This is a genomic window from Achromobacter sp. ACRQX (assembly GCF_022346505.1).
Classification (GTDB): domain Bacteria; phylum Pseudomonadota; class Gammaproteobacteria; order Burkholderiales; family Burkholderiaceae_B; genus Achromobacter; species Achromobacter animicus.
Genome location: NZ_JAKRML010000006.1, coordinates 57,672 through 115,342, shown reverse-complemented (window position 1 = coordinate 115,342; position 57,671 = coordinate 57,672). Strand labels below are relative to the sequence as shown.

At 66.4% G+C, this 57,671-nt stretch carries 48 protein-coding genes (2 of these 48 cut by a window edge); 15 read left to right on the top strand and 33 right to left on the bottom strand.

Translation table 11 applies throughout. From position 1 onward, the window contains the following. A protein-coding gene (locus MHZ91_RS08100; RefSeq protein WP_239213207.1) for a LysR substrate-binding domain-containing protein crosses the window boundary here: on the top strand, positions 1-93 show its 3' portion. The gene continues 816 nt to the left of window position 1, outside the view; the window shows 93 of its 909 coding nt (coding positions 817-909); its start codon lies off the left edge, out of view; its stop codon occupies positions 91-93. Between the two features lie 249 nt (positions 94-342). Beyond that, positions 343-3,048, top strand: a complete 2,706-nt coding sequence (acnA, locus tag MHZ91_RS08095) for an aconitate hydratase AcnA (RefSeq protein WP_239213206.1) — start codon at positions 343-345, stop codon at positions 3,046-3,048. A 153-nt stretch (positions 3,049-3,201) separates the two neighbouring features. Here acnA and MHZ91_RS08090 read toward each other — a convergent pair whose 3' ends face one another. Further along, on the bottom strand, positions 3,202-3,975 hold the full coding sequence (locus MHZ91_RS08090; protein ID WP_239213205.1) for a class III extradiol ring-cleavage dioxygenase: 774 nt from the start codon (positions 3,973-3,975) through the stop codon (positions 3,202-3,204). Positions 3,976-4,232: 257 nt separating this feature from the next. Here MHZ91_RS08090 and MHZ91_RS08085 point away from each other — a divergent pair, with 257 nt between their 5' ends. The 3 genes from MHZ91_RS08085 to efp all read left to right on the top strand — a co-directional run bounded on the left by MHZ91_RS08085 (position 4,233) and on the right by efp (position 7,244). After that, complete coding sequence (locus tag MHZ91_RS08085) at positions 4,233-5,435, top strand: DUF2863 family protein (protein WP_175183974.1); 1,203 nt, start codon at positions 4,233-4,235, stop codon at positions 5,433-5,435. A gap of 7 nt (positions 5,436-5,442) precedes the next feature. Next, positions 5,443-6,555 carry an elongation factor P maturation arginine rhamnosyltransferase EarP gene (earP, locus tag MHZ91_RS08080; RefSeq protein ID WP_239213204.1) on the top strand — a complete coding sequence of 371 codons (1,113 nt, stop codon included), beginning with the start codon at positions 5,443-5,445 and terminating at the stop codon, positions 6,553-6,555. Between the two features lie 128 nt (positions 6,556-6,683). Beyond that, entirely contained in the window at positions 6,684-7,244 is a 561-nt protein-coding gene (gene efp, locus MHZ91_RS08075; RefSeq protein WP_006225610.1) for an elongation factor P, read from the top strand. Between the two features lie 102 nt (positions 7,245-7,346). On the opposite strand, the gene MHZ91_RS08070 is transcribed toward efp, so the two are convergent. The 17 genes from MHZ91_RS08070 to MHZ91_RS07990 form a co-directional block, all read right to left on the bottom strand. Continuing rightward, complete coding sequence (locus tag MHZ91_RS08070) at positions 7,347-7,805, bottom strand: DUF1178 family protein (RefSeq protein ID WP_175123669.1); 459 nt, start codon at positions 7,803-7,805, stop codon at positions 7,347-7,349. Between the two features lie 43 nt (positions 7,806-7,848). Beyond that, positions 7,849-8,553 (bottom strand): DUF2968 domain-containing protein, encoded by a 705-nt coding sequence (locus tag MHZ91_RS08065; RefSeq protein WP_175123670.1) that lies wholly within the window; start codon positions 8,551-8,553, stop codon positions 7,849-7,851. Between the two features lie 117 nt (positions 8,554-8,670). Beyond that, positions 8,671-10,062, bottom strand: a complete 1,392-nt coding sequence (locus MHZ91_RS08060; RefSeq protein ID WP_175123671.1) for a sigma 54-interacting transcriptional regulator — start codon at positions 10,060-10,062, stop codon at positions 8,671-8,673. Between the two features lie 49 nt (positions 10,063-10,111). Beyond that, on the bottom strand, positions 10,112-12,154 hold the full coding sequence (locus tag MHZ91_RS08055; RefSeq protein WP_239213203.1) for a TadG family pilus assembly protein: 2,043 nt from the start codon (positions 12,152-12,154) through the stop codon (positions 10,112-10,114). A gap of 102 nt (positions 12,155-12,256) precedes the next feature. Next, positions 12,257-12,685 (bottom strand): DUF3613 domain-containing protein, encoded by a 429-nt coding sequence (locus tag MHZ91_RS08050; protein WP_239213202.1) that lies wholly within the window; start codon positions 12,683-12,685, stop codon positions 12,257-12,259. Positions 12,686-12,707: 22 nt separating this feature from the next. Further along, a complete protein-coding gene (locus tag MHZ91_RS08045; protein WP_370647794.1) occupies positions 12,708-13,556 on the bottom strand; it encodes a tetratricopeptide repeat protein in 849 nt (282 codons plus the stop codon). A gap of 11 nt (positions 13,557-13,567) precedes the next feature. After that, positions 13,568-14,560, bottom strand: a complete 993-nt coding sequence (locus MHZ91_RS08040) for a type II secretion system F family protein (protein ID WP_239213200.1) — start codon at positions 14,558-14,560, stop codon at positions 13,568-13,570. Between the two features lie 13 nt (positions 14,561-14,573). Continuing rightward, the gene (locus MHZ91_RS08035) at positions 14,574-15,497 is read right to left on the bottom strand and encodes a type II secretion system F family protein (protein WP_239213199.1); all 924 of its coding nucleotides are present in this window, start codon (positions 15,495-15,497) and stop codon (positions 14,574-14,576) included. Beyond that, entirely contained in the window at positions 15,497-16,855 is a 1,359-nt protein-coding gene (locus MHZ91_RS08030) for a CpaF family protein (protein ID WP_175123676.1), read from the bottom strand. Before MHZ91_RS08030 ends, MHZ91_RS08035 begins: the two co-directional genes overlap by 1 nt. Positions 16,856-16,905: 50 nt before the next feature. Beyond that, positions 16,906-18,222, bottom strand: coding sequence for a pilus assembly protein CpaE (locus MHZ91_RS08025; protein ID WP_175123677.1), 1,317 nt, complete (start codon positions 18,220-18,222; stop codon positions 16,906-16,908). Beyond that, entirely contained in the window at positions 18,219-19,580 is a 1,362-nt protein-coding gene (locus MHZ91_RS08020; RefSeq protein WP_175138059.1) for a pilus assembly protein N-terminal domain-containing protein, read from the bottom strand. Before MHZ91_RS08020 ends, MHZ91_RS08025 begins: the two co-directional genes overlap by 4 nt. Positions 19,581-19,644: 64 nt before the next feature. Next, entirely contained in the window at positions 19,645-20,619 is a 975-nt protein-coding gene (gene cpaB, locus MHZ91_RS08015) for a Flp pilus assembly protein CpaB (protein WP_239213197.1), read from the bottom strand. Beyond that, positions 20,616-21,107 carry a TadE family protein gene (locus MHZ91_RS08010; RefSeq protein ID WP_239213195.1) on the bottom strand — a complete coding sequence of 164 codons (492 nt, stop codon included), beginning with the start codon at positions 21,105-21,107 and terminating at the stop codon, positions 20,616-20,618. Before MHZ91_RS08010 ends, cpaB begins: the two co-directional genes overlap by 4 nt. A 1-nt stretch (position 21,108) precedes the next feature. Then, a complete protein-coding gene (locus MHZ91_RS08005; protein ID WP_175123681.1) occupies positions 21,109-21,570 on the bottom strand; it encodes a TadE/TadG family type IV pilus assembly protein in 462 nt (153 codons plus the stop codon). Continuing rightward, positions 21,516-22,037 carry a prepilin peptidase gene (locus MHZ91_RS08000; protein ID WP_239213193.1) on the bottom strand — a complete coding sequence of 174 codons (522 nt, stop codon included), beginning with the start codon at positions 22,035-22,037 and terminating at the stop codon, positions 21,516-21,518. The genes MHZ91_RS08005 and MHZ91_RS08000 overlap by 55 nt, the downstream gene beginning before the upstream one ends. A gap of 133 nt (positions 22,038-22,170) precedes the next feature. Continuing rightward, positions 22,171-22,383, bottom strand: coding sequence for a Flp family type IVb pilin (locus MHZ91_RS07995; RefSeq protein ID WP_056563247.1), 213 nt, complete (start codon positions 22,381-22,383; stop codon positions 22,171-22,173). Positions 22,384-22,504: 121 nt separating this feature from the next. After that, positions 22,505-23,335 carry an MHYT domain-containing protein gene (locus tag MHZ91_RS07990; protein ID WP_239213191.1) on the bottom strand — a complete coding sequence of 277 codons (831 nt, stop codon included), beginning with the start codon at positions 23,333-23,335 and terminating at the stop codon, positions 22,505-22,507. A 547-nt stretch (positions 23,336-23,882) separates the two neighbouring features. On the opposite strand from MHZ91_RS07990, the gene MHZ91_RS07985 reads away from it, so the two are divergent. From MHZ91_RS07985 to MHZ91_RS07975, 3 genes are all read left to right on the top strand, one after another. Further along, positions 23,883-25,544 (top strand): ShlB/FhaC/HecB family hemolysin secretion/activation protein, encoded by a 1,662-nt coding sequence (locus MHZ91_RS07985; protein ID WP_239213296.1) that lies wholly within the window; start codon positions 23,883-23,885, stop codon positions 25,542-25,544. A 369-nt stretch (positions 25,545-25,913) separates the two neighbouring features. Beyond that, positions 25,914-27,608 carry a collagen-like triple helix repeat-containing protein gene (locus MHZ91_RS07980; RefSeq protein WP_239213189.1) on the top strand — a complete coding sequence of 565 codons (1,695 nt, stop codon included), beginning with the start codon at positions 25,914-25,916 and terminating at the stop codon, positions 27,606-27,608. Between the two features lie 27 nt (positions 27,609-27,635). Then, on the top strand, positions 27,636-28,181 hold the full coding sequence (locus MHZ91_RS07975) for a MarR family winged helix-turn-helix transcriptional regulator (protein WP_175126142.1): 546 nt from the start codon (positions 27,636-27,638) through the stop codon (positions 28,179-28,181). A gap of 94 nt (positions 28,182-28,275) precedes the next feature. Here MHZ91_RS07975 and MHZ91_RS07970 read toward each other — a convergent pair whose 3' ends face one another. From MHZ91_RS07970 to MHZ91_RS07940, 7 genes are all read right to left on the bottom strand, one after another. Further along, positions 28,276-29,967 carry an ABC transporter ATP-binding protein gene (locus MHZ91_RS07970; RefSeq protein WP_175126143.1) on the bottom strand — a complete coding sequence of 564 codons (1,692 nt, stop codon included), beginning with the start codon at positions 29,965-29,967 and terminating at the stop codon, positions 28,276-28,278. Beyond that, positions 29,964-31,475 carry an ABC transporter permease gene (locus MHZ91_RS07965; RefSeq protein ID WP_175126144.1) on the bottom strand — a complete coding sequence of 504 codons (1,512 nt, stop codon included), beginning with the start codon at positions 31,473-31,475 and terminating at the stop codon, positions 29,964-29,966. The genes MHZ91_RS07970 and MHZ91_RS07965 overlap by 4 nt, the downstream gene beginning before the upstream one ends. Before the next feature lie 5 nt (positions 31,476-31,480). Further along, on the bottom strand, positions 31,481-32,458 hold the full coding sequence (locus MHZ91_RS07960; RefSeq protein ID WP_056563262.1) for an ABC transporter permease: 978 nt from the start codon (positions 32,456-32,458) through the stop codon (positions 31,481-31,483). Then, entirely contained in the window at positions 32,455-34,692 is a 2,238-nt protein-coding gene (locus tag MHZ91_RS07955) for an ABC transporter substrate-binding protein (RefSeq protein ID WP_239213187.1), read from the bottom strand. The genes MHZ91_RS07960 and MHZ91_RS07955 overlap by 4 nt, the downstream gene beginning before the upstream one ends. A 179-nt stretch (positions 34,693-34,871) precedes the next feature. Further along, positions 34,872-35,552: a thermonuclease family protein gene (locus tag MHZ91_RS07950; protein WP_239213185.1), complete on the bottom strand. Its 681-nt coding sequence runs from the start codon at positions 35,550-35,552 to the stop codon at positions 34,872-34,874. An 89-nt stretch (positions 35,553-35,641) separates the two neighbouring features. Continuing rightward, on the bottom strand, positions 35,642-36,652 hold the full coding sequence (locus MHZ91_RS07945) for a magnesium and cobalt transport protein CorA (RefSeq protein WP_239213183.1): 1,011 nt from the start codon (positions 36,650-36,652) through the stop codon (positions 35,642-35,644). A gap of 84 nt (positions 36,653-36,736) precedes the next feature. Further along, entirely contained in the window at positions 36,737-38,866 is a 2,130-nt protein-coding gene (locus MHZ91_RS07940) for an ATP-dependent helicase (protein WP_218344599.1), read from the bottom strand. A 114-nt stretch (positions 38,867-38,980) separates the two neighbouring features. Between MHZ91_RS07940 and MHZ91_RS07935 the strand changes: the two genes are divergently transcribed. After that, a complete protein-coding gene (locus MHZ91_RS07935; protein ID WP_239213181.1) occupies positions 38,981-39,895 on the top strand; it encodes a DUF72 domain-containing protein in 915 nt (304 codons plus the stop codon). Positions 39,896-39,901: 6 nt separating this feature from the next. Here the strand turns inward: MHZ91_RS07935 and MHZ91_RS07930 are convergent, their stop codons facing one another. Beyond that, positions 39,902-41,413 (bottom strand): PLP-dependent aminotransferase family protein, encoded by a 1,512-nt coding sequence (locus MHZ91_RS07930; RefSeq protein WP_370647792.1) that lies wholly within the window; start codon positions 41,411-41,413, stop codon positions 39,902-39,904. A gap of 96 nt (positions 41,414-41,509) precedes the next feature. On the opposite strand from MHZ91_RS07930, the gene MHZ91_RS07925 reads away from it, so the two are divergent. The 3 genes from MHZ91_RS07925 (at position 41,510) to MHZ91_RS07915 (ending at position 45,360) form a co-directional block, all read left to right on the top strand. Continuing rightward, entirely contained in the window at positions 41,510-42,772 is a 1,263-nt protein-coding gene (locus tag MHZ91_RS07925; protein ID WP_056563276.1) for a 4-aminobutyrate--2-oxoglutarate transaminase, read from the top strand. 142 nt (positions 42,773-42,914) lie between these two features. Beyond that, positions 42,915-44,384, top strand: coding sequence for an NAD-dependent succinate-semialdehyde dehydrogenase (locus MHZ91_RS07920; RefSeq protein ID WP_056566761.1), 1,470 nt, complete (start codon positions 42,915-42,917; stop codon positions 44,382-44,384). A 121-nt stretch (positions 44,385-44,505) separates the two neighbouring features. Continuing rightward, a complete protein-coding gene (locus MHZ91_RS07915; RefSeq protein ID WP_175126152.1) occupies positions 44,506-45,360 on the top strand; it encodes an inositol monophosphatase family protein in 855 nt (284 codons plus the stop codon). Between the two features lie 161 nt (positions 45,361-45,521). Here MHZ91_RS07915 and MHZ91_RS07910 read toward each other — a convergent pair whose 3' ends face one another. The 7 genes from MHZ91_RS07910 to MHZ91_RS07880 form a co-directional block, all read right to left on the bottom strand. Continuing rightward, the gene (locus MHZ91_RS07910) at positions 45,522-46,340 is read right to left on the bottom strand and encodes an NAD-dependent protein deacetylase (protein ID WP_239213179.1); all 819 of its coding nucleotides are present in this window, start codon (positions 46,338-46,340) and stop codon (positions 45,522-45,524) included. Positions 46,341-46,425: 85 nt separating this feature from the next. Continuing rightward, complete coding sequence (gene epsC / locus MHZ91_RS07905) at positions 46,426-47,373, bottom strand: serine O-acetyltransferase EpsC (RefSeq protein WP_239213178.1); 948 nt, start codon at positions 47,371-47,373, stop codon at positions 46,426-46,428. 182 nt (positions 47,374-47,555) lie between these two features. After that, positions 47,556-48,620, bottom strand: coding sequence for a UDP-glucose 4-epimerase GalE (gene galE, locus MHZ91_RS07900; RefSeq protein WP_175126155.1), 1,065 nt, complete (start codon positions 48,618-48,620; stop codon positions 47,556-47,558). 12 nt (positions 48,621-48,632) lie between these two features. Continuing rightward, a complete protein-coding gene (gene pgi, locus MHZ91_RS07895) occupies positions 48,633-50,300 on the bottom strand; it encodes a glucose-6-phosphate isomerase (RefSeq protein WP_218344597.1) in 1,668 nt (555 codons plus the stop codon). A gap of 13 nt (positions 50,301-50,313) precedes the next feature. After that, complete coding sequence (locus tag MHZ91_RS07890; protein WP_175126157.1) at positions 50,314-51,711, bottom strand: phosphomannomutase/phosphoglucomutase; 1,398 nt, start codon at positions 51,709-51,711, stop codon at positions 50,314-50,316. Positions 51,712-51,732: 21 nt separating this feature from the next. Then, positions 51,733-53,994 (bottom strand): GNVR domain-containing protein, encoded by a 2,262-nt coding sequence (locus tag MHZ91_RS07885; protein ID WP_239213177.1) that lies wholly within the window; start codon positions 53,992-53,994, stop codon positions 51,733-51,735. Positions 53,995-54,059: 65 nt separating this feature from the next. Continuing rightward, positions 54,060-55,196: a polysaccharide biosynthesis/export family protein gene (locus MHZ91_RS07880; RefSeq protein WP_175126159.1), complete on the bottom strand. Its 1,137-nt coding sequence runs from the start codon at positions 55,194-55,196 to the stop codon at positions 54,060-54,062. Positions 55,197-55,436: 240 nt separating this feature from the next. Between MHZ91_RS07880 and MHZ91_RS07875 the strand changes: the two genes are divergently transcribed. The 3 genes in view from MHZ91_RS07875 to MHZ91_RS07865 are tightly spaced (at most 46 nt apart) and all read left to right on the top strand, a layout consistent with a single transcriptional unit that may run on beyond the window. After that, the gene (locus MHZ91_RS07875; protein ID WP_175126160.1) at positions 55,437-56,846 is read left to right on the top strand and encodes an undecaprenyl-phosphate glucose phosphotransferase; all 1,410 of its coding nucleotides are present in this window, start codon (positions 55,437-55,439) and stop codon (positions 56,844-56,846) included. Between the two features lie 46 nt (positions 56,847-56,892). Next, positions 56,893-57,345 (top strand): GDP-mannose mannosyl hydrolase, encoded by a 453-nt coding sequence (locus tag MHZ91_RS07870; protein WP_175126173.1) that lies wholly within the window; start codon positions 56,893-56,895, stop codon positions 57,343-57,345. Between the two features lie 5 nt (positions 57,346-57,350). After that, positions 57,351-57,671 carry the 5' end (the start) of a mannose-1-phosphate guanylyltransferase/mannose-6-phosphate isomerase gene (locus MHZ91_RS07865; protein WP_239213176.1) on the top strand. It continues 1,110 nt past the right edge of the window, so the window shows 321 of its 1,431 coding nt (coding positions 1-321); the start codon lies at positions 57,351-57,353; the stop codon falls past the right edge of the window.

Here is a 57,671-nt window from a genome sequence, read left to right as displayed (position 1 = left end):
TACGCCGTCATGCCCGCGCGCTGCGGTGAGCCGCTGGCGTTGAAACGATTTCTTGAATACGTGGCGGCGGAGCTGCCGGCGCGCCTGATCTAAGGGCCATTCTTGCGCGCGCAGGGTCTTGCAGGCTTGGCGCGCGTCCGCCAAAGTAAGGGTTTCGCCGAATCCGGACCGGTCTGGGTCGATAAAGGGCCGGAACTTTGACGCGTCGCCCAAGTCTTATATAAGATATAAGACATAAACCAAGATATAGACCCTCGGCAAACTTGTCCAAGAGACAATGACAAACCTGCCGAAACGCCTGAAAATGCCGCCTTCAGCCTGGGCAAAACCACGGAGTCCATCATGCCGCACAACACCCTAGACACACTCAAGAATTTCAAGATCGGCAACAAGTCCTGTCAGTTCTACTCGCTGCCGGCGCTGGGCAAATCGCTCGGCATCGACGTGCAGCGGCTGCCGGTCTCCATCCGCATCGTGCTGGAATCCGTGCTGCGCAACTGCGATGGCAAGAAAGTCACCGAAGAACACGTGCGGCAGCTCGCCAACTGGCAGGCCAACGCCAAGCGCGAAGATGAAATTCCCTTTGTGGTCGCCCGGGTCGTGCTGCAGGACTTCACCGGGGTGCCGCTCTTGGCCGACATCGCGGCCATGCGCTCGGTTGCCGACAAGATGGGCAAGAGCCCCAAGAGCATCGAACCCCTGGTGCCCGTGGACCTGGTGGTGGACCACTCGGTCATGATCGATTACTTCGGCACCAAGAACGCGCTGGACCTGAACATGAAGCTGGAGTTCAAGCGCAACCAGGAGCGCTACCAGTTCATGAAGTGGGGCATGCAGGCGTTCGACACCTTCGGCGTCGTGCCGCCGGGCTTCGGCATCGTCCACCAGGTCAACCTGGAATACCTGGCGCGCGGTGTGCACCAGGACAAGAAGAACAGCGTCTTCTACCCCGATTCGCTGGTGGGCACCGACAGCCACACCACCATGATCAACGGCATCGGCGTGGTCGGCTGGGGCGTGGGCGGCATCGAAGCGGAAGCCGGCATGCTGGGCCAGCCCGTGTACTTCCTGACGCCCGACGTCGTGGGCGTCGAGCTCAAGGGCCAGTTGCGCGGCGGCGTCACCGCCACCGACCTGGTGCTGACCATCACCGAAATGCTGCGCCGTGAAAAGGTGGTGGGCAAGTTCGTCGAATTCTGCGGCGAAGGCACCGCCAGCCTGACCGTGGCCGAACGCGCCACCATCGGCAACATGGCGCCCGAGTACGGCGCCACCATGGGCTTCTTCCCGGTCGACGAACGCACCATCGACTACTTCCGCGGCACCGGCCGCACCGAAGAGGAAATCGCTGCCTTCGAGGCCTATTTCAAGGCGCAGAAGATGTTCGGCGTTCCCGCGGCCCAGGACATCAACTTCACCAAGCTGCTGACGCTGGACCTGTCCACCGTCGCCCCGTCGCTGGCTGGCCCGAAGCGTCCGCAGGACCGCATCGAGATCGGCAACGTCAAGAACACGTTCATCGACCTGTTCTCCAAGCCGGTCGCCGAAAACGGCTTCAACCAGCCCGCCGAAAAGCTGGATCAAACCTTCACCACCAGCACCGGCACCAAGGTCAAGAACGGCGACATCCTGATCGCCGCCATCACGTCCTGCACCAACACGTCCAACCCCAGCGTGCTGCTGGCGGCGGGCCTGTTGGCCAAGAAGGCCGTGGAAGCCGGCCTGACGGTGCCCAAGCACATCAAGACCTCGCTGGCCCCCGGATCGCGCGTGGTCACCGAATACCTGACCAAGACGGGCCTCTTGCCCTACCTGGAAAAGCTGGGCTTCGACGTGGCGGCCTACGGCTGCACGACCTGCATCGGCAACGCCGGCGACCTGACGGCTGACTTGAACGAAGCCATCACCAGCAACGACCTCGTTTGCTCGGCAGTGCTCTCGGGCAACCGCAACTTCGAGGCGCGCATCCACCCGAACATCAAGGCCAACTTCCTGGCTTCGCCGCCGCTGGTCGTGGCCTACGCCCTGGCCGGCACCGTCACGCGCGACCTGATGACCGAGCCCGTGGGCCGCGGCAAGAACGGCGACGTGTGGCTGGGCAACATCTGGCCGACCACCGAGGAAATCGACGCGCTGCTGAAGTACGCGCTGGACCCCGAGGCCTTCGAGGCGAACTACGGCCAGGTCAAGAGCAACCCCGGCAAGCTGTGGGAAAACATCAAGGGCGTCACGGGTGATACCTACAACTGGCCCGACTCCACGTACATCGCCGAACCGCCCTTCTTCGAAGGTTTCGGCATGACGCCGGGCGCGATGCCCACGGTCAAGGGCGCGCGCGCGCTGGGCGTCTTCGGCGACTCGGTCACCACCGACCACATCTCGCCCGCCGGCTCCATCAAGGAAAGCTCGCCCGCCGGCAAGTGGCTGAAGGAAAACGGCGTCATGAAGGCCGACTTCAACAGCTACGGTTCGCGCCGCGGCAACCATGAAATCATGATGCGCGGCACCTTCGCCAACGTGCGCATCAAGAACCTCATGATTCCCGCGCTGCCGGACGGCAGCCGCTTCGAAGGCGGCGAAACCCTGTTCCAGCCCACCGGCGAACAGATGTCGATCTACGACGCCGCCATGAAGTACGTCGCGGCCGGCACGCCCACCGTGGTGTTCGGCGGCGAAGAATACGGCACCGGCTCGTCGCGCGACTGGGCCGCCAAGGGCACCCAGCTGCTCGGCGTCAAGGCGGTCATCACGCGCAGCTTCGAGCGCATCCACCGCAGCAACCTGGTGGGCATGGGCGTGCTGCCCCTGCAGTTCAAGGGCAACGACAGCGTGCAGTCGCTGGGAATCACCGGCGAAGAAACGTACGACATCTCGGGCCTGGAAAACGGCATCAAGCCGATGCAGGACGTGACGTTGACGATCACGCGCAAGGACGGTTCGAAGCAGGACGTGACCGTGCTGCTGCGTATCGACACCCCGATCGAGGTCGATTATTACCAGCACGGCGGGATCCTGCCGTTCGTGCTGCGCCAACTGCTTGCTGCCTGATCGTCAACGGTCGCAGCTCAGTAAGAACGCCCCGGGACCTTGCGGTTCCGGGGCGTTTTTCATGGGCAGCAGAGGTGTCTGACACCCTCCAGAGATATCTTCGGCTTGCCGCCGTTTCTCAACGGGTGTCAGACACCAGGTAATGGCGCGGGCTTAATCAAACTGATAGGCGTCCATCGCCAACGCCGCGTACGACACTTCGTCATTCAGCCGCCGCGCCTTCGTGCCGCCCGCGCCCAATGCCACATACAGCGGCATCAGATGATCGTCATGCGGATGCGCCTGCATGGCGCCGGGCGCCTGCGCCTGCCAATCCAGCAGCGCAGGCACGTCGTGATGCGCCAGCTTGTCCGCGTACCACGCCTGAAAGCCCGGCACGTAGCCGGCCGCCGGCGCGTTCTGTGGCATGCGGACGTGGCGCAGGTTGTGCGTCAGCGACCCCGAGCCGATGATCAGGATGTCTTCGTCGCGCAGGCGCGCCAGCGCGCGGCCCAGTTCCATCTGTCCCGCCGCGTCGCGCCCCATGTCCAGTGACAGTTGCACAACCGGCACGTCCACATCCGGGTACAGATAGCGCAGCGGCACCCAGGCCCCGTGGTCCAACGGGCGCCGGGGATCACGATCGGCGGCGATGCCCGATTCGGCCAGCAGCGCCTGCACGCGCGCGGCCAGTTCGGGCGACCCGGGCGCGGCGTACTGCAGCGCGTAAAGCTCCTGCGGGAAGCCGCCGAAGTCGTGCCAGGCGACCTGCTGATCGCGGGTCGAGAGCGCCAGCCCCTCGCCCATCCAGTGCGGCGAAACGACCAGGATGCCGCGCGGCTTGCGGCCCTGCGCGGCGCTCCAGTCCGCTAGTGCGGGGCCGGTGCGGCCGGGCTCGACGGCGAGCATGGGAGAACCGTGGGATACGAAAAGCGTAGGCCAACGCATGGCTGTGCCTCCAGAAACAATAACGATGCCGTCATTGTCGGCCGATTCAAACGAGCAATAAACCCCCGGTCTCGGGATAATCTGTTGCCCGATAAGCATCAATGAAGACCGCGCGCGCTTGAGAATTCCGCCGTAGTCACGCCCCTACCGAACGGCGGCGGGGTCAGTCAGGCCGGCGCGCAATGGGCCGTCACCCCGCCGAGGGTGCCGGGCGTTAAACTACGTCGTTACACACTGAATGGACGTTCCCCGAAGTTATGGCCCGATCCCGCAGCCAATCCGCTCCCCGCATGACCCGTGACGCTACCCGGCTGGTCGCGCTTGCCCAGGCGCTGAACCGCTCGGGCAGCCGCGTCGAAGACGTCTTCTGGGAGACCCAGCTTGGCGAAGCGATCCCGAAGCTGCTCAAGGCTGGCCAGGACGCCCCGCTCGAAGCGGCGCTGGACCACCTTGCCCAAAGCGACGTGGGCGCCTACGAGGTTCTGATCGAACAGGCCGAAACCCTGTCCGAATCGATGAAGATCGAGAAAAACGGCGTTCGCTACGACATCCTGCTGATCGTCGCGCCCATCGTCGCCTGGACCCGGTACGCCATTCCCACCGGCCCCATTTCGGCCAGCGCGCAGCAAGCCCTGCTGGCCCAGCTTCACGGGCATGTCCTGTCGAGCAATGCGCGCACCACGTTGATGCCGCTGCTGGTCAGCGTGGACCAGATGCCGCGCACGTTCTCCGAGACCTGGCAATGGCTGCAACGCCTGGGCTCGCAGGCGCTGGGCGCCGAGACCACCAAGCCGGCGCTGAACACCGACACCGAAACCGCGAACATGCTGGCCGACACGCGCTACATCGTCGGCACGGTCGCCGTGCCCGAAGGCGAGCCGATCTTCCGTTGGCAGGAAAAGCTGGGCGATGCCGACGCCAGCCGTGATGCCTGCCTGGCGCAGTGGGCCGCGCAAGCGCAGCCCACGCTGGCCGCGCTGCTGCCGGGGTGCGGTTTCGAGGCCCTGCTGCCCGACGCCTACTACGTCAGCAACCGCGAAGCCGACCGTCAGGTGCGCCCGCTGTCGCTGCGCGCGGCGGTCAGCTGGCTGGAAGGCGCCGTCAACCTTGAAGCCTCGCAGCTCCGGGCCGTGGTGGCCGGCTGCGGCGAAGGCCGCATCGACGAATACCGCATCGGCTTTACCGCGCGCAGCAGCAACGACGTGTATTACGGCTGCGTGTGGCCGCTGTACGGCCGCGAGGAAGACCTGGTCATGGACGAAGGCCAGCCCGACGTGGTCGACGAGATCGCGGCACTGCTGAAGGAATACGGGGTCACGGACGTTCGCCGCATCCCCGGCGTGCTGCCGCCCGAGTACTGCGAGGACTGCGGCGCGCCCTACTTCCCGAATCCCCTGGGCGAACTGGTGCATGCCGAACTGCCCGAGGACGCCGAGGCCGCCCCCGCCCAGTTCCACTAGGCCAGCCATGCAAGCGGACATTTTCTGCCGGGTCGTCGACAACTACGGCGATATCGGCGTCTGCTGGCGTCTTGCGCGCCAGCTCGCGCGCGATTTCCGCTGGGATGTCCGCCTGTGGGTCGACGACTTGGCCAGCTTCTCGCACATCCAGCCCGGCATCTTGGCCGACGCCGCTCACCAGCAGTTGTCGGGCGTCGACGTCGTGCATTGGTCCGATGCACCCGACGCCACGCTGCAGGCGCGCGACGTCGTGATCGAGGCGTTCGCGTGCGATCCGCCCGAGACCTTCGTCGCGTCCATGCGCCGCAGCCACCCCGTCTGGATCAACCTGGAATATCTGAGCGCCGAAGCGTGGGTCGAAAGCTGCCACGGGCTGCCGTCGCAGCGGCCGGACGGCCTGGTGAAGCACTTCTTTTTCCCGGGCTTTACGCCGGCCACGGGCGGCCTGCTGCGCGAACCGGCCCTGGCCGTGGAGCGCGAAGCGCTGCAGGGCTCGGCGGACATGCAGGACGCCTTCCTGCGCTCGGCCGGCGTGCCAGACGATGCGCTGGCGCTGCGGCGCAGTGGCGCGCGCACCGTGTCCCTGTTTTGCTATCCGTCGGCGCCGGTGGCCGAACTGGCCCAGGCCCTGGCGGCCGACACGCGCCCTACCCTGCTGCTGGTGCCGCAGGGCGTCGCGCCCGCGCTGGAAGCGGCCTGCCAGTCGGCTGGCGCGCCGCGCGTCGTCCGGTTGCCCTTTCTGACTCAGCCCGATTACGACCGCCTGCTGTGGTGCGCGGACCTCAATTTCGTGCGTGGCGAAGATTCCTTCGTGCGGGCCGCCTGGGCCGCCCGGCCGCTGGTCTGGCAGATCTATCCCCAGGACGAAAACGTCCATCTTGAAAAGCTGGAAGCCTGGCTGGCGCGCTATCCGGCCCCCGAAACGGCGCATGCGCTGATCCGCGCCTGGAACGAGTCCGAACCCGGCCGGACGGCCCCGGCCGTCACCGCCGCGCTGGCGCCCGACGCCTGGCGCGCGTGGTCCGACGCAGCCCGCGACTGGAACGCCAGCCAGTCGGCCCTGCCCGGCCTGGCCGAAAATCTGGCCACGTTTTGCGCAGAGTTGGCCAAGAAACGTTAGAATAGAGAGTTTTCTGAGTTGCCCTGAATCTGTCGGGCCTCAACTATGACGCCTCCCGGGGTGTGCAAAGCCTCACGCGGCTTATGCAAGCGACGGCGAGTGCACCCATCACCCCCGGAGTTTTATCGATGAAAACCGCTCAGGAATTGCGAGTCGGAAACGTGGTCATGGTCGGCAAGGATCCCCTCGTGGTCCAGAAGGCCGAATACAACAAGTCTGGCCGTAACGCCGCCGTGGTCAAGCTGAAGTTCAAGAACCTCTTGACCGCCTCGGCCAGCGAATCGGTTTACAAGGCCGACGAAAAGTTCGAAGTCGTTCAACTGGATCGCAAGGAATGCACGTATTCCTACTTCGGCGACCCGATGTACGTCTTCATGGACGAAGAGTACAACCAGTACGAAATCGAAGCCGAAAGCATGGGCGACGCGCTCAACTACCTGGAAGAAGCGATGCCCGTGGAAGTGGTCTTCTACGACGGCCGCGCCATCTCGGTTGAACTGCCCACCACGCTCGTGCGCGAAATCACCTACACCGAACCCGCCGTCCGTGGCGATACCTCGGGCAAGGTGACCAAGCCGGCCAAGATCAACACCGGCTACGAACTGAACGTGCCGCTGTTCTGCGCCATTGGCGACAAGATCGAAATCGACACCCGCACCAACGAATACCGCAGCCGCGTCAACAACTGATCCGGCCCAGCGCAAAAAAGCCACACCATTTTCGGTCTGGCTTTTTTTTCGGCGGAGGGTACTTTGGCAGGGTGTGGCAAGGGGTCAAGACACCCCAACGCCCTATTGCAGCCGTTCGTCGTCCAGAAAATCCGGGACCGCCATGACTTCGATGCCGTCCTCGGCCAGGGCTTCGCGTTCTTCCACCGTGGCGGTGCCGCGGATGGGGCGGTCGTCGGCGTCGCCTTCGTGGATGCGGCGCGCTTCTTCGGCGAAGCGGGGGCCGACGTTTTCGGTGCTGCGCACCAGCGCGCGAACCTGGCGCATGACGGCGGCCTGCAGGGCCGCCATCTTTTCCGCGTCGGACGCGCCGGCCGGCACGAGCGGCTGGGCCGCGGGCGCGTGCAGGTGGGCGACATTCAAACGGGGAGCGGACAGGCGCTTGGTGATGGTGGCCGACCCGCAGACGGGGCACGTGACAAGGCCGCGCGCTTGCTGCGCGTCGTAGTCTTCGTGCGACCCGAACCACCCTTCAAAGATGTGGTCGTGGTCGCACTGGAGGTCAAAAACTTTCAGAGCCATGGCGTCTATATGGGGTGCAACTCCCAGAGTACAAGAAGGCGTGCTACTTGGCCCGGGTTTGCGCTGCCGGATTGCCGACCTGTGCCTGTTGCGCCTGCAAGGCGTCGATCTGACGCTGCAGGTCGCGCAGTTGCTGGCGCACGTCCTTCTGCTGGCCGGCCAGCGCCGTGGCTTCTTCGCGCGATTGCTGCTGACGCGCCGCGACCTGCTCTTCCTGCTGCAGCCGCACGGTGCGGTCAGCTTGCAGCGCGCTCAGTTCGGCGCTGCGGCTGGCCAGCAGTTTTTCGGCATGCGCGTTTTCGGCCTGCATCTTGATGCGCTTGATGTCCACTTCGGCGAGCTCGGCGGACTGCGCGACGAACGCGCGATACGTGGCTTCGGCCTGCTTGTCGGACTTGGTCTTGATCACGCGCCAGAAGTCCTTCTGCTGGAACAACGCGACGTAATACGTCAGGTCGTCGGGCTTGAACAACAGGCTGGCGCCGTAGGTGCCGTTGTAGGCCGTGCGCAGCTCCGACACCTGGCGGTTCTGGATCAGGCTTTGCAGCTCCGACACCGTGGAGGCCGGACGCGCAGCCGGCGGCGGCGCGGGCGGTGTCACGGGCGTGGAGGCGGCCTGCGTGTCCTCGACCTGTTTAACCGTGGGCCGGGGCGGTTCCGGCTGCGCGCTGGCGCAAGCGGCCAGACTTGTCAGGACCGAGCCCAACAACGCCACGCGGGTGGCGCCACGGATAAATTGGACGTTCATATTCACCCCAAAAAAACGGTTGCGGAACTATATCAATTTATTTCTGCCGACAGAGCAATGCTCGTCTGATTCGGCTTCGAAACTGTGGCCCCGTACGGGCCATTCCCTATTGCGGGTTCAAGTCGTCTCGGCAAGGCCGTCGGCCGATTCGTTCTGCGCGGCGCCCAAGTGCAGCTTGCGCATCTTTTCCCATAGCACCTTGCGGCTGATGCCGAGCGTGTGCGCGGTGTCCTGACGGCGCCAGCCATTGGCTTCCAGCGCCGCGAGCACGCGTTCGCGTTCGGCGCGTTCGGCATCGGTGAAGCTGGCGGGATCGAATCGCACAGCCGCCGTGCCGGCCAGCCGAAGCGGTTCGGCCAATTGATCGAAGATGCGCTCGATGCGCGGCTGGTCCCAGGCCTGGAACTGCCGCCGCACGATGGCCACGCGCTCGGCCACGTTGGACAGTTCGCGCACGTTGCCCTCGTAACGCGTGCGCGCCACGCGGTCCAGCAGCCAGGGCGGGGGCTCGTCCTGCACGCCCTGGCTCAGCAGCAAGGCGCGAAAGATCGCCGCCTTCTCGTGCGGACCGCGCTGCTCCAGATTGGGAATGCGCAGCTCGATGACCGCCAGCCGGTAATACAGATCCGCGCGGAATTCGCCCTGCCCCACCAGCATCCGAAGATCCTTGTTGGTGGCGGCAACCAGACGAAAGTCCACCGGCACCTCCGCCGTTGAACCCAGCCGCGTCACCGTGTTCTGTTCCAGCACCCGCAACAGCTTGACCTGCTGGTACAGCGGCAGATCGCCGATCTCGTCCAGGAACAGCGTGCCGCCGTGCGCCTGCTCGAAATACCCTTTGTGCGCACCGATTGCACCCGTGAACGCGCCCTTCGCGTGGCCAAAGAAATGCGCTTCGAAGAGGCCTTCGGGGATGGCGCCGCAATTGACCGCCACGAACGGCCCCGCGCGCCATGCGGCCTCGTCATGCAGCAGGCGCGCGATACGCTCCTTGCCCACGCCGGTTTCGCCGTGGATCAGCACATTGCTGCGGCAGTCCGCGTAGACCCCGGCTTCGGCCAGCAGGTCCTGCATGGCCGCGGATACGGCGATCAGCGGCTGCTCGCGCCGGGGCGCCGCGCGGTCCAGCTGGTTCAGCGTGCCCAGCAATTCCGTCAGCAACTTGCGCAGGTCCGCGCTGGTAAAGGACAGCGGCAGCGTATACGAGTATTCCGGCGGGTAGAAGCGCGGATCGCGCCCTCGCGCCTCCGCCGCCACCCAGATGACCGGCATGCCTTGCGCCGCCAGCCAGTCGTAGCCGCCGAAGCGCTTGTCGCCCATCACGGACACGGACACCAGCGCCACCGCGCGCCGCGACACGTCGCGTGGCGGCGGGAACGCCGTGCCGGCGTCGGCCCGGATCAGCGACACGTCCATGCCGGCCAGACAGCGTTCGGCGCGGCTGGCGATGTCGGAGGCGCCTTCCCAGACGTACACGTCAAAATCTTCGCGCGCGAAATTCTCGCTCATCGCTTGGCCCATGCGGGAGGGAAGGAAATGGAATTCAGGAGCGTTGTCATCAGTACACCAGGCGGGGTTTGCCGCAATCCACGGATATCAGGGCGACGTCGGTCTGGCCCACGCTCAGGCCCAGCACATCGAGCAATTGCTGCAGCGCCACGGACAGCGAGCTGAGCAAGGGGTCCAGCAGCACCATGACGACCGACAGCACGCCGCCGACCTGGCCGCTGCCGTTCAGGGCCAGCGTGCCGACCGCGTTGACCCGGCACTGCCGGATCGCATCCGGCGTCAGCGCCAGCGCGCACGTCACATCGCTGATGGGCGCCAGCAGCAGCGAGTTCAGAATGCCGCCCACCAGTTGCAGCGTGCCGCCCAGCACCCCGGTCAGGCCGCCGGTAGTCAAGCGCGCGCTCAACTGGTCCATCGCGGTCTTGGACCACTGCATGTCGTTGACCACCTTGGAGATCGTCTTGCCCGCGTTGTTCTTGTCGCCGCCCACCAACTGGGTCGCCAGGTCCTTGCGCTGCGCTTCGGTCAATGGCGTGCCGGTGTTGAAAAGGTCGCCCAGGATGCCGCCGATCAGCGCGTCCGTGAGGTTGGCGGCCAGCTTGGACAGGTTTACGTTCGTGGCGTTGACGGTGGCCGTGGCGTTGGGCGATGGCGGCTCGGTCAGCGTGACCGAAACGGGCGCCGTCGAACTGAACACCGGCAGCGTTACCCGCGCCGTGAGCGGCAGGATGCCCAGCACGTTCAGGACCTGATGGCGGCCGATTGCGGTGAACGCGCTCGGTTCGCAGCGATTGGTAAGCGACTGGAAGTTTGCGGCGCTGCTGTCCGTGGCCGACGTCATGCCGGGAAAGCGCCCCAGGCAGACGCTTGCTGCGGCCGACGTCACGTCGATCACCGCCTGGTTTTCCTGCAGCGGCGCCTCGCACAGCTTGCGCAGCGTGCCCGTCGATTGCGCCACGTCGATGATGATGGGCAGGTCCACCTTGGTGTTCAGGGTGTTGGCCAGCAAGGGGCCGACCAGCGGAATGTTGGTGGTGTTGACGCGCAGATAGACGCGAATCCCGGCGCTGATCGCCTGCGTGCCCACGCCGCCCACGCCCACGGACGGCGGCTCGACGATGCGAACACGTGCGTCCAGGCCAAGCAAGGGCACGCTCAGCCCCAAATTGATCAGGTTGCTGCCGTTGGCGATGACCAAGGCGGTTTCCAGGACGTTGAGCGCGTTGACCTCGGCCTGCAACGCGGCGCTGGCGTCGCCGCCCGCGACGTGCAGATCCAGCACACCGCCGTCGCCCAGCAGTTTCACCGGCAGATTCAGCGGCATCACGGCCAGGACGGTGTTGATGGCGTTGCGCAGCAGCGCCACGTCGGCGGTGGCCGTTGCCTGTTTGTCGATGACGCTGAGCGTCGCGTTCAGCAACTGGCCCAGCGTCAGGGTGTTGAGCGCGGCCAATTGTTCGGGCGTGCCCACGCCGGCCACGGCCGACAGCGGCAGGCCCAGCGCTTCCAGCAGACCGGCCGGCGTGATGTTGACGTTGGCCAGCCCCGCGGCATCCAGCACGTCCAGTTGCGACGGCGAAGCACCCGCCGTCGCCAACAGCTGCGACAGCAACCCGCCGCGCTCCAGCCGCAGGAGGCGCGATCCCACCGTGAAGGCGGCCACCGGCGGCGTGCGGGTCGCCACCGCCGCGGCCGACGCCGTGACGCCGTCCACGCCGGGGACCAGATTGGCCAGCTGCTTGCGCATCGCCACCCGCACCGCGTTGTAGGCCTGCCCGCCCGCCGCGTCGAACACGTGCACGCCGCTGGCGTCGGACCGCACCGGATCCCACACCTTGCACTCCACCGTCAGGTCGGCGGCCGTGAACGTGTCAAGAATGTCCGGCAGATTGGCCAGGGCGGATGCGCGGCCTGCGGCGGCGGCGCGCGTGCAGTCCGCGCTGGCGCCCAGATTCAGGACCTGCACCGCCGACAACGCGGCCAGATCCGCCGCCTTCTGCATCTCGCGCTTCATGTAGGCCCCGTAGCCCAACTGCAGCACGCCCAGCAACACCACCGCCACCAGCACCGCGAACACGGCGGCGACGGTCATGCTGCCGCGTTGCCGCGGCGGCGGAGGGAAACGTTGATGGCCGGCTGACATGCGCTTGCGACTCCGTCTGGGCATGCGGCGGGAGCGCCCCGCCGAGGGGAGCTATTGGACGTTGGGGATTTCCACGTTCCGGTCGAACCACACGGGAATGGGCTGCTTGAAGCTTTCCACGTAGCGGTTCCACGCGGCCGTGGAGACCGGCCCCAGCACGGGCAACGCATTGCCGGCCCGCCGTCCGTCAGCCTGCGCGGCAAGCAGCCCGCGCGTCACGTCGCCGAAGGCCTCCGGCGCGGCGGGGGCCGAAGAGGCGGCCGATGCCGTCGTCGCCGTTGCTGCAGTCGGCGCCGCCGGCATCGGCGTCTGCACCTGCTGCACCACCGGCCTGTCCGGCATGGCGGTCGGGGACGCCGCGGCGTCCGTCACGGCGGACATGCCGCCCGTCAACGGCGCATTCGTCTGCGCGTGTACCGCAGAAGGCGCCATCGCGGCGCAGGCCAGCATCAAAAGCGCGTGCGGAAGGGAACGGATCATGGCGGATTTCCTGAACATTGGGTTAACGCACGATAGGACCATTGCCCAGCCCTTCCATCAGCGGGCTCATCCTGGGCAGCACAACCTGCTCGCCGCTGGACACCCGGGTGGCCGACGCGGAAGACGCGCTTGGCGCCGGCGCCAACTGGCCACGAATCTCGGTGGCCATGCGCAGCACCTGTCCACGCGCCTCCTCGCCCAGTTGCGCGCGCGCCATCACCTGCTGCGCGCGCAGCGAATCGCCCTCGACCAGCAGCAGCACCGCCAGATTCGCCAGCACCTTGCCGCTATCGGGCGTCAACTCGGCCGCCTGCCCCAGCGGCACGCGCGCGCCCGCCGGATCGCCCGCGCGCAGCCGCGCATAGCCCAGGTCGCCGAGGATCCGCGCGTCCATGGGCGACTGCCGGGCCGCCCGCCCCAGGTAGTCCGCCGCCTGGTCGAACTGCCCGCGCCCGCCGGCGATGAGGCCCAGGCCATGCCAGCCCTCGGCCGCCTGATCGGTGGTGGTCAGCGCGCGGTAGGCCGCTTCGCTTAACGCGGTCTGGCCGGTCTGGCGCAGCGCCTCGGCGCGCAGGACGGCCACGCGCGGATCATTGCCGAACTTCTGCTGAAAGCCATCGATATACGCCAGCGACGCGAAGTAGCGGTCCTGCCGCTGCGCCTCGACGATCAGGGACAGCATCAGCTCCGGCTCCTTGGGCCGCCGCTTGCTTTCGGCCTCGTCCTCCTGCTGCCGCATCAGCGCCTGCTCCTGCTGCTGTTGCTGGATCAGTTGCCAGGCGGATTCCGCCTTGTTGGTCTGGCATCCGGCAAGACCCGCGCCAATGACCAGCACCGTAACCACAAGCCCCCAGCGCGACCGGTTTTCCATTCTGCCGTCCATCACATCCCTCCCATGCGCGACAAGCCGCGCAACACCGCGATAAACCCCGCGCCGCCCGTCACGATCAACAGGGCGGGCAGCAGCGTCACGATCATGACGCCGGTCATCTTGACCGTGGTCTTGCCCACCTTCTCCTTCAGCTCCAGGCGCCGCTTGTCCCGCAGGCGCTCGCCGAAGCGGTTCAGCGGCTCCTGCACGGCGCCCCCATGCTGATCCACCTGCGCGATCAGGCGGCAGATGGCGGACAGGTCGTCGTTGTCAAAACCCGTGGCCATGCGGGCCAGCGATTGTTCGCGCGTGCGCCCGCGCACATACAGTTCCGAGGCCAGCCGCAATTCCGAAGCCAGCACCGGCAGCACCTGGCCGAACTCCTTGACCAGCACCTGCAGGCTCTGGTCGATCGACAAGCCGACGCCCTGCAATAGACGCAACAGGTCGATCAGCAAAGGCAGCTCGTCGGCGGCCTGACGGCGGCGGCGCGCCAGGCGGCGCTGCACGATCCACTTGGGCAGCATGTAGCCGATGGCAAACGCCACGAATCCCGCGACAAACGCGCGCAACGGCATCTGCGGCACCTGCTTGTGCCAGTCCAGCAGAATCACAGCCACCGGCAAGAGCAGCGCCAGGCCAAACCTGACCAGCACGAAGCGCGAACGCGCGGTGCCGGGCTGGGAGTAGCCAGCCATGTCGACCAGCTTGCGGTCTTCGGCGGCCAGCAGCGCGTCGGCGAGCCGGCCTTCGCTCAGGCGCTTGCCGAACGTATCGGCCACACGCGCCGCCGCGGCCAGCCTGCCGCGTCTTTCTTCTCTGGGCGCCGCGGATGCCGCTGCGCCTCCCCGCGCCGCCAGCGCCTGATCCACCACCTGGCGGCTGCGGTCCTGGCTGCGCAGGCGCCGCGCCATGCCCAGCCCCAGCACCACCAGACCCGCCGCCACCAGCATCAGCGCCATCGCCAGCACGGTGTTCGCGTTCAAGGATTGGAGGGTGTCCATGCGCCGCCTCCCCTCAGATGGCCTTGGCCATGCGATACAGCCAATAGCAGCCGCCGATCTGCAGGCAGACCGCGGTCAGCAGCATCTTGAAGCCCTGCGGGTCTTCCCACAGGCCCATGAACAGGTTGTTGTTGGCGACGATGATGAAGCCGGCCACGCCTACGGGCAGCAGCGCCAGGATCCAGGCGGACAGCCGGACCTCTGCCGAGCTTGCCGTCAGCTCATTGCGTGCCTGGGCGACATCGCGCATAAAGGCCGCCATGCGCTCCAGCACCTGATCGCTGCGCCCGCCAAAGCGCATCGCCAGCGACACCACGGCCGCCACCATGTACAGCTCCTTCAGCCCGTACATGCGGGACACGTGCGCCAGCGCCGCGTCCAGTTCTTTCGAGCTGCTCAGGCTGGCGGCCGTCTCCACCACTTCTCGCAGCGGCTCATCGGTGGCGGCCGCCGCCGTGCGGAATGCCGCGGCGATGCTGTTGCCGATGGTCAAGAGGCGCACGATGTTGTCCAGGAACGCGGGCAACTGTGAAATCATCCGGCGCTGACGCTTGTCGGCCCTCAGCCATAGCAAGAAGTACGCAAACACGGCCAGCAGCAGGAACGTCACAGCGCCCGACAGCGGTCCCAGAAAGGCCCACGCCAGCGCCCCGCCCGCGACGACAGGCAGCGCGATGCGCAGGTAAAGGCCGACGCTTTGCCGCAGGCCGGCCAGCCGCAGCAAACGGTCCCAGCCGGCGTGGCCGCTGCGGAACTCGCGCGCGTTCTCGGCAAAGGGCGAGTCTCCCGCCGTCTCTTCGCGGCCGCGCGCCAACTGGCTGTCCAGGAACGCGGAACTGGCGGCCCGGCGCGCGCTGCGGTCGGCGTGGCGCCACAGCAGCACCGCGCCCACGGCCAGCACCGCCGCCAGACTCAACAGCGCCATCACGTCCTGCATCAGCGCCTCCGGCTCCAGAAGCCACCCCCGCCATCGCGGTCGTCCGGCGCGTTGTCGTTGGCGCGCGCCTCGTTGCGCAGCTTGGCCAGCTTGGGCGTGTGGGGATGGATGCCCAGCCAGTTCCACCGATCCCGCTCCTCGCCATCCGGCGTCGCAAACGGGTCGTGGCGGTATAGCTCCTGCGTGGAGATGACGTTGTCGCCCATGCCGGTGATCTCGGTAACCGACAGCACGCGGCGTTTGCCGTTGGACAGGCGGCCGATCTGCACAATGAAATCCAGCGCGCTGGCAATCTGGCGCCGCAGGCTGTCTTCGCTGCCCTGGAATCCGGCAAAGCCGGCCAGCATCTCGATCCGGTACAGGCATTCGCGCGGCGAGTTCGCGTGAATGGTCGCCATCGACCCTTCGTGGCCGGTGTTCATGGCCTGCAGCATGTCCATGACCTCGGCGCCGCGCACTTCGCCCACCACCACACGGTCCGGCCGCATCCGCAGGCTGTTGCGGATGAGTTCGCGGATGGTCACCGCGCCGCTGCCGTCAAAGCCGCCCTGGCGCGATTCCAGCCGCACCACGTGCGGATGGTTGAGCGACAGTTCCGCGGTGTCCTCCACCGTCACCACGCGCTCGTTCTCAGGAATGAAGAACGCCAGCGCGTTCAGCAGCGACGTCTTGCCCGAGCTGGTGCCGCCGGACACCAGGATGTTGCAGCGGTTCTTCACGGCCTCGTTCAGCAGGCGGTAGATCGCTTCGTCGAAGGTGCCCAGCGTCAGCAAGTCCGCCGGTTTGAGCGGGTCCTGCCGGAACTTGCGGATCGACACCATGGGACCGTCCACCGCCAGCGGCTCGATCACCACGTTCAGCCGGCCGCCGTCGGGCAGGCGCGCATCCACCATCGGGCTGGACTCGTCCAGCCGGCGGCCGATGGGCGCCAGGATTCGGCGCACGATGCGCAGCACATGCTGGTTGTCGGTAAAGCGCAGCGACTCGCGGGCCAGCACGCCGCGGCGCGAGACAAAGACGTTGTCGTAGCCGTTGATCAGGATGTCTTCGACGGCCGGATCCGCGAGCAGGTCTTCCAGCGGCCCCAGGCCCGCCAGCTCCTTGGTCAGCGCCTCCGCAATGGCGCGCATTTCACTTTCGTTGATCGCGACCCGGCGCATCCGCACGAAGCTCGCGACCTCGATGTCCACGAATTCCTGAATGGCCGATCGCGCCCACCGGCCAAATTCCGCACCCAGTTCCTCGATGCGGGACAGCAGATGCTCGTAGGCCGCCGTCTTCACTTCCTGGTAGCGGTCCGACGCCGAGAAGCCTTTGTCGCCGTCGCCGCCGAACTCTATCGTCGCTGTCATGATCATGTCGGATTCCGTAACCGTCCGTCTGTTTCGCCGTCAGGCGCTGTTGGCCTTCAGCCGATCACCATGCGGCGATGCACGCCGGGCAGCCAGGTCGCCAGCCAGCTTGCGTGCCCGCCGGGCGAGGTTTCCTCGGCGCACAGGCGTTCGGCCAGCGTCTGCACCGCGCGCACGTAGACGTCGCGCTCGGCCTCTTCGTGCAGCAGATGGCCGCGGTTGGTGCACACCATCAGCGGCAGCGTGCGGTCCGGCAGCGTGCCCACGAGTTCCAGGTTGAAGCGCTCAGAAATCTGCTTGGCCGTCATGCCGTAGCGCTCGTCATAGCGGTTGACGATGAGGCCAAGGGTGGAGCGGTCCACGTGTAGTTGCTCCAGTTCCTGCAACAGCCCGGCCAGCGACACCAGCGCGCCCACGCTCTGGTCGGTCACGATCCAGTTCAGCTGCGAGTTGCGCGCCAGGCCCGACACGAACTCGGCATTGGTGAAGCCGCCCGCGTCGGCCACGACCACCGAGAAATGCTGACGCATGCGTTCAAACACCAGCAGCGAATCCGACTGCGACACTTCGCGCATCTGTCCCAGATCGCGCGGCAGCGACAGCACGCTCAGGCCATTGGCCGTGTGCGCCATCGCCGATCCGAGCAGCGTGGAATCGAGGCGGCGCAGATTGCGCGCCGCCTCGGCAAAATCGAAGTCGCCGCCGATGTTCAGGTACAGCTGGCAATCGCCCACGGGCCAGCCCAGGTCCATCAGCGCCACGCGGCTGGACAACGGCAGCGGCTCGCCCGGCGGTTGGGAAGCCTTGGCGGCGCGCTGGTTGTGCGCCAGCTTCAGGCGGTCCTGCACCATGCCTGCCAGATGGACGGACAAGGTGCTGGTGCCCACGCCGGGACGCGCGCCCATCAGCACGACGCTGCGGCGCGTGCCGTCCGTGCGCCCGCCCGACGGCCGGTCGAGCACGCGCAGCACCACTTCCCGAACTTCCTGCGGCGCCACGGACGGATCGACGAAATCAACCGCGCCCGCACGCAGCGCGGCGATCGCGCCCTCCGGCTGGCTGACGTAGCCGACCGCCACGCGCGGCAGCGTTGGCGCGATGCGCGCCAGAAGGCGCGCCAGTTCGGCGGACTTGAACAGCTTGCCGGGTTCGTCGTCGCTCAGTGAGAAATCCAGGAACACCACCTGCGGCGCCAGCTCGGTCAGGCGCCGCGCCAGTTCCTCGATGCGCGGCGACTCCTGGGTCAGCACGCCCAGGTCACCCAACGCCATTCCCAATTGCGCGGCGATCGCACTGCCCTGAGAACAAAACAGGAACCGCGTGCCGTTCTGCAGGCCCACTCCTTCGCTGGCATGTGTCTTCATATTGGTCACCGTGAGAATCCCGGCATCTGTTGGCCGCTTGCCGGGCCGGTCAGGTAATAACCCCAGGCATTGAACGCCGTGTCGGTCTGCTCCTGCCGCGCGCCCGGCAGCGGCAGGGCCACGCCGCGCGCGATCGGGCGCACCAGGCGCGGCGTCACGACGATGACCAGTTCGGTGTCTTCCTGGGAATAATCGACGCTGCGAAAGAACGCGCCGATGATGGGCAGGTCGCCCAGCATGGGCACCTTGTTGACCATCGCTTTCGTCTGGCGCGACACCAGGCCGCTGATCACGAAGCTTTCGCCATCGCCCAGTTCGACCATCGTGTCGGCGCGCCGTGTGCGCAGCGCCGGAATGATGGTGCTGGTGTCTTCGCTGGTGTTGATGGCGATGCCGTTGGTGTAGTCGAGCTCGCTGGCCTCGGGCGCCACCTTCAGCGCGATGCGGTCGCGCGACAGCACGGTGGGCGTGACGGTCAGGCCGATGCCGAAGGGCTTGAAGGTCACGTTGACCGTTCCCAGCCCGCCGGCCTGCGGAATCGGCAGCTCGCCGCCCGCCAGGAAGCTGGCGCTCTGGCCTGTCAGCGCGACAAGCGTCGGTTCGGCCAATACGCGCGCCATGCCGTTGGTCTGCAAGAGGCGCAGGCGCGCCGCAAAGTTGTTGGAGTCATAGAACAGCGAGAACCCGGACGCCAGCGCGCCGCCCAGGCTGGCGGGCATGGTGGAGCTGCCGCCGCTCCAGGGGCCGTTGCTGGCCGTGAAGCTGATGCCGGCCGCCTTCATCACCGAACGCGACACCTCCACGACCTTCACTTCCACCTGCACGACGCCGCCCGTGCCGGCGGTGGACAGGTCCACCACATTCTTGTCGCCGCCCACAGCGGCGGCCGCCATGGTGGCCGAGGCGATCTGCCCGAGCGGCGATTCGGCGTGGCCTGACACGACCGCGTGGCCGTCCGCAATGTCCACGTTGGCACCGCCGCCCAAACCACGGCTGGCCAGTGCGCCCTGCACGCCGCTGCCGACGCGCACGGTCCATACCTGCGGCGCGGCGTTGCCGCCCGTCCAGACCTGTAGCCGCGTGGTGCCGGGCTTCTTGCCGTACAGCAGCACGGCGCCCGCGCGGTTGCCGGTAGCCGGCAGCACCTTCACATCCGCCACGTCCGGATCGCCGATGGCGATGCGCGACGGCGCGCCGTGGTCGAGCATGACGGTCTGCTGCTCTCTGACCGCCATTGAAATATCGCGGGCCGGCGCGTTTGCGCCGGTCGCTGGGGCCGCGGTTTGTGCCAGGCTGATTCCCTCGTGCGTCATCGCCGCGGCGGCCGACAGAAGGCAGATCATGGTAGTGCGCTGAAGTTTCTTCATAGTGCCGGATCTGATGATGGGATTCTTCGGCTGCGGGCCGCGCCTGGTGCGCCCGCCGCCCCGTTCAGTAGCGCACGTGCTCGGATTTGTCTCCTCGAATGATTTCCACCGTCCGGCCGCCGCCGGTCCCTTGGGGCCGGACTGCCGGCCGGGCTGCGGAACCACGCGCGGCGGGCGCCAGAGCGGCGGCCGTGCTGCCATCGAGCTGTACCAAACTTTCGCCCGCGAAGGCGCGGTTCGGGCCCGTCAGCAGCGACTCGCGCTGCGCGGGCGTCAGATCCGCCCGCACCGGCAACACCGTGCCGCGCGGGGCGAACAGGGCCACATCCGGCATGCTGTCGTCGCCCACCGGCCGCAGGGCCAGCTGCAGACGGCCCGCGCGGCTGGCCAGCATCAATTCGTTCACGCGATCCACCGGCACCGCCAGCACCGCGGTGCGCGCCGGCTGGCCAGGACCGCCTTGCTGCAAGGCAGGCTTCTCGTCCGGTCCTTCCACCGTGGCCTGGCCATAGGCCAGCACGCGCACCTGCGACTGCAACAGGCGCGCCTGGCCCGAGGCGACTTCGGGGCTTTTCTCGATCATGAAGAACACGTCCACCATGTCGCCCGGGACAATGCGGTTGCCCCCGCCGACAACCTCGTCCACCGCGATGGCGACGGCGCGCTCGCCCGCCTTGAGCTGGCGCGCCAGCCCCTGCGTCAGCAGGCTGGGCACGATCGGATCGCCCACGGCAATGTCCGCCCTTGTCACCGCGCCATCCAGCGGCGCGACGTCGGCAAAGCCGCCGGACAACGCAGCCTGCCACTGCACCACCGTCAGCATGCGTGCGCTGTCGATGCGTGAACCGGCCGGGATCGCCTCGCGCGCCACAACCACCGGATACAGCTTGACCGGCTCTGCCGGCGCAACAGCCACCGGCGCCGGCGCCACGGTGGCTGCCGGGCGCGGCGGCGCCGACGCCAGACGCCAGGCCACGAACGCAAGCGCGACGCCCGCCACCAGCAACAATCCCGCGACGATCTTGCTCAGACTGCTCATGGCGTCCCCTGCGATATCTGCACGACAGCCTGCGAATGCAGCCTGCTTGGAATCCAGTTGCGGTTTGCGCCCGGCAAGGCGGTGACCAGGCCACGCACGGTCTCCAGCAGCGGCCAGGTCTGCGTGTTGTAGGTCATGGCGACGGTGGCGCAGTCGGCCTGCGCCCCGCCTGCGCCGCTCCACGCGCACGGCGCGCGCGTAGCACTGCACAGCACCGCCGATCCGGCGGAAAACGTTCGCATTGCCGCCACGCAGGCGATGGCCGGCACGTCGGACTGGCCGCTAAACCGCGCATGGACGGCGGCGCGCGCGCCGTCTGCGGCGGCGGCGGCCAATTGCTGCTGCATCCAGAACAGCGCACCGAATCCGACCACGCCGCAGATGAAGAGCAGCAGCACCGTGAGCGTCAGCGAAAACTCCAGCGCCGCGATGCCGCGCTGGCGCGCGCGTGTCTTGATGCCGTTGAGGGTTCTCGGCGTCGCGCGCATGTCAGCTACCCCCGCCCAGGGCGTCGCCCAGATGCACCGTGGCACGGGCGCTCAGCACGCTAGAAGCCGGCATCAGCGCCGTGTTCAAAAATGGCACGGCCGGCAGGAGCGGATGGGCGCCGTACGCGTACGACACGTTGACTTCGACCTGATCCTGCGCCAGCGGCAAGCCGCTGCACGCGCCGCCGGCCGCGCTGGTCAGGGCGCCCGCACTGCCGCAGACCGCAACCTGCACGGGTCCGGCGGACATGGCGCTGATCCACGCCGCCTGCGACAGCGCCGATTCTCGTCCCGCTTCCGCCCGCGCCGAGAGCGACGCGGTGCCCGGCTGCCACTGCAGGATCTTGCGCGCGCCGTCCTGCGCGGCGAGCGTCACGGAATGCTGCGCGGCGACCACCAGGGAATACGTCAGGATCCCGTAGAACACCAGGAAGAACACCACGAATACCAGGGCGAATTCCACGGAATAAGCGCCGCGCTGAAGGCGGCCAGGCCCAGATATGCGGCATAGGGAATCTGGCGCGCGCGGTTGCTCAGTGCCCAGACGCCCGACACGGCCAGATACAGCAAGCTGTGCAGACCGGCCAGCACGCTGGCCAGCACCAGAGTGACCATCAGCGGCGCAAAGCCCAGCAGCAATCCGAGCACGGCGATGGCCTTGATATCGCCGGCCCCCATCAGACGCCAGCGCCACAGCGGCAGGAAAAGCGCCGCCGCCAGAAATCCGGCCAGCGTCGGCAGCCATCCGCTCCATCGCGGCGGATAGGCCCAGCCGGGCGCCAGCAAGGCCGCCAGCAGCCAAAGCAATTGGGCCGCGAATCCCACGACGATCAGCCGGTTGGGGACGCGGCGATGACGCAGATCGCCATGGATCAGCGCCAGAATCCAGCATGTGAACAACAGCCACCACAGCAGCACCCCTGGATACAAGGCTAGACCTTCCAAAAATCCGGTAACACGACAGGCGCGCCATGGCGGACGCAGCCCCCATCAACCAAACGAGGCCGGGTTGCGGCGTCGCGCTGCGGTGGCCCGACCACCGCAGCGCGATTCCGCTTGCGCCTCAGCCGGCGCCGCCAGCCGGCGGCGTGGTGCCGGTACCTGCCTTGGCGTTGTCCAGCTTGGTGCCAAGGTCCTCGAACATGCCTTTCAAGGAACCGGTAAAGGCGCCCACCGCCACAATGAGGGCCACCGCCACCATGCCTGCGATCAGCCCGTACTCCAGGGCGGTGATGCCGTCTTCGTCATTCCAGAACTGCGCAAGTGTTGCTTTCATAACAAGCTCCATGAGCATCGATTGACGACCGAGGCCGTTGTTGCGTGAACAGAACCAGCCCCTTCAAATCCTGAACCGCCCGCACGCCACTGCACTGCCGCGACGGGGACCCAGGGACCTGCTAACCCGGCCCAGGTGAGGCGCCGGGAGATCTGTGCGGCGCCTCAGCAGGCGCCGATTCAATGATCGAGTCGATACGCTGCGCCATGCGCGCGCGAAAGCGTTGGGAAGCCCGCTGCAAATGCCAGCGCATGAGCAGCAAGGTAATGATGGACAAGGCGAATGCGATATACGGCAGCATGGCGCCCCCGATATACCCGCCGGCGGCGTCATTGGCGGCGGTGCAGATAACCGCGCCGGCGGCCGCGCCCGTGTAATGCATGCCGCATACCGCGACGGCCATCAATATGGCGGCGCCGATACGCTGGCGTTCATTCTGCGTATTGAATGCAAGCCAGAGTGCGGCGGTGGCCGCAATGACGGCAATCAGCACCGACAAGACCACCAGGGGAAGATTCCAGAGCAGAACCGCCGGCATGCGCGCGGCACTCATACCGACATAATGCATGGACGCGACGCCGAAGCCTGCGGCGCACCCGCCGATCAGGCACCGGATAAAAGTGAATCGCTCGCGTCCGACATACCAGAAGGCCCAACCGGAAAACCCGGCGGCCACCAGAAAGCTGAGTAGGGTCAGCCCCATCTGATAACCGACTTCAAACGGCAGGTTCTGCGCCAGCATGCCGATGAAATGCATGCTCCAGATGCCCACGCCGCCCATCGCCACCGCGCCGATGACCACATAGCCGAGGCGGATCTCGCCGTCCTGCGTTTCGGCGCGGATGCCCGCCGCCGCCAGCAGGGCGACGTACGAGCCCAGGGCCGCGATCAGGAACGACAGCGCCACCAGGCCGCTATCGAAGGAGAGCGGGACGATGTCGCCCGGGCTCATGAAAGCTCCTTGTGTGGTGACCGGCAGCGGTTATGTGCGGCCGGCAGGTAATTGCAGTGCATCTCGCAGTAATTCCCAGCCATATGAATCTCCGGGAGGGTCCACACATTTTGCGTATTTTTGATACGTGACCTCAGTTTATATATTGCCAAATCATACGCATCAGGGTTTTCACTGAATTTCGCAATGTTGCGACACGCCAGTTGTAACGGATACTCCCAACTTCGAGGGAATCGTATAAAAAACACCCCAATCTCGCCTATCTTTCAACCAACGAATTAATGGGGACATCGGGACAATTGAGCGCGGAAGGCATATTGCACGTCGTACAACCGCAGTTTGAAATCCATTGTCATTGTTCAGACAATACTGGCACCATATAAACGGCCTTAATCGAAACTTTCCATTACTGGTGACGCAACCCCCTATTCCACTCGACACGCGATCTTTGTCGGCTCGGCCTTCACATGAGCAAGCAGAAATGAAAGATAAAAAAGGCATACGAGTGAACATTCAGGGCGGCCCGTTGGCCCTGGCCCTGTTTTGCATGATGGCAACGGCCTCGCCCGCCCGCGCGGAGGGACCGTTACGGGGCAATCCGGTGGACGCCCTGCCAAGGCTGGAACGTCCGCCCTCGGCAAGGCAGCCGCCGCCGGTGGTCCAGACCGCCACCCCGGAGCAACTGGCCTTGCAGGCCCGGCTGGCGCAACGGATCGTGCCGCGTAACTTCGACGTCACCGGGGTGCGCGCCATTCCGTTCGAGGAAGTGTCCGCAATACTCGCCCCGCTGGCGGGCAAGGAAATCAGCCTGGGTGAGCTGGTCGCTCAGGTGGACAAGATCACGCAGCTGTACCGCGACAAGGGCTATCCCCTGTCATTTGCGCTGGTGCAGAACCAGACGTTCGCAAACGGCCTGGTCGTCGTGACGGTGGTCGAAGGCTATATCGCCAATGTTCGGATCGACGGCGACATCGGCAATGCGCAGGACCGCCTTGAAACACTGGCCGCGCCGATGCTCGCGGAACGGCCGCTCAGCCAGGTCACGCTAGAGCGCCAGCTGAACCTCATGCGTACCGTGCCAGGCGTCAGGTTCACGCCCAGCCTGGATCTGCCCCGCCGCGCAGACGGCGCCACCGAATTGTCGCTGACGGCCAGCCGCCAGCCCGTCAACCTGAGCGGCGACATTGCGGACCTGGGCACCGGCATGCAACCCGTAGTGAATGTCACGACCAATAGCCTGACGCCATTGGGCGAGCAAGTGAAGCTCACTGCGGCAGTGCCGTTCAATACCGATGACGTCAAATACGTGTCCGGCGAAATCCGGGTGCCGATCGGCGCAGATGGCCTGTCGGTCAAGGTTGACGGTTATTACTATGATGCGCGCCCGCAGGACGACGCGATCGAGCTGCTGGGTTTTGATCGGCGAGTCAAAAACGATCGTATCGGCGTCGGCGTCAGTTATCCGTTCCTGTTGAACAACCGGCGTTCGCTGACCGGGACATTGGGGGTATATGCCGCCAATTCCAAAGACCGTTACGAAGCCCGCGAATCCGACCGGTGGCTGCAGCAAGACGCGCAGGTGCGCGCCGCGACAGCCGAGATGCGTTATATCCAGGTTTCAGAAACCAAAGCGACGGACGTCACGTTGACGGCCGCCAAGGGGTTTGACGCCGCAGGCGCAAAAAAGGATATCTCGACCAACTACGGTTATTCCGCGACGCCACGGCTGGACCTGGACTTCACGCGCTACAACCTGAACGCCCGGCAGACATTCGCGCTGCCCCACCAGTTCGGACTTGTGTTCTCCGGCGCGGGGCAGTATTCCAGCAATATCCTGCCCTCTTCCGAGCAGATCTCCTTTGGCAGCTGGCGGTTTGCCATGGGTTATCCGCAGGGTGAGCAAAGCGGGGACAAAGGCGTCGGCGTGTCGGCCGAAATCAATCGCCGCTTCGGCGTGGGCTGGACATACCTTTCCAGCGTACAGCCCTACGCCTTGGTCGACTACGCGCGCACCTGGTACAACAACAAGGACCTGCAGACGCTGAACAACCGGCACCTGTCATCCGTAGCGCTGGGCGTGCGGATCACCGACGACAAGCATTATCTATTTGACTTCAACGTGGCCAAGCCAGTGGGGTCGGCCACTGTCAATAACGACCGTGACGTGCGTTTCAACGCCAATTATTCGCTCTTCTGGGACGCGCTATAACTGCCGAACCCTGCCCTGCGCGGTTGTGCCAATGGTTTAAAGACGCCCGTTTCGACGGGCGTTTTTAATGCGGGAAAGGCGCCGATGTTACGTAACGCCCGACGTAACGTCGGCCGTAACGTTACGGCCGATGACCGGCTTTCCGTAACAATCGCAGGGTCGCCGACATCCCAAAACAGCGATTATCAGGAACCAGGGAAAAACCCTTAAAGCCCTGGGTATGGGCCTGATAACAAAGGGAATTTTCAGGTACAGCATTATCGAAACTGGTGTTTTGCGTCGGTTCTGAAAAATCTTGGCATGGTTTGTGCATCTGGAAGCGTACCGGGTTGTATCAACACCCGAATCTTCCAGCCAAAGGAGTTCGTCATGCAGATCCATTCCGAAAAGCGCCGCCTCCATCGCGTCCTCTCCGCCACCGTCCTGGCCACCGCGCTTGTAGGCGCACTGAGCGCCTGCGGAGGAAACGGCGGCAGCGGGAAGAAAACCGCAGGTCTCCCAGGAACCGATATCCCGACCAACCCCGGCGGAGGCGGCCTGGATCCCGGCTTGAACCCCGGCGGGGGCACGAACCCCGGGGGAGGCACCAACCCGGGCGGCGGTACGAACCCCGGCGGGGGCTCCAACCCGGGTGGTGGCACTAATCCGGGAGGCGGCACCAATCCCGGCGGTGGCGGCACCGATCCCGGCACCAACCCGCCCCGCGTCATCGGCGTGCTTGAAACGACGCTGGGCAACACCGGCGGCGCAGTCGACAACGCCCTGCCTCTGAACCTGGACTCGACCCTTGGCGGCGTGGGCAAGGCGCTGGACCCCACCATCAAGCCGGTCGCGGACACCGTGGTCGGGCTGACGCAGCAGGTGGGCGCCACGACCGGCCTGGGCCAGCCCCTTGACGGCATCGTCAGGCAGGTGGGAGGCGCGGTCAGCGACCTGGGCACGGACGTCAAGGGCGCGGGCCTGCCCGGCGGCTTGTCGGTTGGCGTGGGCGGGCTGGTGGATGGTCTGGGCAAGACGGTGGCCAGCACGGGCGGCCTGCTGCATGCGGACGCGAACAATCCCAATCCCCTGACGACGGTGCTGGGCAATGCCACCGGCGCGGTGGGCGCGCTGACCGGCCCGCTGGCTGGCCAGGGCGGTCTGCTGCAACCGATTACGCAGGTCGTGGCTGGCGTGACGGGCGGAGTGCTCAACGGCCCGACCACGCCGCTGCTCGAGCCCGCGCTGGGCAATGTCGGCAAGACCGTCGACAACGTGCTGCCGCTGGGCCTGCAGACGACACTGGCAGGCGTGGGCGGCGCGCTCGACCCCACCGCCAGCCCGTTGGCCGCCAACGTCGTGGGCCTGACTCAGCAAGTGGGCGACACGACGAAGCTGGGCGCACCGGTCGCCAACCTGTTGACCAGCCTGGGCGGCACGGTCACGAATCTGGGCGGCTCGTTGCCAGGTGCTGCACCCGGCTTGAACGGCGTGCTGCAAGGACTGGGCGGGGCCGTCGCCAGTGCAGGCGGATTGGTCCATGCCACGCCGGGCAACGCGAATCCGCTGGGCTCGACGCTGGCCAACGCCACGGGCGCGGTTGCGTCGCTGACGGGAGGCCTGGGCGGCGTGACCGGCGACGCCAATGGCGCGGGTGGCTTGCTGGCGCCCGTGACGGGACTGCTGGGCGGTGTGACGGGCGCCCTGAATGGCGCGGCGGGCGGCGGGCTGCTGGGTGGGGTGACCGGCGGACTGACCGGTGGCGCCGGCGCCACCGCCGGTGCGGGCGCCTCGGCTGGTGCAGGCGCCTCGGCCGGCACGAACGGCGGCGGCCTGCTGGGCGGGCTGCTGGGTGGCGTGAACGTCGCGGCGGGTGCGGGCGCTGGCGCGGGCGCAGGTGTCACCACCGGCGCGCCGGCCAGCTCGGGAGGATCGGGCGGAACGACGGGTGGCGCAGCCAACGGCGGCCTGCTCGGCGGTCTGCTGGTGGGGGTGACGGGCGCCACGACAGGTGGCACGACGGGCGGTGCGCCCAACGGCGGCTTGCTCGGCGGGTTGCTCGGCGGCTTGGCCGGCAAGAAGTAATCCCCCTAATCGCCAGGAAACCATATCATGCTGCAACAACAGACCTACCATCACCACGAGCCCATGACCGGCATGGTCGAGCCATCAAAGAGCAGCCGGCGGTCCGGGATGCTGGACGAGATCGGCCTGCTGCTCGGCCGGCAGTTTGCCGCCTACAACACCGCCTGCCAATCGGCCTTGGCCGAGAAGCTGGGCACGACGGTGGCGGACCTGAAGGCCCTGGAGCTGGTCATGGCGTTCGATGCCCTGCCCACGGGGCATCTGGCGCGGTTGATGGGCATCAGTTCGGGTGGCGCCACCGCGCTCATCAACCGGCTGGAAGCGGCCGGCTATGTGGAACGCGGCCGCCACCCGCTTGACCGCCGGATCATCGTGATCCGGCCGGTCGAGGCGCAGTGCCGGGTGCTCGCGCAGGAGCGGCAGTGGATCGCCGAAACCATCGCGATGACGTCCTGCAACTACGACACCGCGGACCTGGAGGCCGTGCACGGGTTCCTGACGCGTTGCGGCCGCGGCGTGAAGCGAGACACGCTGGACTGGCTGGAGGCGGGCAGCGCGCATCAGCCTGGGTAGGCGGCGGCAGGGCCTAAACCCTGCTGCCGCTTCAACCGGATCCGGCCACATCGGCCGGATCCGGCTTCAACCCATTCACGCGGCATTAGACGGATCAATCCGCGTCAGGCGGCCCGAAATGCAGACGCGGCACCGCGGCCAGCAGCCGGCGCGTGACCTCCTGGCGCGGCGCCAGCAACACCGATTCCGCCTGACCCAGCTCGACGATGCGGCCCTTGTCCATGACCGCGATGCGGTCCGCCAGATACTCGACCACGCCGAAGTTGTGGGTGATGAAGAGATACGCGATGCCCAGATCGGCCTGCAATTCGCGCAGCAGATCCAGAATCTGCGCCTGCACCGATACATCCAGCGCCGACGTGGGCTCGTCGCAGATCAGCACCTTGGGTTCGACCGCCAGTGCGCGCGCAATGGCGATGCGCTGGCGCTGTCCGCCCGAGAATTCATGCGGATAGCGCGTCAGCGTGTTGGCGGGCAACCCGACGCGCTCGATGAGCTGCGCGGCGTGCTTTTCGCGGTCCTGCCGGCTCATGCCGCGCTTGAGCGACGCCAGCCCCTCGTCCAGGATCTCGCCGATACGCATGCGCGGATCCAGCGATGCATACGGGTCCTGAAACACGATCTGAATGTCCTGCCGCAGCCGCTGCAACTGGCGGCGGTCGGCGGTCAGCAGGTCCTGGCCTTGCAGCATCGCGCGGCCCGAGATGCGCGCGCCGTCGATCAGCCGCAGCAAGGCCTTGCCGGTGGTGGTCTTGCCGCAGCCGGATTCGCCCAGCAGCGCCAGCGTTTCCCCCGCGCGCAGCGTGAAGGTCACGCCGTCCACGGCCTTGACCCACGACACGATGCGGCGCAGCGGCCCCTTGCGTACCGGGTAATGGACTTTCAGATCCTGCACATCCAGCACCACGCCTGCCGTGCGATCCGGCCCGGCCTGCTGGCGCTGCTGCGCGGCCACGGCGCGGCCCTGTTCGGTCAGCGGCACGCCACGCTTATCGAAGGTGGGGATGGCTTCGAAGAGCTGCTTGGCATACGGATGGCGCGGCGCGCGGAAGAATTCCTCGGCGCTGGCGCTTTCGACGATCTCGCCGCTGCGCATCAACGCGACGTGATGCGCCACGTTCTTGACCACGGCCAGGTCGTGCGTGATCAGCAGGACGGCCATGCCCATTTCCTGCTGGATGCTGGCCAAAAGGTCCAGCACCTGCGCCTGCACCGTCACGTCCAGCGCGGTGGTCGGCTCGTCGGCGATCAGCAGCACGGGCTCGGCCGCCAGCGCGATGGCGATCATGACGCGCTGCTTCTGGCCACCGGAAAACTGGAACGGATAGTCGTCGATGCGGCGGTCGGGATCGGGAATGCCGACCCGGCGCAGCCAGTCGATGGCCCGCGCGCGCGCTGCGGCTCCGCGCAGCGGCGTGTGCGCGGTCAGCGTCTCGATGATCTGGTCGCCCACCCGCATGACCGGGTTCAGGCTGGTGGACGGTTCCTGGAAGATGATGCCGATGCGTCCGCCGCGCACGCCGCGCATGGCGCTTTCCGGCAGGCGGTTCAGGTCTTCGCCGTCCAGGTCGATCTGCCCGCCCACGATGCGTCCGGCGTCCGGCAGCAACCGCAGCAGCGCAAGCGCCGTCATGCTCTTGCCGCAGCCCGATTCGCCCACCAGCGCGAAGGTCTCGCGCTGGGAGATGGCCAGCTGCAGGCGCTTGACCGCATGCGTCATGCCGCTTTCGCCCGCGACGTCGACGTCCAGGCCGTTTACGGTCAGCAAGGGAGTGTCGTAGCTCATGGCGCCTCTCCGGTCTTGGAGGCGCGGCCGTCTGCGGCCAGCATGGCTTCCGGACGGCGGCCAAGAAAGCCCAGGCGCGCCAGGCGGCTGGGCTTGTAGCGCCGCGTGCGCGGATCGAAGGCGTCGCGCACCGCGTCCGCGAACAGATTGGCGGCCAGCACCAGCGCCAGCATGAAGAGGAAAGCGGTCATGAGGTTCCACCAGATCATGGGATCGCGCGACATTTCCAGCCGCGCGCCGTCGATCATCGAGCCGAACGAATTCATGCTGGGATCCACGCCGATGCCCAGGTAGGACAGCACGGCCTCGTAAAGCACCAGACCCGAGAATTCCAGCACCACGGTGATCAGCACCAGGTGCGCCACGTTGGGCAGCAGGTGGCGCGTCATGATGCGCCAGTGCGAGACGCCAAAGGCGCGCGCGGCCTGCACGTATTCCAGTTCGCGCAGCTTGAGCGTTTCGGCGCGCAGCAAGCGGCACAGCCCCGCCCAGCCGGTCAGCCCCAGGATCATGCACAACAGGAACAGCCGCAGGTCGGCGCGTGCCGCCGAGGTGTCGAACAGGTCGGAATGGTTGTCGATGTACACCTGCATCATCAGCGCGCACGCGGCCACCAGCAGCACGCCGGGAATCGAGGTGATGGTGGTGTACAGGTACTGGATGGCGTCGTCGACCTTGCCCTTGAAGTACCCGGCCGCGATCCCAAAAATGATCGCCGGCGGCAGCATCGCCAGCGTGGTGAGGCTGCCGATGACGAGCGCGGTGCGGATGCTTTTCAGCGCCTGCCACAGCACGTCGTTGCCGATGCGGTCGGTGCCCAGCGCGTGATAGCCGGTAGACAGCCCCGCCAGCGCCCCCACCGTCAGGCACAACAGGGCGAAGGTGATCGTCATGGCGCGCCAGGGAATGTCGGCGCGGCCGGCCAGCAATTCCTCGGCGGCATGGGACGCCGATCCGGTGGCGCGCGTCAGGCAGGCAAACAGCAGGACCGCGCCGGCCAACGCAACGGCCAGCCCCGCGGCCAGTCCCCACCCCAGCCGCATCGCGATATCGCCGCCGCGCTCTTTCTCGGGATCGGTCAGGTGCAGCGCCGCCCCGCGCAGCCGCGGAAAATCGCGCACCGGCTTATCGTCGACCAGCATGGTCTCTTTGGTGAACTGATGCGCGGCCAGCGGCTCGGAATAGGTTTTTTCGGGGCGCGTGAGCACGGTGCCGGCCAACAGGCCGTCCAGCGCGGACCGCACCGCGGGCGCATAGACCGGCGGGGCGTCGGCGGCGGCGCCCGGTGCGGGCGGCAGCAGCGGACGGTAGTGGACGGAATCCAGCAGGCCGACCACCGAAAAGGCAACCAGGATGACGGCCGAACACATGGCGGGCGTATCGCGCGCGACACGCGCCCAGGTGGCGCGCAGGTTGGGACTGCGGCGCACGTGCCAGACGTAGGCCAGCGCGCCTGCCACCATCAGCCACAGCGCGATATCGGTCCAGAGAAAGACGAACTTGGGCATGGCGGCTACTCGAAACGCACGCGGGGATCGGCCAGCGTGTAGGAAATGTCGGCCAGGATCAGCCCCACGATGTAAAGCGCGGCGCCCAGGAACACCATCGCGCGCACGATGGAGAAGTCCTGGGCATTGATGGCGTCGATGGTGTAGCTGCCCAGCCCCGGAATGCCGAAGAACGATTCGGCGATCAGGCTGCCCATGAAGAGCAGCGGCAGCGCGGCGACCGTGCTGGTCAGGATGGGCAGCATGGCGTTGCGCAGCACGTGGCGGAACAGCACGACGCGTTCGGCCAGGCCCTTTGAGCGCGCGGTACGCACGTAATCCTTGCCGATCTCTTCAAGAAACAGGGTGCGGTAGAAGCGCGCTTCGGGCCCCAGCCGCGACACGATCGCCACCAGCACCGGCAGCGCCAGGAACTTGATCACATCCAGTCCGCCCGAATAGCCCGAGAACGGCACCAGCCGCAGCAGCTTCGCGAACAGCCACTGCCCCGCGATGATGTAGAACAGGCTTGATATCGACAGCAGCATCACGCACAGCACGACGCCCCAGAAGTCCAGCCGCGTGGCCCGGAAATACACCAGCGTCAACGAGAACACGATGCTGGCGAACAACCCCAGAAAGAACGTGGGCACCGCCAGCGCCAGGCTGGGCCCCATGCGCGTCTTGATCTCGCGGCCGATGTCGCGGCCGCCATCCGACGCGCCAAAATCCATCACCAGCAGCGGCACCGAACGCCGGTAGAACACCGTGTCCGTGAGTTGCGCCGTGCCCTGGGCCTCGGCATTGAAAAACAGCGGCTTGTCGTAGCCGCGTTCGGCCTTCCATTTCTCGACCGCGTCCTGGCTGACGCGCTGGCCGCCGATGGCCAGCCGCGCCATGTCGTCGGGCGTGTTCACCGCGAAGAACAGGATGAAGGTAAAGAGATTGACGCCGATCAGAATCAGCACGCCGTACAACAGCCGGCGGATGACATAGCCGATCATGATTGATGCTCCTTGCGTTCGGGCGGCACAAACGCCGTCTGGCGTTCACGCCGCTTGAGCGCCACATACGAAGGCCAGATCGCCAGCGCCAGCAGCAGGATGAAGACGCCGACGGGCCACCAGATGGGCGAATTCCATTCGTCGATCTTCTGCTGCCGCAGTGCCGGGTCGATCTTCATGTACTGCAGCGTGTTGCGCACCATTTGCGTGGGCTTGGCGTTGCCGACCCACTGCTGATAGGCCCCGCCCGACATCGGGAAGTAGCCGAACATCCATGGCGCATCGCGCTGGACGACGGCGATCATCTCGGCGATCAGCGCGGCCTTCTCAGGGCCGTCATCCAGGAATTTCATCTGCTCGAACAGCTTGTCGAACTCGGGGCTGGCATAGTTGGCCGCGTTTTCACCGCCGCCCTTGGCCTTGGCATTGGGGCCATACAGCAGGAAGAGGAAGTTCTCGGCGTCGGGGTAATCGGCATTCCAGCCCCACAGGAAGATCTGCGCGGCGCCTCGCAGCATCTTGTCCTGGAAGCGGTTGTAGTCGGTGGCGCGCACGTCGAGCTGCACGCCGATCTTGGCCAGCTGGCGCCGCATCCAGTCGGACTGCGGGTTGGAGCCGCCGCCGGACATGGAATCGAAGTACAGCACCAGCGGCGCGCCCGTCTGCGCGTTGCGGCCGTCCGGGTAGCCGGCCTCGGCCAGCAGCCGCTTGGCCACATCGATGGATTTGCGCACGGGCTTGCCGTCCACCAGGTCATACACGACGGGATTGATGCCTTCGGGCGGATCGCGGTAGCCCAGCACGCCAGGCGGCACCGGGCCATAGGCCACCGACGCCTGGCTGTTCTCGAACACCGCCACGTACTCTTCCCAGTCGAAGGCGATACTGATGGCCTGGCGCAGCTTGCGGTTGCGTTCCTGCTGCTCGGGCGTGTCGCCCTTGCCCACCACCGGATCCAGCCAGTTGAAACCCATGTACCAGTTGGCGGTCTCGACCGTGGTCGGCAGCTTGATGCCGTGTTCCTGATACTTGCGCGCCTTGTCCTGGCTGTCGCCGGCCGCCACCAGCATGGCCACGCCGTATTCGCCGCGCTCGATCTGCGGCACGTCGTAATAGCCCTGCATGAACTTGCCGGTCAGAGGAATGGCTTCCTTTTCGACGCTGAACTCGGCGCGGTCGATGAAGGGCGTAGGCTTGCCGCAGTCGGCCAGAAGACCCGCGGCCTTGTCGCCGGGTTCGCCTTCGCAGGGATAGGGTTCGCCGTGGTAATTGGGATTGCGGCCCAGCACGTGGCGGCGGTTCTGCAGCGATTCGACCAGCATGTACGGGCCGGTGCCCACCGGCCAGGTGTTCAGCGACAGGTCGTGGGCGGCCATGCCGGGCTGGTTGTAGAACCGGTCCGCTTCCCAGGGGATGGGCGCGGTGAAGGTCATGGCCAGCCAATACTTGAACTGCGGATACTTGCCGTCGACGCGGATCCGCAGCGTGTGGGCATCCAGCGCCTCGACGCCTTTGAAGCCGTCGTCCTCGCGCAGGTCCAGCCAGGGCGACGCGCCCGCGCCGCCGGGCACGTCGCGCCGCAGGTCCTGGTCGCGCTTGCGCAACCGGTCGCCGTAGTCTTTGAGGCCCTGCACGTGTTCGGCCATCAGCGAATAGATGGGCGACACCACGCGCGGACTGGCCAGGCGCCGGAACGCATAGACATAGTCGTCGGCGGTGAGCTCGCGGGTGCCGGTCAGCGGGAAGTCGGGAATGTAGAACTTGTCGTCGAGTTCGCCGGGCGCCAGCGGAAAGTAGGCGTAGCTGCCGTCCGGCTTGCGGGCGAAGGCCGGATGCGGCGCGAAGCGGATGCCCGGCCGGATCTTGATGTCGTAGATGCTTTGCGCGATCTGGTCGCCCGGCGCGTCCGCGGGCAGCGTGTTGCCGTCCTTGTCCAGGTACACCGGCGGATCGATCGACGCGGCCGCGCGCGGGATCAGCTCGTAGGGCCGCTTCAGGTAGTGATACCCGTAGAGCGGCTCATAGATGTTGTAGGTATACGGCGTTTCGTCGCCGGAATAGGAGCTGGCCGGGTCCAGGTACTTCGGAGAGCGTTTGACGAACGCGGAATACAGCGTGTTCTGGCTTTCGGCGCCGGATGGATAGGGGCTGTTGATGGGGCTTTCTTGCGAGCAGCCCGCCAACGCCAGCGACAGCAGCATGGCCGACGCCCAGAGCCGCTTCAGTACACCCATGGAAACCTTCCCTTCGTTTCGTAGCGACAGAGGATAGCAAAAGGGGGGCCGGGGAAATACCCCGGCATGCCCTTAGAGGCGCTACGGGCGGATCGGGCCGGCGCGCGTTGGGGTGCCGGCTGGGCGGCTGGATGAAGGTGAGAAGCCCGGATGACGGCGAAGCACCCCGATGGCGGCGCTCAGCCGCACTGGCGCTGGCGCCAGCAGTCATAGCGCCATTTCCAGGGCTGCATGGCGTCCGGCCTCGCCCACAGCCCGCGCCCCGCCGCCTTGGCCTGGCGCTGAAGATCCGGCATGGCCTTGTCGCGCAGGTAATCGCCCTTGCGGGCCGTGTAGGCCCAGGCGTAGCCAGCCTCGACCTGCACGCGGTTGGCAGAGCGCCCGTCGTCCAATATCAGCGCGCAGACATCGCGGCCATATTGATCCTGCTCGTAGCACTGCGCGGTGAGCATCTTGCCGGCCACCAGTCCAGCCAGATGCTTGCGCGCCGCCTCGGCGTCAGGCTGGCCGGGCTGATCCGTGCCATGGCCCTCTTCCGGCGCGTCGATGCTGTCCATCCGGATGCGCCGCTGCCCGTCGGGCGCCCGTAGCGTCACGGTATCGCCGTCCGCCACATTCACGATCGTGCCCGTCAACGTGTAGGTTCCTTGCGGCACACCGCCCGCAGGCGCCGTGGCCGACGGTTTACCGCCCGCCGGCGCTGTCCCCGTGGGCTTGCCGGTTGCCGTCGGCCCCGGGCGCTGCGGCGCGGAGTCCTGCGGGGAAAGCCAGTTCACGATGGCGCCCGCCGCCGCCAGAACCAGGGCGACGACAAGGGCGGTCAGCTTGCTGCCGCCGCGAAAGGGGGATTTGCCACGCACCGGCGGAACTCCAGAGGGAAAACGACAGCGAGTTTGCCACAAGGGAGCTCGCTGCAGACGCCTGATCGATGTCGTCTGACACCCCGGGATTACAACCAGCCCGACTTCCGGAACCGCCAATACAGCACGGAACACACGGACGCGATGACGCCCAGCGTGACCGGATAGCCCCATGGGGATTTCAGTTCCGGCATGAACTCGAAGTTCATGCCATAAATGCCGGCGATCGCGGTGGGCACGGCCAGGATGGCGGCCCAGGACGCAAGTTTGCGGGTGGTGTCGTTCTGCGCCGCCTGCCCGATCATCAGGCTGGCTTCAAAGGCGAACGCCAGCGATTCGCGCAGCGAATTGAAAAGCTCATCCACGCGCAGCACGCGATCCGCCACTTCGCCGAAGTAAGGCCGCGCATGCTCGTCCACGGCGGACATTTCGACGCGCGCCAGCCGGCGGCAGATCTCGGCCAGCGGCGACACCACGGTATGGATGCGCAAGAGATCCCGCCGCTGCCGGTACAGCCTGCGGATGTCCGAGTCCTTTGCGCCTCGGATCAGCAGCTTCTGTTCGGCGCCTTCGACGACGCTTTCGATCTTGACGGCCGCCGCCACGTAGCGATCCACCAGCCAGTCCAGCAGCTCGGACGCCACGTAGTCGCTGCCGCGCTTGAGCAGGTCGGGCGAGGCTTCCAGGCGCTCGCGCAGCGGGCTGTGCCCGGCGGTGGCGCCGCGCCGCACGGTGACCAGGAAGCCGTCGCCGATGAGGAACTGCGTCTCGCCGAAGATGGGCCGCTCGGCTTCGACTTCGACCGTCACGGCGACGATGAGAATCATGTTGCCGTAGTCGATGATCTTGGGACGCCGGTGGGCTTCCAGCATCTCTTCCTGGTTCTTGTCGCACGCGCCAAGCTCGCGCGACACCTTGGCAAGCGTCTCCGGACTGGGGTTGCGCAACCCGATCCACAGCATGCTCTGGCCCTGACGCTGGGCAACGTACTGGCCGGCCTCTTCGATGGGGACCTCACGGTCCCGCCGTCCGTTCACGTAGGCGATCGATGCCACGACTTCGCCCTTGGGCGCGTCGACGGCTTGCTCTTCAGTAGACATAGACATCCTCGGACAAATCGATCCCTGCGGTGCAGCGTGTGATTATCGGCCGATGATAGCCCAGCCTCCGGGCGGGCCGCCGTCTCAGAACAGGTTGCGCACCCGCTTGGCCACGTCGATGCGCGGCGCCTGCGGCTCGCGCGGCTCGGCCCGTCCGGGCGGCAGATCGGGCAGCTTGGGCAGGTGATCGAAGAGCGGCAGCATGGCGTTGGTGATGAACCGCGTGCGCGAGCCGTACACGTGGCGATCGCCCATCCCCGTTTGCTGATGCACGTAGAAGCGCTGCGGCACGACAAGCTGCAGCCGTTCCTTGGCCCGCGTCATGGCCACATACAGCAGCCGGCGCTCTTCCTCGATCTCTTCGGCCGTGCCCGTGCTCATGTCGGACGGGATGCAGCCGTCCACCACGTTCAGCACGTAGACCGCCTTCCACTCCTGGCCTTTCGCGGAATGGATCGTGGACAGGATCATGTAATCCTCGTCGCGCAGTGGCGCGCCGGATTCGTCGCTGGTGGCGTCGGGCGGATCCAGCGTCAGTTCTGTCAGGAAGCGCTCGCGTGTCGGATAGCCCGACGCAATGCGCACAAGCTGGTCGAGATCTGTCTTGCGCACGCGCGCATCGTCGTACAGGCGCTCGAGCTGGCCGCTATACCAGCGCAGCGCCAGGTCCACGTCGGCCGGCCACTTCAGCGTGGGGTCGCACAGCGCGGCGTACGTGTCGGCGAAGGCGCCCCACTCTTCCTGCGCCGCCGCGCCCGGCTTGAACTCGCGCAGCGTGCGCAGCGGCTCGGTGGACGCGGACATCGCATCCATCAGCTTGCCCGCCGTGGCGGGGCCGATGCCCGGCATCAGCTGCGCGACGCGGAAACCCGCCATGCGGCCGCGCGGGTTCTCGGCCCAGCGCAGGATCGACAGCAGGTCCTTGACGTGCGCCGCTTCCAGAAAGCGCAACCCGCCGAACTTGACGAAGGGGATGTTGCGGCGAGTCAGCTCCAGTTCCAGCGCGGCGCTGTGGCTGGCGGTGCGAAACAGCGCCGCCTGCGACTTGAGCGTCGCGCCGCCCTCGCGCTGCGCCAGCACCTGGTCGGCCACCCAACGCGCCTGCCCGGCTTCGTCGCTGACCGTGACCAGTTCCGGCAATTGCGACGACTTGCGGTCGGTCCACAGGTCCTTGGCATAGCGTTCGGTCGCCTGCGCGATCACGGCGTTGGAGGCGGTCAGGATGGGTTGCGACGACCGGTAGTTGCGGTCCAGTGTGATGACGCGCGCGGGCGCGGGAAACAGGTTGGGAAAATCCAGGATGTTGCGGACCGTGGCCGCGCGGAACGAATAGATGGACTGCGCGTCGTCGCCCACCACCGTAAGGCCGCGGCCGTCTGGTTTCATGGCCAGCAGGATGGCCGACTGCAGCCGGTTGGTGTCCTGGTATTCATCCACCAGCACATGATCGAAGCGCGCGCCCACATCCGCTGCGATCTCCGCGTCCGACATCATTTCGGACCAGTACAGCAGCAGGTCGTCGTAGTCCAACACCTGCTGGTCCTGCTTGGCCGCGACGTACGCCCGGAACAGGTTCTTGAGCTCGTCTTCCCATTGCGCGCACCACGGAAACGACGTCTTGAGCACGTCGCCCACGGGCGTCTGGCTGTTCACCACGCGCGAGTAGATCGCCAGGCACGTTCCCTTGAGCGGAAAGCGGGATTTGGTGGAGGACAGGCCCAGCTCGTGCCGCACCATGCCCATCAGGTCTTCGGCGTCGCCGCGATCGTGGATGGTGAAGGCTTCGGACAGGCCGATGCGCAGCGCGCAATCGCGCAACAGACGCGCGCCGATAGCATGGAAGGTGCCCGCCCACGGCAGCGACGGCGCCTGCTGCGACGAACGCAGGTTCATCACCCGCTGCAGCACCGACCCCACGCGCCGCTCCATTTCCAGCGCCGCGCGGCGCGAAAACGTGAGCAACAGCATGCGCTGCGGGTCCGCCCCGTTCAGAATCAGATGCGCCACGCGGTGCGCGAGCGTATTGGTCTTGCCGGACCCCGCGCCCGCAATCACCAGCAGCGGGCCGTCGTTGCCGGGCGCGCCGGCCACACCGAATTCGGCGGCCTCGCGCTGCGCGGGATTCAGGTCGGCCAGCGGATCGGGCCGCTCGGCCGGACGGGCGGCGGTCTGGGGGTTGTCGGGCGTGCTGGGAGTCTGATCTTGGTCTGGCATGTCGCGGAGCCGCAGCGCTGCGGCCGCAAAAAAGGAAGGAGCCAAGGCTGGCTCCGGGTGAACACTGTATATTTATACAGAATTTTTTGACTTCCGTCTGAACCGCCCGGCGCCATGCCCGATTTTCCCCGCATCCTGACCGGCACCGCCTCCTGGACCGACCCCACCCTGCTGGCCTGCGGCCGCTTTTATCCGCCCGATGCCCGTAGCGCCGAATCGCGGTTGCGGTTCTATGCGTCGCGCTTTTCGCTGGCCGAGGTCGACTCCAGCTTCTACGCGATGCCCACGCCGGACAACGCCTACCTGTGGTCCACCCGGACGCCGGACGATTTCGTCTTCAACATCAAGGCGTTCCGGCTATTTACCGGCCACCAGACGCCGCTCACCGCCCTGCCCGGCGACATCCGGCGCGAACTGGCGGACTGGCCGGAGCCCATCATCTACCACGACCGCATGCCGGGCGAGCTGCGCGACGAGCTCTGGCGGCGCTACCAGCTGGCCATCGAGCCCCTGCGGATGGCGGACAAGCTGGGCGCGGTGCATTTCCAGTTTCCGCCGTGGGTACGGCGCGACGCGCGCGGCATGGCGCGCGTGGCGGACTGCGCGCGGCGGATGGAGGAACATCTGGTGTCGGTGGAATTTCGCCACCACAGCTGGTTCGAAAGCCCGTCGGCCACGGCGGACACGCTGGCCTTCGAACGGGATCTGGGTGTCGTGCACACGGTTGTCGACGCGCCGCAAGGGTTCGAGAACACCGTGCCAGCGGTTTGGGAAAGCACCCATCCGGAGCTGACGCTGTTGCGTCTGCACGGGCGCAATGCAGCCAAGTGGAACGCGTCAGGGCCGGCGTCGTCGGGGCGGTTTCAGTACGAATATTCGGAAGCGGAACTGGCCGAACTGGTCGCACGTTTCACGCGGCTGGCCTCGCAATCGGCGCAGGCGCATGCAGTGTTCAACACCAACTTCGAAGACCAGGGCATGCGCAACGCGGCGGCCTTCGCGTCGGCTTTGCAACTGCCGGGCCTGTGACTGGGGTCAGACACCCGCCTTCGTACCCGCCCTTACCGCCGGCCGCGCCACCTCCGCCAGGCTCTCCAGCAGCACTTCAAATTTGCGCGCGATGTCGTGCTCCGGCACACAGGCATATCCCAGCAGCAGCCCCGGCCGGCGCCCTTCCTCGTTGACGTAATACCGCGACAACGCGCGCGTCAGCACGCCCTTGCTGCGCGCCACCTCAACGACGCGCAGGTCGTCCATGTCCGCGGGCAGGGTCAGCACCAGATGCAAACCCGCCATGCTGGCATCGCGATGCAGCCAGTCCGGACCCAGCCGGCGCTCGATCAGGTTGACCAGCATGGCGCGGCGGCGGCCGTACAGCATGCGCATGCGGCGGATGTGCGCCGCGTAATGGCCTTCGGAAATGAACGTGGCCAGCGCCGCGTGCGTCATCAGATGCCCTTCGCGGTACAGCTCGGCATGCGCCGCCTGAAAAGCCGCCGTCAGCGTCTTGGGCAGCACCAGATAGCCCACGCGCAGGCCCGGATACAGCGTCTTGCTGAAGGTCCCCATGTAGATCACCGGCGCGTCGGACTCCAGGCCAAGCAGCGACGCGATCGGCCGGCCGGAAAAGCGGAACTCGCTGTCGTAGTCGTCTTCGATGATCCAGCTGCCGCACTGCCGCGCCACTGCCAGCAACTGCCGCCGGCGCGCCAGCGACATCACGGGCCCCAGCGGGTACTGATGCGACGGCGTGACGAAGATGAATCGCGGCGGCGTGTCCACCGTGTCCGGCACCCGCATGCCTTCTTCGTCAACCGGCAGATGCACCGTTCGCAGACCGTTGGCCTGCAAGATGGTGCGCGCGCCCCAATAGCCCGGGTCCTCGACCCATGCCGTTTCGCCCGCCTCGCCCAGGATGCGCGTGGTCAGGTCAATGGCCTGGTGCGAGCCCTCGGTAATGATGATCTGCTCCGGGTCGCAGTCGATGGACCGCGTCAGCGCGAGATGCTGCGCCAGCGCCTCGCGCAGCGCCGGCAGGCCGCCGCCATAGGAATAGGTCAGCAGGTCCGGTGCGGGATTGCGCCACAGCGCGCTGAAGATGCGGCCGAACTTCTTGTGCGGGAACTCGGTCAGGTCGGGCACCCCCGGCATGAACGCGCCCCATTGGTACGGCGAGGCCGACACGCCATCCACGATGGCCGCGCCGCGCGGCGACAGGGCCGGACGCGAGGACGCCTGCTGCGCCTGGCGCGCGCGGCGGCCGCTGGCCAGATACGAATCCGGCACCGAGGCATTGACGAAGGTGCCGTTGCCCTGCCGGCTGCGGGTGTAGCCCTCGGCCAGCAGCTGGCTGTAGACGTGGACGACGGTGTTGCGGGCAATGCCCAGCTCCGCCGCCAGGTCGCGCGTGGCGGGCAGGCGCGAGTCCGCGGCAATGGATCCATCCAGGATCGCTTCGCGGATGCCGCGGTAGAGCCGCTTGTTCATGGGCTCGCTGGCGCCGTCGGCCAGGCGCAGCAGCAGCAAGTCACCGACGATGGACCGCAATTGGTTCTACCTAATTTATTAAAGTGGTTCCCACAAGTGGGGCCATCGTAGCATTAAATAAGTGCTTTACCGCCCATCACTCTCATCGAGACCGAGATGAAGAATCAGGATCTGAATACCCGCCGTTCCCTGGCCACGCCGCGCGGCGTCGGCGTCATGTGCGACTTCTACGCCGTGCGCGCGGAAAACGCCACGCTGTGGGATGCCGAAGGCAAGGAATACATCGACTTCGCGGGCGGCATCGCCGTCCTGAACACGGGCCACCTGCACCCGAAGGTCAAGGCCGCGGTCGCCGCGCAGCTCGACAACTTCACGCACACGGCCTATCAGATCGTGCCGTACGAAGGCTACATCTCGCTGGCCGAGCGCATCAACCGCCTCGCCCCCATCGACGGCCTGAAGAAGACCGCCTTCTTTACGACCGGCGTCGAAGCCGTCGAGAACGCCGTGAAGATCGCGCGCTCGTCCACCGGCCGCTCGGGCGTCATCGCCTTCTCGGGTTCGTTCCATGGCCGCACGATGCTGGGCATGGCCCTGACCGGCAAGGTCGCTCCCTACAAGCTGTCGTTCGGTCCCATGCCGGGCGACATCTATCACGTGCCGTTCCCCAACGCCACGCAGTCCATCAGCGTGGCCGATTCGCTCAAGGCGCTGGACTTGCTGTTCAAGGTCGACATCGATCCGAAGCGCGTCGCGGCCATCATCATTGAACCCGTGCAGGGCGAAGGCGGCTTCAACATCACGCCGCCCGAACTGATGACCGCGCTGCGCAAGGTCTGCGACGAGCACGGCATCCTGCTGATCGCCGACGAAGTCCAGACGGGCTTTGGCCGCACCGGCAAGCTGTTCGCGATGGAACATCACGGCGTGCAGGCCGACATCATCACCATGGCCAAGAGCCTGGGCGGCGGCTTCCCGATCTCGGGCATCGTCGGCCGCGCCGACGTCATGGACGGTCCCGCCGCGGGCGGCCTGGGCGGCACGTACGCCGGCAACCCGCTGGCCGTGGCCGCGGCGCACGCCGTGCTGGACGTCATCGCTGAAGAAAAGCTGTGCGAACGCGCCGCCCAACTGGGCGAAAAGCTGCGCGCGCATCTGGAAGGCCTGCGCGCCAAGGTTCCGGGCATCGCCGACGTGCGCGGCCTGGGCTCGATGGTCGCGCTGGAACTGAACGACGCGGCCGGCAAGCCCGACGCCGAAGCCGTCAAGCGCGTGCAGCAGCGCGCGCTCGACGCCGGCCTGATTTTGCTAAGCTGCGGTGTATACGGAAACGTCCTGCGCTTCCTGTATCCCTTGACCATTCCCGACGCCCAGTTCGCACGCGCGCTGGACATCCTGTCCGAGGCGCTTGCCGCTTGAGGCAAAGGCCCTGAATAACCGGTTATTCGGCTGGCAGGAACAACGATTGCGGGCGTAGCAGGCAGGCGGCTTGATGAACAGGCCGCACGCCTGCCACGCCCGCAATCGCTTGGCCCGCCGCACCATCAAGGAGACTTCCAACATGACAGCACTGTCCCATCCCCTCGCCCGTCCCGACCTGCTGCGCGACGCCTGCTACATCGACGGCAAGTGGGTCGGCGCCGGCGAAGGCGCATCGATCCCCGTCGACAATCCGTCCACTGGCAAGACCATCGTGTCGGTGCCCAAGCTGGGCCGCAAGGAAACCGAGCAGGCCATCGCCAGCGCCCAGGCCGCGCTGCCCGCGTGGGCCGCCAAGACTGGCAAGGAACGCGCCGCGATCCTGCTGAAGTGGGCGCAGCTGATGATGCAGCACCAGAAAGACCTGGCGGCCATCATGACGTCCGAACAAGGCAAGCCGGTCACCGAAGCCGCGGGCGAAATCGCCTACGCCGCGTCGTTCCTGGAATGGTTTGCCGAAGAGGCCAAGCGCATCGACGGCGACATCCTGCAAAGCCCCAAGGCCGGCCAGCGCCTGATGGCGCTCAAGCAGCCCATCGGCGTGACCGCCGCGATCACGCCGTGGAACTTCCCGGCCGCGATGATCACCCGCAAGGTCGGCCCGGCCCTGGCCGCCGGCTGCACCATGGTCGTCAAGCCCGCTCAGCAGACGCCGCTGACCGCGCTGGCGCTGGCCGTGCTGGCCGAAGAAGCCGGCGTGCCGGCAGGCGTGTTCCACGTCATCACGGGCAGCTCGCGCGACATCGGCGCGGCGCTGTGCGAAAGCGACGTGGTGCGCAAGCTGAGCTTCACGGGCTCGACCGAAGTCGGCCGTACGCTGATGGAGCAGTGCGCGCCCACCATCAAGAAGCTGTCGCTCGAACTAGGCGGCAACGCGCCCTTCATCGTGTTCGACGACGCCGACCTGGACCGCGCGGTCGACGGCATTCTGGCCTCGAAGTACCGCAACGCCGGCCAGACCTGCGTGTGCGCCAATCGCATCTATGTACAAGCCGGCGTGTACGAGGAAGTCGCCAAGCGCCTGGTCGCCAAGGTCAACGCCATGAAGGTCGGCGACGGCTTTGAAGACGGTGTGACGCAAGGTCCGCTGATCGACAAGAACGCCATCGAAAAGGTGCAGGAGCACATCGCCGACGCCACGGCCCACGGCGCCAAGGTGATCGCAGGCGGCAAGCCCCACGCGAAGGGCGGCACGTTCTTCGAACCGACCGTCGTGCGCGACGTGACGCAATCGATGCGCTTTGCCAGCGAGGAAACCTTTGGTCCCGTCGCGCCGCTGTTCCGCTTTGAATCGGAAGACGAAGTCATTGGCATGGCGAACGACACCATTTTCGGTCTGGCCGCCTACTTCTTCACGCGCGACTACGCCCGCATCTGGCGCGTGTCCGAAGCGTTGGAATACGGCATCGTGGGCATCAACACCGGCCTCATCTCCAACGAAGTCGGCCCCTTCGGCGGCGTCAAGCAATCCGGCCTGGGCCGCGAAGGCTCCAAGTACGGCATCGAAGAGTACCTGGAGATCAAATACCTCTGCGTCGACCTCGGCGCATGAAGTCCGGCGCGCGCGGCGTCCTGCCGCGCGCGCCTGTCGTCCGCGTGGCCGATGTATGCGCCGCGTTCACTCGGATACCATCCAGGCATGTTAGATTTGCGCGTTCCCTGGACGAGTCCGTATGAGCAGAACTTTCACCCTTGAGGACACCCGCAAGCTGGCGGCCATCCTGGCGGAAACCGCGCAGACCGAGGTCATGCCGCGGTTTCGCAACCTGCCCGAAGGCGCCGTGCGCGGCAAGACCTCGCCGCGCGATCTGGTCACCGACGCCGACGAAGCCGCCGAACGCCTCATCGCCGCGCGCCTGTCCAAGCTGCATCCGGGCGCTGTATTGATCGGCGAAGAAGCCTCGGCGCGCAATCCCGCTCTCTTGAACATGCTGGTCGACGCCGACCTCGCCTTTCTCATCGATCCCATCGACGGCACGCGCAATTATGTGGCGGGCCTGCCGCTGTTCGGCATGATGATCGCGGCCTGCCATCGCGGCGACGTGATTGCGGGCGTGATCTACGATCCGGTCAGCCGCGACAGCGCGCTGGCCGTGCGCGGCGAAGGCGCCTGGCTCGAATTCGAAAACGGCAAGCGGCTGCCGCTGGCCGTCGCCAGCCCCGCGCCCCCCGAGGACATGGACGGCCTGATCTCCACCGGCGCCCTGCCCGAGCCGCTGCGCACGACTGTCAACAGCAACCTGTCGCGCCTGGGCAGCACGGCCTCGCTGCGCTGCGCCGCGCATGAATACCGCATGATCGCCGCCGGCCATTGCCACGTCGCGCTGTACAACCAGTTGACGGCGTGGGATCACGCTGCAGGCTGGCTGCTGCATCGGGAAGCCGGTGGCTATGCAGCGCATTTCGACGGCTCCCCCTACAAGCCCACGCATCGCACGGGCGGCTTGCTCTACGCGCCCGACGCGGGCAGCTGGCACGCGGCGCGCAAGGCGCTGCTGGGGGACGCATTGGAAGGCATCGAGACTTGACAACAGCGGCCGGGACCACCCTCAAAAACTGGGGTTATCCCTAGGAGTTATCCCCAGTTCCTGTGGACAACCCTATGGAAAGGTCTGTAACCGGCCGAAAAAATCGTTGCCGGGCAAGCACTTGCTTAGACCGGTCAAAAACCGGCCGCCCCCGCTTCTTTCTAAAGCGCTTCCAGCGCCAGCGCGATGGGTTGTTCCACTTTCAGGGTCAACAGGCTGTCCGCGCGGGTGCGTCCCAGGTTGATGGCGGCAATGGGTAGGCCGGCTCGCGAGGCGGCCGTGACGAAGCGATAGCCGGAATACACCATCAGGGACGATCCCACCACCAACACCGCGTCGGCGCTCTCAAGGGCGGCATTGGCCCGCTCGACGCGCTCGCGCGGCACGGTCTCGCCGAAGAACACCACATCGGGCTTGACGATGCCGCCGCAGCGCGGACACGGCGGCACCGTGAACCGCGAAAAATCGTAGCCGTCCAGATCGGCGTCGCCGTCGGGCGCGTCGCTGGCTTCAAGCTGCGCCCAGTCCGGGTTCAGCGCGTGCAATTTTTCCTGCCAGTCGTGGCGGCCGCCGCGCCAGTCGCAGTTCATGCAGCGCACGGCATCCAGGCGTCCGTGCAGGTCCACGACATCGCGGCTGCCCGCGGCTTCGTGCAGGCCGTCCACGTTCTGCGTAACCAGGATGGCGACGTGACCGCGATCCTGCAGTCGCGCCAGCGCTAGATGCGACGCGTTCGGCTTGACGTGTCCAAAGCGGCGCCAGCCCACCATGCTGCGCGCCCAATATCGCGCCCGCGAAAGCTCAGCGCCCATGAACGTTTGCAGCGTCATGGGCGGCTGGCGTTTCCATTCGCCTTCGGTGTCCCGGTAGTCCGGAATGCCGGAATCGGTGCTGACCCCGGCCCCGGTCAGGACGAAGAGCCGCGGATGGCGGTCGATGAAGCCGCGCAACGCGGCCAGCTCCGGAAGTGCAGTATCCAATCCTCGCTCCTTGCGTCCCGCCACCGCGCGGCGATCAGTCCGCGCGGCCCGCCGCGGGTTAATCAGACCGCGCGGCCCGCCGCGTTCAACCGCCCAGCCCGCAATCGGGCATGTCGCTGACCAGGCTGGCCTGCGTCACGTTGCTGCCCGGCGGCACGCTGCGCGTGAGCCAGACGTTGCCGCCGATGGTCGAGCCCTTGCCGATGGTGACGCGGCCCAGGATCGTGGCGCCGGCGTAGATCACGACGTCGTCCTCGATCAGGGGATGGCGCGCCAGGCCCTTCTTGAGTTCGCCGTTTTCGCCCGGCGGAAAGCGCTTGGCACCCAGCGTGACCATCTGGTAGAGCCGCACGCGGTCGCCGATGATGGCGGTTTCGCCGATCACGACGCCCGTGCCGTGGTCAATGAAAAAGCTGCGGCCGATGGTCGCGCCCGGGTGGATGTCGATGCCGGTGTCGGCATGGGCGATCTCGGCCACGATGCGCGCCAGCATCGGCACGCCCAGCCGGTACAGCACGTTGGCGAGGCGGTGATGGATCATGGCCGCGACACCCGGATAGCACAGCAGGACCTCGTCCACGTTGTGCGCCGCCGGGTCGCCCTGGTAGGCCGCCATCACGTCCAGATCGAGCGCGGCGCGCACGGCCGGCAGCTCGGCGCCGAAACGGCGCACGATCTCGGTGGCGCGCTGCCGCGTGTCCGCCTGCTGGGCCGGATCATGCCGGCCTTCGTATTGCAGTTCCAGACAGACTTGATGCAAGAGCGCATCGAGCGCGGCGCCGATGGTGTGGCCGACGTAGAAGTCTTCGACCTCTTCGCGCAAATCGATGGGCCCCAGGCGCATGGGGAACAAGGCGCCACAGAGGTCCTTGATGATCTGGCGCAGGCTTTCCTGCGACGGGAATTCACGCAGGCCGGCGTCGTCGCGCAGGCGGCCGCGCGGACCGCGCCACGCAACGCGCGCATCGCGCAGTCCGGACACGATGCCGTCCAGGTTCCAGTGCGCCGTGGGGAAATAGCTGGGGCCGCTCATTGCCGGACTCCGGACAGGGAGCCGGCGCGTGCGGCAGAAGGATGGATAACGAACATGGGTTTGCCTCGCTGACGATGCGAAGCCCCCCGCGCAATGCCCCGGGGAATGCTGCTTCGCAATAATTCCGTCAACTGTAACCGCTCCGGCGTATGCGCCGGAAGTCCTCCGACACGGCATTGGGGTTATGCCGCGGCCGGGACCAACCCCGGCTCCGCCTCATACCCTTGCGGGTTGCCCTGCTGCCAGCGCCAGCCGTCCGCGCACATGGCTTCCACATCGTGTGTGCTGCGCCAGCCCAGCAGCGTCGCCGCCAGATCGGGGTTGGCCCACATGCGCTCGACGTCGCCCGCGCGCCGCGGCAGGATGCGCAGCGGGATCTTGCAGCCGTTGACGCGTTCGAACGCCCGCACCAGTTCCATGACGCTGGTGCCCTGCCCCGTGCCCAGGTTGACCGCCACGAAGCCGGGATGGCTGTCCGCATAGGTCAGCGCCTGCACGTGGCCGCGCGCCAGATCCATGACGTGCAGATAGTCGCGCACGCCGGTGCCGTCCGGCGTGTCGTAGTCGTCGCCGAAGACGCGCAGAAACGGTTGGCGCCCCACCGCCACCTGCGTGATGAACGGAAAAAGGTTGTTGGGCAGGTCGCGCGGACTCTCTCCGATCAGTCCGCTGGGATGCGCCCCGATCGGATTGAAGTAGCGCAGCGTGACGGCGCTGAATGCGGGATCCGCCACGCACACGTCCCGGAGCATCTCCTCGACCATCAGCTTGGTGCGGCCGTACGGATTGGCCGGCGCCAGCGGATGGGCCTCGGTAAACGGCAGATACTGCGGTTCGCCATACACCGTTGCCGACGAACTGAAGACCAGCCGCGACACGCCCGTCTCGCGCATGGCGCGCAACAGGACAAGCGACCCCTGCACGTTGTTGTCGTAGTACTTGAGCGGGTCAGCCACCGACTCACCCACGGCCTTGCAGCCGGCCAGATGCAGCACGGACTGCACGGGCGAGCCCCGCGCCGCCGCATCCGCCAGCACGGCCGCGACCAGGCCGCGCGAGCGGATGTCGCCTTCGATCAGCGGTATCGGCGCACCGCAAAGCTGTTCAACCCGGCGAACAGCCTCTCGGCTGCCGTTGCTGAGGTTGTCCAGCACGATCGGCCGCAAGCCGGCGGCGATCATCGCCACCAGCGTATGCGTACCGATGTAGCCGGCGCCGCCCGTCACCAACACTTGCGTGTCCGGCATGTCCATGCTCCGTCAGAGGTGGGCCGTCATGCCGGGCACCCACGCATGGCGGGGACGCGGGGCCTGCGCATGGCTGCGGTAGCGGTCGATCCAGTACGACGTGGAAGCGTCATGCCCCCAGTCGACCACGCCCGCCGACACCGGCACCGCCAGCTCGCGCTCGATGCCGCTGGCCAGCCGCTTGCCCAGTTCCACGCCGTACTGGTCGAAGGGGTTGATGCCCCAGACCACGCTCTGCACGAACACCTTGTGCTCGTACAGGGCCAGCAGTGCGCCCAGGCCTCGCGGATCGAGCTGGCGCAGGACGATCAGCGTCGACGGCCGTCCGCCCGGATGCACCATGTGCTGCGCCAGCGACAGCGCACGCTCCTGGTTGTCGATGTGGGCGACGTCCAGCAGCGCCTGCTCCAGGCTCTTGCCGCGCATCAGCGCCTGGCGCTGCGCCAGGCAGTTGGCCAGCAGCATGCGATGCGCATCGGGGCTGTCCGCGTGCCCTTGCAGGCTGGCGATGAAGTCCACCGGCGCGCCTTCCTCGCTTTGATGCAGCCACTGGAAGAAGGTGTGCTGGCCGTCCGTGCCCGGCATGCCCCAGATGATGGGCGCCGTCGGCACGCCGACCGCGGCGCCGTCGCCGGCGACCCGCTTGCCCAGCGACTCCATTTCGAGCTGCTGCAGATAGGTCACCAGGTGCAGCAGGCGCCCGCTGTAGGCCGCCACATTCAGCGAGTTGAATCCCAGCACGCTGCAATTGACCAGGCCGGCCAGCGCCAGTTGCACCGGCGCGTTGGACGCAAACGGCGTCTGCAGGAAATGCTGGTCCATGGCCTCGGCGCCCGCCCGCATCCCGATCAGCACGTCCAAGCCCACCGTCAGCGCGATCGACAGGCCGGCCACCGACCAGACGGAATAGCGTCCGCCCACCCAGTCGCACATCTTGAAGACCTGGCTGGACGGCACGCCCAGCGCGCGCGCGGCCGGCGCATTGGCGGTCACGGCCGCCAGATGGTCGGACACATCGGCCACGCCGCCCTGCTTGAGCCAGGCGATGGCGGCGCGCGCGTTGTGCAGCGTTTCCGACGTGGTGAAGGATTTGGAAGAAATGACGACCAGCGTGCGGCGCGGGTCCAGCCCGGCCACGGCGTCATGGAAGGCATGGCCGCAAATGTTGGACACGAAGCGGATCTGCCGGCGCTGCTGCGGTCCGCCGAATGCCTGCACGGCCAGGCGCGGACCCCAGTCGCTGCCGCCGATGCCGATGTGCAGGACGGTGGAGAAGTCCGCCGTCTGGTCCACGCGCCGCACGAAGTCGGTCATGCGCGAATACTCGCAGACGGAATCCGCGTCCTGCCCTTCCGGCTGCTCGCGCGTGCGCCCGGCACGCAGCGCGGTATGCCATGCCGCCCGGTTTTCAGTCCAGTTGACCGGTTCCCCGGCAAACAGCGCGCGGCGCGCCTCTTCCAATCCGCGCGCCTGCAGCAGCGCCTGTCCCGCGCCGTCCAGCGACGCCGACTGGCGTTGCATGGTCAAGTCCACGCACAATCCTGCCGCTTCGATCACCTTGAGCGCACTGGCGTCCAGTTCAGCGTTTTGCGCGGCCTGCGCGAAAGCCACCCACTCCGGGCTGTTTGCCAGTCCGGAGTCTGCCCTTAACGCCTCAATCGCCTGTTGAGCCTTTCCCATCGCGTGATGCTCCTTAGAACGGTAAACGAATGTGAGGTGCAATGCGCCTGAACGCCTTGCGAAAGTCCTCCTCGATACGAGCCAGCGCGGCCACGTTGTCTCCTTCGAACCGGAGTACCACCGTCGGTGTGGTGTTGGACGGTCGCGCAAGGCCGAAGCCATCCGCGTAGTCCACACGGATCCCGTCGAGCTCGTTGATGGACACTGCGCCGGGGAACTCCCCTTGGTCGCGCAGCGCCTGCACCAGCTCGACGCCTTCCGTGGTCTCCAGTTTCAATTCGGGGGTGGCGCAGGACTGGGGCAAGCTTTCCAGCAAAGCCGAGGGGTCCGGCGCCGACGAGAGGATCTCCAGCAGGCGGGCGGCGGCGTAGATGCCGTCGTCAAAGCCATACCAGCGCTCCTTGAAGAAAATGTGGCCGCTCATCTCCCCAGCAAGTAGCGCTCCCGACTCGCGCATCTTGGCTTTGATAAGGGAATGCCCTGTCTTCCACATGGTCGCCTTGCCGCCCGCCTCGGTAATGGCGCGGGCCACATGGCGGCTGCATTTGACGTCGTAGATGATCTCGGCGCCCGGGTTGCGCGCCAGCACGTCGCGGGCGAACAGGATCAGCTGGCGGTCCGGCCAGATTATCTGTCCCGATTTTGTGACGACGCCCAGCCGGTCGCCGTCGCCGTCGAACGCCAGTCCGACCTCGCAGTCCGAATAGCGCAGGCAGTAAATAAGGTCCTGCAGGTTGTGGGGATCGGCCGGATCGGGGTGATGCCCCGGAAAGGATCCATCCACCTCGCAAAACAGCTCCGTCACCTCGCAGCCCAGCGCCCGGAATAGCGCCGGCGCCACCGCGCCCGCGACCCCGCTGCCGCAGTCGATGGCGATCTTCATGGGCCGCGCCATGCGGATGTCGCCCACGAGGCGCGCCGCGTAGCAGGGCGTGATCTGCATCTGGGTGCGGCCGCCGGGCGTGGGCGCCGAATCGATCGGCTGGCGCATCGCGTCGCGCAGCGCGGTCAGGCCGTCGCCGTACAGCGAGCCGCCTTCCATCACGATCTTGAAGCCGTTGTGCGTGGGCGGGTTATGGCTGCCCGTCACCGCGATGCCGGTCCCGGTGTCCATCAACCGGGCCGTGAAGTACACCATCGGCGTGGTCGCCATGCCGATGTCGATCACGTGCATGCCGGCCGAGCGCAGCCCGGCCTGCAGCGCCGCGGACAGCTCGACACTGCTCAGCCTGCCGTCGCGTCCCACCACGATCGACCGCACCCCCTGTGCGTGCGCCTTGGCGCCCACCGCCATCCCGAGGCTGTGGGCAAACCTGGCATCCAGCTCGTCCGGGACCGTTCCCCGTATGTCATAGGCCTTGAAAACCGCATCCAGAATTTGCGGCGTGTCCCAGCCAAAAGTTCCGTGCATGCCAGTTTCTCCGTGTGGCGTTCACTTGGGACCGTTCTGTTTGAAATCACCGTAGTACGCCGCACGGGAGTAGCGATAACCACCGTACTTGGACCGGAACCCGAAACGTTCCGGCAGCAGCTTGAGACCGTTGAAGACCACGCCATCGACCGGCGCGCCCGCCTGGATCAGGCGCTTGGCCGTTTCGCGGATCTCGCCGACCGTATTCATGCCCGACCGCACCACCACCATGACTGCCGCGGCATGCGTACCGACCACGGCGGCGTCCGGCGACGACAGCACGGGCGCCGTGTCCAGGATCACCATGTCGTACTGCGTGGCCAGTTCCCGCAGGGTCTCGCCGAACACCGGCGAGGCCAGCAGCTCCGACGGATCGAACGTGACGGCGCCCGTGGCGATGAAGTCCACGCCTTCGGACACGCTGTGCTTGCGGACGCGGCTGAGCGGGATCGTGCCGGTCAGCACTTCGAACAGGCCATCTTCCTTCGGCACGCCGAAATAGCGGTTGAGCTGGCCCTTGCGGAAGTCGGCATCGATCAGCAGCACGCGCTTGCCGACGCCCCCCTGGATGAAGGCAAAGTTTGCAGACAGGAAGGATTTACCCACACCCGCCACCGGACCGGTGAACATGACCATGTTGTTGGCGGACTGGCGCAGCGAGGCCTGCAGCACGTTGCGGAAGGATCGCAAACTCTCGATCGGTGGCGAGTTGCCCTGGCTCTGCGCCAGGAGCGCAGGCACGGTGGCGTTCTTGCGCCGGCTGCGGCGCCACAGCTTGTCCTGCACGTCGCTGTACGGAATGGCGGCCAGCACCGGCAGGCCGGTATGGCGCTCGACGTCTTCCGGCTCCGACAGGCCGCCGAACAAGGCGTTGCGCACGAACGCGCACAGGATGGCGAAGATCAGACCGGCAGCGGTGGCCACGCCGATGATGATCGCGCCCTTCGGACGCACGGGCTTGTCAGGCTGCACGGCAGCATCCAGGATGCGCACGTTGCCCACCTTGCCGGCGCGGATCAGCTTGAGCTGCTGCGTGTTGTTCAAGAGCGCCGTGTAGAGCTCGGTGTTGACGCGCACGTCGCGCACCAGGCGCACCACGTCCTGTTCCAGATCCGGCAGTTGCTTGATGTTGTTGCCCAGGCGGTTGACGTCGCCCGTCAGCGATGCGATCTGACGGTCGATGCCCACGATGCTCGGGTGCGTCGGCGCAAAGCGCGTGATCAGTTCCTGGCGCTTCTGGCGCAGTTCCATCACGCGGGTCTGGGCGTCGACCGACTGCCCGAGGATCAGCTTCGCTTCTTCGCTCAGGTCGATCGTGCCGCGCTTGTTGCGCAGCTGGTTGTACTTGGTTTCCGCTGCATCAAGCTCGGCCTTCAGTTGCGGCAGCTGCTGCTCCAGGAACACCAGCGACTTCTCGGCCTGCGCGGACTTGCGGTTCACGTTCTGCTGCACGTATTCCTGGCCGATCTGGTTCAACACCGCGGTGGTCAGCGCCGGATCGTTGCCCTCCAGCGTGACGCCGATCACGCCCGACGTGCGGCCGCGCTCAAAGATGCCCAAGCGCGATTGCACATCCTCGATGGCCGCCAGGCGCGAGCTGCGCGACACCGTGAACTCGGTGCCGGGACGGCCCGACAGCGCGTCGACGTGCACGTCCATCGCGCCGCCACCCGGCAACAGGAAGCGCTCGGGCTTGCCCACCGTGCCGGTGAACGTGGCGCCGGTCAGCTTGTCGCTGAGCGTGTAGCGGCCCTCGCCCAGCGTGGTCAGCCGGAACGGCTTGCCCAGCCACTCGTTGGGCACGTCCAGTTGCGAGATTGCAATGGACTCGCCGCCCCACGCATAGCCCCCGCGCGGCAGGCTGGACGGATACGGCAGGCTTTCGTAGCGCTGCGCCAGCCATTCGCCCACCACGGGGAAGTAGCGCGGCTTCGCATGGATGTAGAGCAGGAACTTGTCGACGGCGGGACCGACGACCATGCGCGAGCGCAGCACTTCCATTTCGCCCGACGTTTCCGCCTTGGTGTCGAACATGGATGAGACATCGCCCAGCAGGCTGCGCGCCTGTCCGTTCGGGAGCTCCTCCTCCACCTGCACGATGATGTCAGCCGAATAGACCGACGGCGTCACCATCACATAGGCGAGCGCGCCGAGAAACGCGAACATGGTGATCGCAATGATCATCCAGCGGTTGGAAAAAATGGCGTCCACGTGGGACGACAACGGGGTTTCCTGCTGACGGGCCGGTACTGACGGCTCGAACGATTCGATGGGCAACGACATGCAGCTCTCCAGGAAAGGGCGCCGCCGCGGTTGCGGCGCCCCCAAAGGCGGGGTTTTGAGGCGGACTAATCGATGGACCTGACGGTCTGTACGGTCTGCGCGCTCGGGAAGAGGTTGCTGATGAAGCGGTTCCACCGCACCAGGCCCGCCGAATCCACGAACACGACATCCTTGGGTTGCAATTCAAACTTGGCGCCCACCGCCAGTGCCTGCGGCGATGCGGCGTTCAGGTGATACACCAAAGGCTTTGCCTCCTCCGTGGCGCGCACGACGAAAATCTGCGAGGTGTCGGCCGTGATCTGGTTGGGTCCGCCAGCAAGACCCAATGCCTCGGTCAGCGACAAGCGTCCATCACGCATGACGGAAGCCCCGGGGATGAACACCTCACCCATCACGAACACCTTGCTATCCTCGCGCGGCGTGACTCTCACGATGTCCCCTGCCTTGAGCATGACCTGGTTCAGGTCCTGGCCGCGCTCGATCAGGGCGGGAAGGTTCACGCGAGTACGCTTGCCATCGCGGATCACATAAACCGCACTGCGGTCTCCGGTTGGCAGGATGCCTCCGGCCCTGTTGAGCGCTTCCAACAGGGTCATGGGCACATCATTGATCGCAACCGTACCCGGCGTGGTTACCTCGCCATCGACGAAGATGCGCTTGCTGCGGAATCCCAGAACGCGTACGGTGATCTGCGGGTCCTGTATGTACTTGCCCGAACTATTGACTATGAGATTGCGCGCCTGAAGTTCAGTCAACCCCGCCACTTTCAGCAGTCCCGTATACGGAAACTGGATATATCCAGCGGATGAGACCGTATAGCCCGGAATGCCCGAGGCGGTATCCCCAATAGCTAATTCCGTTGCCCCTGATCCGATGGCGTAGGTTTGCGTCGGAAGCACGAGCTCGGGGTGATCCCACACGACGATCGAGAGGATGTCTCCCGGCCCGATGAGGTAGGGAGCCGGCTTGCCGATGAGGTGACCGATGCCTTCGTTATCGATCAGCGCTTCACGTGCGCGCTGCTCTTCAAGAACGAGGGACGGCGTGATCTGTTTGATGACCGCCTTTGAGTTCGGGTCCAGCGGATCCGCGAGCTGATTGGCGTTGAACGTCATACCGGGTGATAGGGCGCAAGCGCCTAGCGAGGACACGAGCGCGATAGCGGCTATGGCTCGGCTCATCGTTCCGAAAAATGTAGTCATGGCGAATCCACTGTGAATGACTTCGTTGCCTGGAAAGGAGCCCGATGCGTAACGGGTTGCGACATTCCACACGCTTTTCCTAAGCCCGCACATTCGACGGATGCCCTAAGCCTTCTCCTACACCGTTTGGAGGTTTCGGGTGAGTTGCGCACTCAATAAGATTTTGTCGGTAGCCACATGCTTTGCGGCACTGCACAGTTTTTGCGTTGCGCAAGGCGTTTCCCCGAACAGGAGTGCGCGATGGACCCGTCCCAAACGGACACGTCGGCAAGGTTCAGTGGGGCAAGCTATCTGTATCGCTTGCTCGACGCCGCGATCGTCATCACCTGCGGCCTGACTGCCACCGGCTTGAAGTTCTCGGAAGATGCTTTCACGGATCCTCCGCAGATTCATTTGTTCCTGATCTATCTGTGCGGCCTGGGCGTGATCGCGCTCTTCCCGGCCTTCCGCCTGTATGTGTCTTGGCGCGGACGCCTGCTCACCGATCTGGTGGTGCGCAGCCTTGCCGCGTGGGCCACCGTGTTTGCGTTGGGCATCTTCGTCAGTTTTCTCATGCACCAGACCGGCGCGATATCCCGCTTATGGGCTGCAACCTGGTTCGGCATGACGGCGCTGGCGCTGGCCGGCGTGCGCATCGCCGTCTATGCGGTGCTGGGCGCGGCGCGCGATCGCGGCATGGACAAGAAGCGGGTGCTGCTCGTGGGCTTTGGCGCGCTGGGCCACGACATGTGGCGCCGCGTGGAAAAGTACCGCGAGGCCGGCTATCAGATATCGGGGATCTACGCCGAACCGCATGAGATCCTGCCGCCGCAGGTCCGCCGTCTGCACGACCTGGACAACCTGACCGACTTCGTTCGTGAGAACAAGGTGCGCGAGATCTGGATCGTGCTGCCGATGGAAGCCGGCCAGGAGCTGCGCGAAGTGCTCTATCACCTGCGCAACGACCTGGTGGATATCCGCTGGATTCCCGATGTGATGTCCATCCAGCTGCTGGGCCATCGCATCGGCGAGTTCCTGGGACTGCCCGCGATTCAACTGAACAGCCTGCCCGCCGCCGGCGTGCGCGGCTGGGCCAAGGAGGCCTTCGACCGCAGCTTCGCGCTGTGCGCGCTGATCGGCCTGGCGCCCGTCATGCTGACCGTGGCCATGCTGATCAAGCTGACGTCGCGCGGCCCCGTGTTCTTCACGCAACCCCGCCTCGGCGTGGACGGCAAGGTGTTCCACGTCTACAAGTTCCGCACCATGACCGTGCACCAGGAACACGGCGTGGTCACCCAGGCCACGCGCAACGACAACCGCGTCACGCGCATCGGCGGGTTCCTGCGCCGCACCAGCCTGGACGAGCTGCCGCAATTCCTGAACGTGCTGATGGGCGACATGTCGGTGGTGGGCCCGCGCCCGCACGCGCTGGAGCACAACGAAATGTACAAGGACCTGGTGCAGCGCTACATGATGCGCCACCGCGTCAAGCCCGGCATCACCGGCTGGGCGCAGGTCAACGGTTTTCGCGGCCAGACCGACACGCTGCGCAAGATGAGCGACCGCGTCGAACACGACATCTATTACATCCAGCATTGGACGTTCAGGATGGACCTGCTGATCATCGCGCGCACCGCGATATCGGGATGGACGGGCCGCAATGTCTACTGAACCGTTGGGATGGCCCGTGCGTGAAGCGCCGGGGCCCCGTGGCGGCATGCTTGGCCGCTCGGACTTCCGCCAGGCCGTGGAAATGCTGCCCCTGGTGTCGATCGATCTCCTGCTGCGCGATGGCGCCGGCAACTACCTGACCGGGCTGCGGGCCAATCCGCCCGCCCAGGGCGCGTGGTTCGTGCCGGGTGGCCGGATCCGCAAGAACGAGTCGCTGCGCCACGCGCTGCGCCGCATCGTCCACGACGAGCTGGGCCTGTCGTTGCCCGACCTCGAGTGGACGCCGCGCGGCGTGTACGAGCACTTCTACGGCACCAATTTCGCGGGTGAGGCGGGACGCTCCACCCACTACGTCGTCCTCGCGTATGAGGCCGAGCTTTCTCTGGATACCGCAAGCCTTCCCCTGTCCCAGCACAGCGGCTATCGCTGGCTGCCGCGGGAAGTGATCGCCGCCGATCCCGGCGTGCATCCGTACACCCAGGCCTACTTCAAGGAGTGAGAGCCATGACCAACCCCCGTCCTCCGTACCGGGCAGTGATTCTTTGCGGTGGTTCAGGCTCGCGCCTGTGGCCGCTGTCGCGCGAACTGTTGCCGAAGCAGTTCATCCGTTTGACCGATGACCGCAGCCTTCTGCAGAACACCCTGCGACGGCTGGAGTCGGCGGGCGCGCAAGCGCGGCCCATCCTGGTCTGCAATGAGGCGCATCGCTACATCGCGGCGGAGCAGGCCGATGAGCTGGGCATCAAGGACGTCGAGGTCATCCTGGAGCCGTATGCGCGCAACACCGCGCCGGCCATCGCTGCCGCCACGCTGCGGGCCATGCAG

Excerpts from the sequence above, each read along its gene's own strand:
- acnA (WP_239213206.1), top strand. The coding sequence starts at position 343 with ATGCCGCACAACACCCTAGACACACTCAAGAATTTCAAGATCGGCAAC.
- MHZ91_RS08090 (WP_239213205.1), bottom strand. The coding sequence starts at position 3,975 with ATGCGTTGGCCTACGCTTTTCGTATCCCACGGTTCTCCCATGCTCGCC.
- MHZ91_RS08085 (WP_175183974.1), top strand. The coding sequence starts at position 4,233 with ATGGCCCGATCCCGCAGCCAATCCGCTCCCCGCATGACCCGTGACGCT.
- earP (WP_239213204.1), top strand. The coding sequence starts at position 5,443 with ATGCAAGCGGACATTTTCTGCCGGGTCGTCGACAACTACGGCGATATC.
- efp (WP_006225610.1), top strand. The coding sequence starts at position 6,684 with ATGAAAACCGCTCAGGAATTGCGAGTCGGAAACGTGGTCATGGTCGGC.
- MHZ91_RS08070 (WP_175123669.1), bottom strand. The coding sequence starts at position 7,805 with ATGGCTCTGAAAGTTTTTGACCTCCAGTGCGACCACGACCACATCTTT.
- MHZ91_RS08065 (WP_175123670.1), bottom strand. The coding sequence starts at position 8,553 with ATGAACGTCCAATTTATCCGTGGCGCCACCCGCGTGGCGTTGTTGGGC.
- MHZ91_RS08060 (WP_175123671.1), bottom strand. The coding sequence starts at position 10,062 with ATGAGCGAGAATTTCGCGCGCGAAGATTTTGACGTGTACGTCTGGGAA.
- MHZ91_RS08055 (WP_239213203.1), bottom strand. The coding sequence starts at position 12,154 with ATGACCGTCGCCGCCGTGTTCGCGGTGCTGGTGGCGGTGGTGTTGCTG.
- MHZ91_RS08050 (WP_239213202.1), bottom strand. The coding sequence starts at position 12,685 with ATGATCCGTTCCCTTCCGCACGCGCTTTTGATGCTGGCCTGCGCCGCG.
- MHZ91_RS08045 (WP_370647794.1), bottom strand. The coding sequence starts at position 13,556 with ATGGAAAACCGGTCGCGCTGGGGGCTTGTGGTTACGGTGCTGGTCATT.
- MHZ91_RS08040 (WP_239213200.1), bottom strand. The coding sequence starts at position 14,560 with ATGGACACCCTCCAATCCTTGAACGCGAACACCGTGCTGGCGATGGCG.
- MHZ91_RS08035 (WP_239213199.1), bottom strand. The coding sequence starts at position 15,497 with ATGCAGGACGTGATGGCGCTGTTGAGTCTGGCGGCGGTGCTGGCCGTG.
- MHZ91_RS08030 (WP_175123676.1), bottom strand. The coding sequence starts at position 16,855 with ATGATCATGACAGCGACGATAGAGTTCGGCGGCGACGGCGACAAAGGC.
- MHZ91_RS08020 (WP_175138059.1), bottom strand. The coding sequence starts at position 19,580 with ATGAAGAAACTTCAGCGCACTACCATGATCTGCCTTCTGTCGGCCGCC.
- cpaB (WP_239213197.1), bottom strand. The coding sequence starts at position 20,619 with ATGAGCAGTCTGAGCAAGATCGTCGCGGGATTGTTGCTGGTGGCGGGC.
- MHZ91_RS08010 (WP_239213195.1), bottom strand. The coding sequence starts at position 21,107 with ATGCGCGCGACGCCGAGAACCCTCAACGGCATCAAGACACGCGCGCGC.
- MHZ91_RS07995 (WP_056563247.1), bottom strand. The coding sequence starts at position 22,383 with ATGAAAGCAACACTTGCGCAGTTCTGGAATGACGAAGACGGCATCACC.
- MHZ91_RS07990 (WP_239213191.1), bottom strand. The coding sequence starts at position 23,335 with ATGAGCCCGGGCGACATCGTCCCGCTCTCCTTCGATAGCGGCCTGGTG.
- MHZ91_RS07985 (WP_239213296.1), top strand. The coding sequence starts at position 23,883 with ATGATGGCAACGGCCTCGCCCGCCCGCGCGGAGGGACCGTTACGGGGC.
- MHZ91_RS07980 (WP_239213189.1), top strand. The coding sequence starts at position 25,914 with ATGCAGATCCATTCCGAAAAGCGCCGCCTCCATCGCGTCCTCTCCGCC.
- MHZ91_RS07975 (WP_175126142.1), top strand. The coding sequence starts at position 27,636 with ATGCTGCAACAACAGACCTACCATCACCACGAGCCCATGACCGGCATG.
- MHZ91_RS07970 (WP_175126143.1), bottom strand. The coding sequence starts at position 29,967 with ATGAGCTACGACACTCCCTTGCTGACCGTAAACGGCCTGGACGTCGAC.
- MHZ91_RS07965 (WP_175126144.1), bottom strand. The coding sequence starts at position 31,475 with ATGCCCAAGTTCGTCTTTCTCTGGACCGATATCGCGCTGTGGCTGATG.
- MHZ91_RS07960 (WP_056563262.1), bottom strand. The coding sequence starts at position 32,458 with ATGATCGGCTATGTCATCCGCCGGCTGTTGTACGGCGTGCTGATTCTG.
- MHZ91_RS07955 (WP_239213187.1), bottom strand. The coding sequence starts at position 34,692 with ATGGGTGTACTGAAGCGGCTCTGGGCGTCGGCCATGCTGCTGTCGCTG.
- MHZ91_RS07945 (WP_239213183.1), bottom strand. The coding sequence starts at position 36,652 with ATGTCTACTGAAGAGCAAGCCGTCGACGCGCCCAAGGGCGAAGTCGTG.
- MHZ91_RS07940 (WP_218344599.1), bottom strand. The coding sequence starts at position 38,866 with ATGCCAGACCAAGATCAGACTCCCAGCACGCCCGACAACCCCCAGACC.
- MHZ91_RS07935 (WP_239213181.1), top strand. The coding sequence starts at position 38,981 with ATGCCCGATTTTCCCCGCATCCTGACCGGCACCGCCTCCTGGACCGAC.
- MHZ91_RS07925 (WP_056563276.1), top strand. The coding sequence starts at position 41,510 with ATGAAGAATCAGGATCTGAATACCCGCCGTTCCCTGGCCACGCCGCGC.
- MHZ91_RS07920 (WP_056566761.1), top strand. The coding sequence starts at position 42,915 with ATGACAGCACTGTCCCATCCCCTCGCCCGTCCCGACCTGCTGCGCGAC.
- MHZ91_RS07915 (WP_175126152.1), top strand. The coding sequence starts at position 44,506 with ATGAGCAGAACTTTCACCCTTGAGGACACCCGCAAGCTGGCGGCCATC.
- epsC (WP_239213178.1), bottom strand. The coding sequence starts at position 47,373 with ATGAGCGGCCCCAGCTATTTCCCCACGGCGCACTGGAACCTGGACGGC.
- galE (WP_175126155.1), bottom strand. The coding sequence starts at position 48,620 with ATGCCGGACACGCAAGTGTTGGTGACGGGCGGCGCCGGCTACATCGGT.
- pgi (WP_218344597.1), bottom strand. The coding sequence starts at position 50,300 with ATGGGAAAGGCTCAACAGGCGATTGAGGCGTTAAGGGCAGACTCCGGA.
- MHZ91_RS07890 (WP_175126157.1), bottom strand. The coding sequence starts at position 51,711 with ATGCACGGAACTTTTGGCTGGGACACGCCGCAAATTCTGGATGCGGTT.
- MHZ91_RS07885 (WP_239213177.1), bottom strand. The coding sequence starts at position 53,994 with ATGTCGTTGCCCATCGAATCGTTCGAGCCGTCAGTACCGGCCCGTCAG.
- MHZ91_RS07880 (WP_175126159.1), bottom strand. The coding sequence starts at position 55,196 with ATGACTACATTTTTCGGAACGATGAGCCGAGCCATAGCCGCTATCGCG.
- MHZ91_RS07875 (WP_175126160.1), top strand. The coding sequence starts at position 55,437 with ATGGACCCGTCCCAAACGGACACGTCGGCAAGGTTCAGTGGGGCAAGC.
- MHZ91_RS07870 (WP_175126173.1), top strand. The coding sequence starts at position 56,893 with ATGCTTGGCCGCTCGGACTTCCGCCAGGCCGTGGAAATGCTGCCCCTG.